Source organism: uncultured Thermosynechococcus sp., assembly GCF_937958135.1.
Lineage (GTDB): Bacteria > Cyanobacteriota > Cyanobacteriia > Thermosynechococcales > Thermosynechococcaceae > Thermosynechococcus.
Genome location: NZ_CALGOG010000020.1, coordinates 1 through 48,652 on the forward strand (window position 1 = coordinate 1; position 48,652 = coordinate 48,652).

The 48,652-nt window shown below is 54.1% G+C and carries 46 protein-coding genes, 2 rRNA genes and 1 pseudogene; 20 read left to right on the plus strand and 29 right to left on the minus strand.

The window, feature by feature from the left end; all coding sequences use genetic code 11:
* Window positions 1-2,284, plus strand: a 23S ribosomal RNA gene (locus Q0711_RS02830); the annotation flags it as partial.
* Window positions 2,285-2,409: 125 nt separating this feature from the next.
* Window positions 2,410-2,526 (plus strand): 5S ribosomal RNA (gene rrf / locus Q0711_RS02835).
* Between the two features lie 476 nt (window positions 2,527-3,002).
* On the opposite strand, the gene Q0711_RS02840 is transcribed toward rrf, so the two are convergent.
* The 14 genes and pseudogenes from Q0711_RS02840 to Q0711_RS02905 form a co-directional block, all read right to left on the minus strand.
* The gene (locus Q0711_RS02840) at window positions 3,003-4,136 is read right to left on the minus strand and encodes a cob(I)yrinic acid a,c-diamide adenosyltransferase (protein WP_298613810.1); all 1,134 of its coding nucleotides are present in this window, start codon (window positions 4,134-4,136) and stop codon (window positions 3,003-3,005) included.
* 34 nt (window positions 4,137-4,170) lie between these two features.
* Complete coding sequence (locus Q0711_RS02845) at window positions 4,171-4,344, minus strand: hypothetical protein (RefSeq protein ID WP_298613808.1); 174 nt, start codon at window positions 4,342-4,344, stop codon at window positions 4,171-4,173.
* Between the two features lie 18 nt (window positions 4,345-4,362).
* Window positions 4,363-5,085 (minus strand): Stp1/IreP family PP2C-type Ser/Thr phosphatase, encoded by a 723-nt coding sequence (locus Q0711_RS02850; RefSeq protein WP_298613806.1) that lies wholly within the window; start codon window positions 5,083-5,085, stop codon window positions 4,363-4,365.
* A 24-nt stretch (window positions 5,086-5,109) separates the two neighbouring features.
* Complete coding sequence (locus Q0711_RS02855) at window positions 5,110-6,819, minus strand: AarF/ABC1/UbiB kinase family protein (RefSeq protein ID WP_298613804.1); 1,710 nt, start codon at window positions 6,817-6,819, stop codon at window positions 5,110-5,112.
* 59 nt (window positions 6,820-6,878) lie between these two features.
* The gene (locus tag Q0711_RS02860) at window positions 6,879-8,105 is read right to left on the minus strand and encodes an MFS transporter (protein WP_298613802.1); all 1,227 of its coding nucleotides are present in this window, start codon (window positions 8,103-8,105) and stop codon (window positions 6,879-6,881) included.
* Window positions 8,106-8,336: 231 nt separating this feature from the next.
* Entirely contained in the window at window positions 8,337-8,642 is a 306-nt protein-coding gene (locus Q0711_RS02865; RefSeq protein WP_298617093.1) for a hypothetical protein, read from the minus strand.
* 403 nt (window positions 8,643-9,045) lie between these two features.
* Window positions 9,046-11,598: pseudogene (gene mutS / locus Q0711_RS02870) on the minus strand (DNA mismatch repair protein MutS); the annotation flags it as partial.
* A 168-nt stretch (window positions 11,599-11,766) separates the two neighbouring features.
* Entirely contained in the window at window positions 11,767-12,099 is a 333-nt protein-coding gene (locus tag Q0711_RS02875) for a hypothetical protein (protein ID WP_298613798.1), read from the minus strand.
* 136 nt (window positions 12,100-12,235) lie between these two features.
* Window positions 12,236-13,642, minus strand: coding sequence for a PP2C family protein-serine/threonine phosphatase (locus Q0711_RS02880; RefSeq protein WP_298617090.1), 1,407 nt, complete (start codon window positions 13,640-13,642; stop codon window positions 12,236-12,238).
* Between the two features lie 91 nt (window positions 13,643-13,733).
* Window positions 13,734-15,035, minus strand: a complete 1,302-nt coding sequence (locus Q0711_RS02885) for an MFS transporter (RefSeq protein ID WP_298613794.1) — start codon at window positions 15,033-15,035, stop codon at window positions 13,734-13,736.
* Entirely contained in the window at window positions 15,032-15,871 is an 840-nt protein-coding gene (gene recO, locus Q0711_RS02890) for a DNA repair protein RecO (protein WP_298613792.1), read from the minus strand. The genes Q0711_RS02885 and recO overlap by 4 nt, the downstream gene beginning before the upstream one ends.
* Before the next feature lie 64 nt (window positions 15,872-15,935).
* Window positions 15,936-16,256, minus strand: a complete 321-nt coding sequence (locus tag Q0711_RS02895; RefSeq protein ID WP_298613790.1) for a nucleotidyltransferase domain-containing protein — start codon at window positions 16,254-16,256, stop codon at window positions 15,936-15,938.
* Window positions 16,253-16,666 carry an HI0074 family nucleotidyltransferase substrate-binding subunit gene (locus tag Q0711_RS02900; RefSeq protein WP_298613788.1) on the minus strand — a complete coding sequence of 138 codons (414 nt, stop codon included), beginning with the start codon at window positions 16,664-16,666 and terminating at the stop codon, window positions 16,253-16,255. The genes Q0711_RS02895 and Q0711_RS02900 overlap by 4 nt, the downstream gene beginning before the upstream one ends.
* 25 nt (window positions 16,667-16,691) lie before the next feature.
* On the minus strand, window positions 16,692-18,218 hold the full coding sequence (locus Q0711_RS02905) for a UbiD family decarboxylase (protein ID WP_298613786.1): 1,527 nt from the start codon (window positions 18,216-18,218) through the stop codon (window positions 16,692-16,694).
* Window positions 18,219-18,282: 64 nt separating this feature from the next.
* Between Q0711_RS02905 and lpxA the strand changes: the two genes are divergently transcribed.
* The 3 genes from lpxA (at window position 18,283) to Q0711_RS02920 (ending at window position 21,002) form a co-directional block, all read left to right on the plus strand.
* Window positions 18,283-19,086: an acyl-ACP--UDP-N-acetylglucosamine O-acyltransferase gene (gene lpxA, locus Q0711_RS02910; protein WP_298613784.1), complete on the plus strand. Its 804-nt coding sequence runs from the start codon at window positions 18,283-18,285 to the stop codon at window positions 19,084-19,086.
* Between the two features lie 18 nt (window positions 19,087-19,104).
* Window positions 19,105-19,365: a hypothetical protein gene (locus Q0711_RS02915; protein WP_298613782.1), complete on the plus strand. Its 261-nt coding sequence runs from the start codon at window positions 19,105-19,107 to the stop codon at window positions 19,363-19,365.
* 227 nt (window positions 19,366-19,592) lie between these two features.
* Window positions 19,593-21,002, plus strand: coding sequence for a serine/threonine-protein kinase (locus Q0711_RS02920; protein WP_299041522.1), 1,410 nt, complete (start codon window positions 19,593-19,595; stop codon window positions 21,000-21,002).
* Between the two features lie 7 nt (window positions 21,003-21,009).
* On the opposite strand, the gene Q0711_RS02925 is transcribed toward Q0711_RS02920, so the two are convergent.
* Together Q0711_RS02925 and Q0711_RS02930 are read right to left on the minus strand one after the other, a co-directional pair.
* On the minus strand, window positions 21,010-21,702 hold the full coding sequence (locus tag Q0711_RS02925) for a DUF1995 family protein (RefSeq protein WP_298613778.1): 693 nt from the start codon (window positions 21,700-21,702) through the stop codon (window positions 21,010-21,012).
* A 5-nt stretch (window positions 21,703-21,707) separates the two neighbouring features.
* Complete coding sequence (locus tag Q0711_RS02930) at window positions 21,708-22,037, minus strand: Hpt domain-containing protein (protein WP_298613775.1); 330 nt, start codon at window positions 22,035-22,037, stop codon at window positions 21,708-21,710.
* A gap of 203 nt (window positions 22,038-22,240) precedes the next feature.
* Here Q0711_RS02930 and argC point away from each other — a divergent pair, with 203 nt between their 5' ends.
* Window positions 22,241-23,293, plus strand: a complete 1,053-nt coding sequence (gene argC, locus Q0711_RS02935) for an N-acetyl-gamma-glutamyl-phosphate reductase (protein ID WP_298613812.1) — start codon at window positions 22,241-22,243, stop codon at window positions 23,291-23,293.
* Window positions 23,294-23,296: 3 nt separating this feature from the next.
* Here the strand turns inward: argC and Q0711_RS02940 are convergent, their stop codons facing one another.
* The 3 genes from Q0711_RS02940 to hemH form a co-directional block, all read right to left on the minus strand.
* Entirely contained in the window at window positions 23,297-23,467 is a 171-nt protein-coding gene (locus tag Q0711_RS02940) for a hypothetical protein (protein WP_298613773.1), read from the minus strand.
* Complete coding sequence (locus Q0711_RS02945; protein WP_366519079.1) at window positions 23,467-23,748, minus strand: hypothetical protein; 282 nt, start codon at window positions 23,746-23,748, stop codon at window positions 23,467-23,469. Before Q0711_RS02945 ends, Q0711_RS02940 begins: the two co-directional genes overlap by 1 nt.
* Window positions 23,749-23,839: 91 nt before the next feature.
* Window positions 23,840-25,006, minus strand: a complete 1,167-nt coding sequence (gene hemH / locus Q0711_RS02950; protein ID WP_298613769.1) for a ferrochelatase — start codon at window positions 25,004-25,006, stop codon at window positions 23,840-23,842.
* 120 nt (window positions 25,007-25,126) lie between these two features.
* Here hemH and Q0711_RS02955 point away from each other — a divergent pair, with 120 nt between their 5' ends.
* The 3 genes from Q0711_RS02955 to Q0711_RS02965 all read left to right on the plus strand — a co-directional run bounded on the left by Q0711_RS02955 (window position 25,127) and on the right by Q0711_RS02965 (window position 27,266).
* Window positions 25,127-26,719, plus strand: coding sequence for an Hsp70 family protein (locus Q0711_RS02955; RefSeq protein ID WP_298613767.1), 1,593 nt, complete (start codon window positions 25,127-25,129; stop codon window positions 26,717-26,719).
* Window positions 26,720-26,734: 15 nt separating this feature from the next.
* On the plus strand, window positions 26,735-26,998 hold the full coding sequence (locus Q0711_RS02960; protein ID WP_298613765.1) for a DUF3146 family protein: 264 nt from the start codon (window positions 26,735-26,737) through the stop codon (window positions 26,996-26,998).
* Window positions 26,999-27,062: 64 nt separating this feature from the next.
* Window positions 27,063-27,266, plus strand: a complete 204-nt coding sequence (locus Q0711_RS02965) for a hypothetical protein (RefSeq protein WP_298613763.1) — start codon at window positions 27,063-27,065, stop codon at window positions 27,264-27,266.
* On the opposite strand, the gene Q0711_RS02970 is transcribed toward Q0711_RS02965, so the two are convergent.
* The 3 genes from Q0711_RS02970 to Q0711_RS02980 all read right to left on the minus strand — a co-directional run bounded on the left by Q0711_RS02970 (window position 27,244) and on the right by Q0711_RS02980 (window position 29,913).
* On the minus strand, window positions 27,244-28,392 hold the full coding sequence (locus Q0711_RS02970) for a tyrosine-type recombinase/integrase (RefSeq protein ID WP_298613761.1): 1,149 nt from the start codon (window positions 28,390-28,392) through the stop codon (window positions 27,244-27,246). The two genes, Q0711_RS02965 and Q0711_RS02970, sit on opposite strands and share 23 nt — an antisense overlap.
* Before the next feature lie 15 nt (window positions 28,393-28,407).
* Window positions 28,408-28,623, minus strand: coding sequence for a hypothetical protein (locus Q0711_RS02975; protein ID WP_298975758.1), 216 nt, complete (start codon window positions 28,621-28,623; stop codon window positions 28,408-28,410).
* 306 nt (window positions 28,624-28,929) lie between these two features.
* Window positions 28,930-29,913 carry a bestrophin family ion channel gene (locus Q0711_RS02980; protein ID WP_298613757.1) on the minus strand — a complete coding sequence of 328 codons (984 nt, stop codon included), beginning with the start codon at window positions 29,911-29,913 and terminating at the stop codon, window positions 28,930-28,932.
* Window positions 29,914-30,099: 186 nt separating this feature from the next.
* On the opposite strand from Q0711_RS02980, the gene Q0711_RS02985 reads away from it, so the two are divergent.
* A complete protein-coding gene (locus Q0711_RS02985; RefSeq protein WP_126987406.1) occupies window positions 30,100-30,309 on the plus strand; it encodes a chlorophyll a/b-binding protein in 210 nt (69 codons plus the stop codon).
* Window positions 30,310-30,583: 274 nt separating this feature from the next.
* On the opposite strand, the gene Q0711_RS02990 is transcribed toward Q0711_RS02985, so the two are convergent.
* From Q0711_RS02990 to galE, 3 genes are all read right to left on the minus strand, one after another.
* A complete protein-coding gene (locus tag Q0711_RS02990) occupies window positions 30,584-31,210 on the minus strand; it encodes a hypothetical protein (RefSeq protein ID WP_298616516.1) in 627 nt (208 codons plus the stop codon).
* Complete coding sequence (locus Q0711_RS02995; RefSeq protein WP_298616519.1) at window positions 31,179-31,502, minus strand: hypothetical protein; 324 nt, start codon at window positions 31,500-31,502, stop codon at window positions 31,179-31,181. Before Q0711_RS02995 ends, Q0711_RS02990 begins: the two co-directional genes overlap by 32 nt.
* A gap of 164 nt (window positions 31,503-31,666) precedes the next feature.
* Window positions 31,667-32,698, minus strand: coding sequence for a UDP-glucose 4-epimerase GalE (gene galE, locus Q0711_RS03000; protein WP_298616522.1), 1,032 nt, complete (start codon window positions 32,696-32,698; stop codon window positions 31,667-31,669).
* A gap of 54 nt (window positions 32,699-32,752) precedes the next feature.
* Here galE and prfC point away from each other — a divergent pair, with 54 nt between their 5' ends.
* Both prfC and recR read left to right on the plus strand, forming a co-directional pair.
* Complete coding sequence (gene prfC / locus Q0711_RS03005; protein ID WP_298616525.1) at window positions 32,753-34,378, plus strand: peptide chain release factor 3; 1,626 nt, start codon at window positions 32,753-32,755, stop codon at window positions 34,376-34,378.
* A gap of 7 nt (window positions 34,379-34,385) precedes the next feature.
* The gene (gene recR, locus Q0711_RS03010; protein ID WP_298616528.1) at window positions 34,386-34,994 is read left to right on the plus strand and encodes a recombination mediator RecR; all 609 of its coding nucleotides are present in this window, start codon (window positions 34,386-34,388) and stop codon (window positions 34,992-34,994) included.
* On the opposite strand, the gene Q0711_RS03015 is transcribed toward recR, so the two are convergent.
* Window positions 34,995-35,699 (minus strand): response regulator, encoded by a 705-nt coding sequence (locus Q0711_RS03015; protein WP_298616530.1) that lies wholly within the window; start codon window positions 35,697-35,699, stop codon window positions 34,995-34,997. It lies immediately after the preceding gene.
* A gap of 261 nt (window positions 35,700-35,960) precedes the next feature.
* Here Q0711_RS03015 and thrS point away from each other — a divergent pair, with 261 nt between their 5' ends.
* From thrS to Q0711_RS03030, 3 genes are all read left to right on the plus strand, one after another.
* A complete protein-coding gene (thrS, locus tag Q0711_RS03020; RefSeq protein ID WP_298616533.1) occupies window positions 35,961-37,778 on the plus strand; it encodes a threonine--tRNA ligase in 1,818 nt (605 codons plus the stop codon).
* Window positions 37,779-38,196: 418 nt separating this feature from the next.
* Window positions 38,197-38,703: a GNAT family N-acetyltransferase gene (locus Q0711_RS03025; RefSeq protein WP_225901709.1), complete on the plus strand. Its 507-nt coding sequence runs from the start codon at window positions 38,197-38,199 to the stop codon at window positions 38,701-38,703.
* Between the two features lie 42 nt (window positions 38,704-38,745).
* Window positions 38,746-39,024, plus strand: coding sequence for a DUF5340 domain-containing protein (locus Q0711_RS03030; protein ID WP_298616543.1), 279 nt, complete (start codon window positions 38,746-38,748; stop codon window positions 39,022-39,024).
* On the opposite strand, the gene menA is transcribed toward Q0711_RS03030, so the two are convergent.
* Both menA and Q0711_RS03040 read right to left on the minus strand, forming a co-directional pair.
* Window positions 39,012-39,908, minus strand: a complete 897-nt coding sequence (gene menA, locus Q0711_RS03035) for a 2-carboxy-1,4-naphthoquinone phytyltransferase (protein WP_298616538.1) — start codon at window positions 39,906-39,908, stop codon at window positions 39,012-39,014. The genes Q0711_RS03030 and menA overlap by 13 nt on opposite strands.
* A 46-nt stretch (window positions 39,909-39,954) precedes the next feature.
* Window positions 39,955-40,344 (minus strand): hypothetical protein, encoded by a 390-nt coding sequence (locus tag Q0711_RS03040; RefSeq protein WP_298617082.1) that lies wholly within the window; start codon window positions 40,342-40,344, stop codon window positions 39,955-39,957.
* A gap of 199 nt (window positions 40,345-40,543) precedes the next feature.
* On the opposite strand from Q0711_RS03040, the gene Q0711_RS03045 reads away from it, so the two are divergent.
* The 5 genes from Q0711_RS03045 to Q0711_RS03065 all read left to right on the plus strand — a co-directional run bounded on the left by Q0711_RS03045 (window position 40,544) and on the right by Q0711_RS03065 (window position 48,309).
* Window positions 40,544-41,569 (plus strand): hypothetical protein, encoded by a 1,026-nt coding sequence (locus tag Q0711_RS03045; RefSeq protein WP_298616038.1) that lies wholly within the window; start codon window positions 40,544-40,546, stop codon window positions 41,567-41,569.
* Between the two features lie 70 nt (window positions 41,570-41,639).
* Entirely contained in the window at window positions 41,640-43,787 is a 2,148-nt protein-coding gene (locus Q0711_RS03050; RefSeq protein WP_298616040.1) for a polyribonucleotide nucleotidyltransferase, read from the plus strand.
* Window positions 43,788-43,799: 12 nt separating this feature from the next.
* Window positions 43,800-45,983: a glycine--tRNA ligase subunit beta gene (gene glyS / locus Q0711_RS03055; protein WP_299041533.1), complete on the plus strand. Its 2,184-nt coding sequence runs from the start codon at window positions 43,800-43,802 to the stop codon at window positions 45,981-45,983.
* 144 nt (window positions 45,984-46,127) lie between these two features.
* Window positions 46,128-47,033 carry a hypothetical protein gene (locus Q0711_RS03060; RefSeq protein ID WP_298617115.1) on the plus strand — a complete coding sequence of 302 codons (906 nt, stop codon included), beginning with the start codon at window positions 46,128-46,130 and terminating at the stop codon, window positions 47,031-47,033.
* A 112-nt stretch (window positions 47,034-47,145) separates the two neighbouring features.
* Complete coding sequence (locus Q0711_RS03065) at window positions 47,146-48,309, plus strand: GuaB3 family IMP dehydrogenase-related protein (RefSeq protein WP_298616047.1); 1,164 nt, start codon at window positions 47,146-47,148, stop codon at window positions 48,307-48,309.
* Here Q0711_RS03065 and Q0711_RS03070 read toward each other — a convergent pair.
* The coding region (locus Q0711_RS03070) for a C40 family peptidase (protein ID WP_299041537.1) at window positions 48,306-48,652 on the minus strand (347 nt) is incomplete at its 5' end. The two genes, Q0711_RS03065 and Q0711_RS03070, sit on opposite strands and share 4 nt — an antisense overlap.

Sequence of the window (48,652 nt, forward strand, 5' to 3'; positions counted from 1 at the left end):
GTCCGCGGAGGGTTAGTCGGGACCTAAGGCGAGGTCGAAAGACGTAGTCGATGGACAACGGGTCAACATTCCCGTACCGATTTGGCGTTGTGCAGAGGGACGGAGAAGGCTAACGCAGCCGCATGATGGTTAGCGGTTCAAGCGTTCAAGGCGATGAGGGACGGCGAAAACGTCCTGAGCTAAGACGTGAGTACGAGGGGATACGTCCCCGAAGTGTGTGATGTCAAGCTTCCAAGAAAAGCTCTAACCACGTTAACGTCAAATTGCCCGTACCCGAAACCGACACAGGTGGGATGGTTGAGAATACTAAAGGGCGCGAGATAACTCTCTCTAAGGAACTCGGCAAAATGGCCCCGTAAGTTCGCGAGAAGGGGTGCCACCGAGAGGTGGTCGCAGTGAAGAGATCCAGGCGACTGTTTACCAAAAACACAGGTCTCCGCTAAGTCGCAAGACGATGTATGGGGGCTGACGCCTGCCCAGTGCCGGAAGGTTAAGGAAGTCGGTTAGCTTCGGCGAAGCTGGCGACCGAAGCCCCGGTGAACGGCGGCCGTAACTATAACGGTCCTAAGGTAGCGAAATTCCTTGTCGGGTAAGTTCCGACCCGCACGAAAGGCGTAACGATCTGGATGCTGTCTCGGAGAGAGGCTCGGCGAAATAGGATTGTCTGTGAAGATACGGACTACCTGCACCTGGACAGAAAGACCCTATGAAGCTTTACTGTAGCCTGGTATTGGGTTCGGGCTTTGCTTGCGCAGAATAGGTGGGAGACGTTGAAGCAGTCCTTGTGGGGATTGTGGAGTCAACGGTGAGATACCACTCTGGCAAGGCTAGAATTCTAACTGTTAGCCGTTATCCGGCAATGGAACAGTATCAGGTGGGCAGTTTGACTGGGGCGGTCGCCTCCTAAAAGGTAACGGAGGCGCGCAAAGGTTCCCTCCGGCTGGTTGGAAATCAGCTTAAGAGTGTAAAGGCATAAGGGAGCTTGACTGTGAGAGTGACAACTCGAGCAGGGTGGAAACACGGCCTTAGTGATCCGACGGCTATGAGTGGAAGTGCCGTCGCTCAACGGATAAAAGTTACTCTAGGGATAACAGGCTGATCTCCGCCAAGAGTTCACATCGACGCGGAGGTTTGGCACCTCGATGTCGGCTCATCGCAACCTGGGGCGGTAGTACGTCCCAAGGGTTGGGCTGTTCGCCCATTAAAGCGGTACGTGAGCTGGGTTCAGAACGTAAATCATTGCGTCACTTCACAGTAATGTGGAGCAGCAAACCGACTAAAATCGGTAGAATCTTAATCAGTGACCGAACGGCTGGTTAAGACAATACCGAGGGTAAGCAAGAGTCTCGTGACAGATGATTTGACGCTGAGTTACATTGCTGGTTTTTTAGATGGTGATGGGTGCATCAATTTGCAAATAGTGCGGCGTAAGGACTACATCCTTGGCTACCAAATCCGCGCCAGTATTACCTTCTTTCAGTCTTCTTCTCATCGTTCCTTCTTGGAGTGGTTGAAGTCCATTTTCCAAGTGGGGTTTGTGAGAGATCGAAAGGATGGCTTAAGTGAATATGCCATTGTTGATGCACCATCTGTCCTGAAAATATTGCTCGCTCTAAGCAGTTACCTTCGCCTAAAGAAACCACAATGTGACCTAGCTATCGCTGTGCTACAGGAGCTTGTTCAATCAAGGCGCTTGACGCCAGAACAGTTCCTGAAGCTTGCTCAGCAAGTGGATCGGTTCGGTGAACTGAATGCCTCTAAAAAGCGTTCTATTCGCTCTGAGCAAGTGGAACAGTTCTTGAGATCACGACAACTCTTGATCCCGTAGAGACTGAAGCCTAGGCTTGAGTTAGCCATCAAGCGTAAGCTGAGATGCTCTGAGGCTGTCAGAGACATCAAACGTCGGCTCCTGATTCGTTAACGGCGAGAGTCAGGATGAAGATATAGTCCATGCTCGTAGTGATACGAGAACAACATGCGTGAGACAGTTCGGTCCATATCCGGTGCAGGCGTAGGAGCATTGAGAGGAGTCCTCCCTAGTACGAGAGGACCGGGAGGAACGCACCTCTGGTGTACCTGTTATCGTGCCAACGGTAGACGCAGGGTAGCCATGTGCGGAGTGGATAACCGCTGAAAGCATCTAAGTGGGAAGCCCACCTCAAGATGAGTGCTCCCATGGCATAAGCCAGTAAGGTCACGGGTAGAACACCCGTCAATAGGCTCCCGATGGAAGTCCAGTAATGGATGAAGTCTAGGAGTACTAATAGACCGAGGGCTTGACCTCATCAATCAAAAGGTGTCTGAATAAATTTACGATCCTGACAATCGCTATTTAGTTAAAAGGTTATCTTTGCTGAACTTATCTAGCAATTTTTGAGTCTAGGTTCTTAACTTAAAATGAAGACTTTGCCTAGTGCCTATGGCGCGGCGGAACCACGCTGATCCATCCCGAACTCAGAGGTGAAACGTCGCAGCGGTGAAGATAGTGGGAGGGTAACCTCCTGCAAAAATAGCTCGGTGCTAGGCAAAATATTTAAGCTACCCCATCTAGAAGATCTAGGTGGGGTATTGATTTTTAAGAAATATCTAAGGGATGATTGCTTGTGGATAGACGAGTGCAGGACAGTCCTAAGCTGCTAACGGATTCGTGGGCGGGTAGGTACTCCCCTTGAACTTCAGTTGTTTGGCTCCAGTCGCGGTACATTTCGCCTAACTCTGACACGGGTATTGATTGAACTCCCTGCGGTGCATCGCTGGTCAAGGAGGCAGGGGGTACACGTATCGGCTATATCTATCTGAGTGAATTTACGGCCCATGCGGCGGATCAGTTGCGAGGGGTAATTCGTAAGCTAGAGGCAGAGATTGATACTGCCCGCAGGTGGTTGAATCAGGGGCTTATTGTTTGTAGGGTGGATCAGTGAATAAGCGGGAGCGAAGCAATCTGCAATCAGGAATGACCCTGAGTTTACGGCGGCGGAAGGACTGGCTGCTCACATTTGTTCCTAAAAGTCAACACCACGCTTCAGATCAACGCCCTTCTCGGCGTAGTGTTTGTGGCAGATCATTTCCGAGTGAACGCTAGCGAGTTCAAAGTAGGCAGGGGGATATTTACAGCGACCGGTAATAATGATTTCGGTGGTGCGAGGCTTGCGCAGAAGGGTTTGCACAATGGGTTCGACCGGCAAAAGCTCAAGGTCAACCGTGGGGTTGAGTTCATCGAGGATGATTGTTTTGTAAAGGCCAGAGGCAATGGCAGCACGGGCAATTTCCCAGCCGCGTTCGGCTTCGATGTAGTCAATTTCTTGCTGTTGACCGCGCCAGACAATGGCATCGCGGCCGCAGCGGTGGTGATCTACAAGATGGGGATAGCTTTCCTTGAGGGCGGCGATCGCGGCATCTTCGGTGTAGCCTTGCCCCCCCTTGAGCCACTGGAGAATCAGGACACGGTGGGATTCATCGCGACTGATCCCTTTGCCAATCGCCTGCAGGGCTTTACCCAGGGCACTGGTGGACTTGCCTTTGCCATCGCCTGTATAGATTTCAATTCCTTCAATACCCTGCTCTTGAGCCGTAGGATGCACAAGGGGACGCATTTCGGAGTGAAGGTCAGCAATTTGCAGGAGTTGGGCAGGGGCACCCCGACCAGTGGCAATAATTTCCAAGTGCTCAGGCTTGTGGCGGAGAGTGTTGACGACTTCCTCAACGGGCAGGAGGCCTAGATCTAAAACAGGGTTAAGTTCGTCCAAGACAATCACAGAATAGAGGCCGGAGGCGATCGCTCCTTTAGCAATATCCCAGCCCCGCTGTGCCTCTTGGCGATCGAACTTAGTAATCTGCTCGGCGGTAAAGTATTCGGCGCGGCCGGTGCGCACCTGATCAATTAAGTGGGGAAAACCCCGTTGCAGGGCTTCAATGGCGGCATCTTCGGCATAGGCACGGCCAGGTCCTTTGAGAAAGCGCAGTAGGAGTACCCGAGTTGGCCACGCAGAGGCAATGCCAAGGCCAATGGAGCGCAAAACGACCCCCAAAGCTGCTTGGGATTTCCCTTTACCAGCACCGTCATAGACGTGGAGTTGACCGCTCACCCGTCCGGGACGAATCTGGGCTGTTTGAATGCCAATACCTGCACGGGGCATAGGGGTGTGAATAAAAGAACCTAAAGGGATTGTATCAAGGGCTGGGTGGCATTTTGAGAACCACGGCTTCAACCGTTAAATCGGTGGTAGTGGTGGCCGTAATAGCCCAGCGCAGGGGCCGACCATGAGCTTGCAGGGCTTGTTCAACGGCCTCATGAAAAGGGAGGAAGAGGGGGGGTCGGGGTAGGGTAAGACGGATAAATTCCATTTGCATAGGCTTTATGGGTTAAACACCAATGACAACGACGGTGACATTGTCGCGGCCGCCGTGGGTTTTGGCCGCATTTACAAGGGCAGTCGCTGCTTTTTCGACATCGGGTTCGCTGAGGTAGATACTGATGACTTCGTCGGTGAGTTCTTCGGTCAAGCCATCGCTGCACAGAAGCAGGCGATCGCCCGGCTCTAGATCAATCGGTTGAATGTCAATTTGGGTGAGGTCTTCGCGGCCCAGGCACTGGGAGAGCACATGGCGCCAGGGATGTTGCCGTGCCTGCTCAAGGGTCAAGCTGCCTAACTGTACAGCTTGGGCAATCCAAGTGTGATCGTTGGTAATTTGCTGAAGTGCGTCTTTGCGCCAGCGGTAGATGCGCGAGTCCCCTACATGGGCACACCAAGCGCGATCGCCCTTTTCCTCAACCAGAACCACCACTGCTGTTGTCCCCATATCGGCACGGGCACTATTTTGACGTTGCTGCTCAACAATGGCCTGATTGGCTGCGAGAAAGGCTTGGCGGAGTAGGGTCTCAGGGTCATGCTGAAGGTCTTCGAGGTGGGTTTCTAGGAATGTCTGAATATGTTCGACTGCTAGACGACTGGCTTCCTCGCCGCCGGCGTGACCCCCCATACCATCGGCAACAATAAAAAAGCGGTGGTGCTTCTCGTCAATATAAAAAGCATCCTGATTGCTTTTGCGAATCAGACCGCAGTCAGTTAAGCCGGCAACCTTCATGACCCCCCTATTTTGGGCTGCTTGTTAAAACATTTTTTCATACTTGTCGAGTTTAAGCATTAGTCGCCAATAGAGGATCCCAAACCATGCCGCTAATACGGCTGCTACCCCTGCTAGAAGCAGATACTGGTTCACGAGTAAAATTGTCGCCACTAGGGAAAAACTGCCAATGAGCACCACATAATTTAGCCCTAAATTAATGTTACTCAGGCGCCGCAGCAGGCGATCGCTCTCGCTGGCGCGCACCCGCAAGCGCAGATCCCCATTCTCAAGTTTATCGAGAACCTCTTCAAGGCGACGGGGCAAGCCGATAGCACTGCTGCCCACTTGAGCTGCTTGACGACTCAGTTCAGAGAAAAGACTGCTATTACCGGGATCGGGGAAGTTTCCGTTAGTCATAAGTTCGGTCGCAAATGGTTGGGCAACTTGCATGAAGTTAAAGTCTTTGTCGAGTCCCTTGCCCACCCCCTCTAGGGTGGAAAATGCACGCATCACAAAGGTAAATGTCGCTGGAAATCGAAAGGGTTGATTATAGGCAATTTCGTAGAGATCATCGCTAATTTGAGCTACCGATTGGGTTTCAAAGGATTGGTTCATGAAATTGTCAAGCAGATACTGAATCGAGCGCCGCACCGGCCCCAGATCGCCTGTGGGCACCAATGCCCCTAGCTCTACAAGGCACTGCACCACCTGTTCAGCATCCCGCTGGGCAATACTGAAAAAAGTTTTCAGTAATTTATCGCGGGTCACAGGTTGAATGCGTCCCATCATGCCAAAGTCGTAGAAAATCAGTTGGCCACTGGGACTGACGGCAATGTTGCCCGGATGGGGGTCGGCGTGGAAGAAGCCGTCATTGAGCACTTGATAGAGGTAGGCTTTCGCCCCCAGTTCGGCAAGGCGTTTGCGGTCTAGGCCAGCCGCTTCGAGGGCTTCGTAGTGGCTGATTTTAATCCCGGGCAGGTACTCAAGGGTAAGCACACGCCGTGAGGTGTAACGCCAATAGACGCGGGGCACACAGGCCCACTCGCGATCGCGAAAGTTGCGGCGGAAGGTGTCGGCGTTACGTCCCTCATTGAGGTAGTCAATTTCTTCGTAAAGAATGCGGCAGCACTCGTCGTAAATGCCCATCCAGTCGCGGCCTTGACCCCATTTAGGATGGTTCTGGAAGTACTGCGTAATCCCCCTGAGAATGGCCAGATCAATATCAAACAACTGCCGCAGACCGGGGCGTTGGACTTTGACCACCACTTCTTCGCCGGAGAGGAGTTGCGCTTTGTGCACTTGGCCAAGACTGGCGGCAGCCATGGGGATGGGATCAAAGCTGCGAAAGAGTTCGGGGATATGGCGGCCAAAATCTTCGTAGATAATTTTTTCGACAAGCTCGTAACTAAAGGCAGGGACGCGGTCTTGGAGTTTGCTCAGTTCTTCGACGTATTCACTGGGAAAGAGATCGGCGCGGGTGGAAAACAGTTGTCCCAGTTTGATGAAGGTCGGTCCAAGATCAAGGAAGCTTTCGCGAATCCAAATGGCTTGGGCACGACGTCGCGCTGCACGTTTGGCCTCGGTCATGCCGCCCCAGTAACTCCAAGATTGGGTAAGGAGCCAGCGACCAAAAAGAAATCGCCAGACAAAAAACCAAATGTCAAAGAAGCGCCGCGTTTTGGAGTAGCGCTCGCGATTCCAGCGGTAGGATTTGCCGGTGGGGGTCAAACTGGCGGAAACTGGTGTGGACACGCGCTCTTCTGTAGTGAGTTATCTCAACAAATTGTAACGAATCCCCAAAGAATAATAGGCTACAGGGCGTAGCGATCGCGCCCCATGCCGAGGGCAAAGCGCAGGGAATCGGGCAGGCTCTTGCTACTGGCGGTTAAAAAGCACGTCAGCCCCAAGAGGCTAAAGACCGCTGCGACGCGAAAGATCAGCCGATAGCCCAAGGGTTCAACCAGCCCCCCCAGCAGTGGTCCTGCTAAGGCCATCCCCAGATCAAAGCCCCCTAAACTGAGGCTGAGAACTCGTCCTCGCTCATGGGTGGTGGAGCGATCGGCCATCAGAGCAGCGACCATAGGAATGAGGACACCGCCGGCAAGACCTTCGAGGATGGCAGCCCAGAGGACACCCACGGGAGTTTGGGCTTGGGCGAGGAGCACCATCGCCACCACGTAGCAGGCAAGACTGGCGGAGATAAAAATGCCCCGTCCCCAGCGATCGGAGGCAGAACCCGTCGCCACGCGACCGATAAAGCTGGCGATCGCCGCTACGGAGTAAAACAGCCCCGCCGAAATATCGAGCCGCTCGCTGGCAATAAACAGGGGAATAAAGGTGGCGATCGCCCCAAATGTCAACCCCACACTCAACATCACGAGGCTGGGAATGCGCAGCCGCTCTGAGAGTAAAAGCCGCCAAAAGAGGCGTTTCTCTGGGCGAGGCACCCCCAAGTCCTGAGGGATATTTACTGCCCGCACCCCTGCGGCAGCTATGAACCCAAGGGCGGCTAAGCTACTGGCAACAATGAAGACCCAACTGTGACTGTAGTTCATTTGCAGCCAACTGCCGAGACTGGGTCCGAGGGCAACGCCAATGGGATGCACAAGACTGGTGTAGCCGATGATTTCACCGCGATGTTGAAGGGGAGCAATGTCGGTAACCAGTGCCATATAGCCGGTGGTAAAGCCGGCAATGCTGACACCGTGGATAAGGCGCGCAAGAATCAGGAGGGGCAGGTTGTGGCTGAAGAGGTAGAAGAGAGGGGCGATCGCCGCCACAGCGAGGCCAATGAGCAGGGTAATTTTGCGTCCCTGGCGGTCGGCCAGTGGCCCTAGCCAAGAGCGGGAGCAAATGAGTCCAACGGCAAAGGCACCCATAACAAATCCCACCTGATGGGGCGTACCTCCTTGTTCAGCAATATAGAGGGGTAGGGTGGGCAGCAGGGCGGCAATGCTTGACCAAAACAGTAGGCCTGCCAGCACCAGTCTCAATAGCGTTTGCCGCACCGCTGGGGAGAGCTTCAACAGGACAACCACAACTGCCTCTTGTTAACAAAACGTTACATCTCTATCTATGATAACGGCTTGCGTTAGGTTAACCCTCGGCTGTGGGCAGATTGCAGCTAAGCTACTCTAGGAACACTCAACTTCTTCTCAAAAAAATAAGAGGAATAGAAGCCAGTTACAAAAAAAGTGGGGAATTTATCCCTAGGCTTGCCCTTTTTCGGGAAAGCTACTGAGGGGATACCCTCCGCTTTCTTGTCATTCTCACTCGCCGCTATAGCCACCGCCTAGGGTAGAACTCTCGTAATCCGACATGCCTGAGTTGTAATCGTGGAATGCGCCGCTATGGTCAATCCAGCCGGGGTTGCCCTCAGGATCGACGTGGCTTGGCTCAGGATAGTTGTCACCTAGGGCACGGCTCCACTCCTCTGCCCACCAAGAGTTCTCATTGCTGTGCTCACGAATTGATTCGGCTAGACCGTCGGTGTTGCCCAGACTGAAATCGCTGCTTGTGCTGCCTCCAAAATCATAATTCGGCATTGGGGCGTAGGTGTCACTTCCCATATCCATGCCGCTGTCAGCCGAAACATTTGGAGAATAGAAGGGAACCTCAGCATTAGGAGGAGCAGTTTGCCACTGGGTTACGTCTGCCGCTGGTTCCCCTGAAAGCCTGCCGAAGACAACTAGGGCAAGACCCCCGAGGACACATGTTCCTAAGATACCCCCTACTACTGCGATCCTGGGCCACCTTAGAATATGTTGCTTCTGAAATGGTGCTGAAGTTGCTGGGGGTGTTGCGGTGTTGAATTCCCATAGACGTTGATTTCTCATTGCCTCGCCAACCTCCTGTCTTAAGCCCCTGCTAGTGCTATTTTAGGGAGAATTTCATAGGATTTATGATGTCGAGGTATCCCTGAGGTAGCACATTAGGGACAACTTCAGGTAGAGCTTTGCCGACACTTGCCCCTGTGGCTCACTGGAGGGGGAGTTCTTGCTGGTCAGCTTCAGGCAAGGTTTGAGTGGCTGGGCTACTTTTTGGGCTGTTGCTTTGACTTTTACGTAGCCCCACGGCAATTTTACTGTGTTTTTCAATCTGGCGCATGACTTCTCGGGCGCGCTGAATGACCACGGGCGGAAGTCCCGCAAGGCGACCCGCTTCAATACCGTAGGAGCGATCGGCACCGCCGGGCTTGACTTGGTGTAGAAAAATAATCTCGTCGGGGAGTTCCTTAACAACTACTTGGTAGTTAGCCACATTGGGCAGGAGTGCTGCCAGTTGATTCAGCTCGTGGTAGTGGGTGGCAAAAATGGTGCGCGATTTCAAGACGGTGGCAAGATATTCTGCTACAGACCAAGCGATCGCCAGCCCGTCAAAGGTAGCCGTACCGCGGCCAATTTCATCGAGAAGCACAAGGGAGCGATCGCCCGCATGGTTAAGAATATTGGCCGTTTCATTCATTTCCACCATGAACGTGGATTGGCCGGTCGCTAGATCATCAACCGCACCCACGCGGGTAAAAATGCGATCGCAGATTCCCAATGTGGCACTTGTAGCGGGCACATAACTGCCCATTTGCGCCAGCAGTTGGATCAGACCCACCTGCCGCAGATAGCAACTTTTGCCACTGGCATTGGGGCCTGTCAGCACCACTAGATCGGCACTCGTACCGAGTTCGGTGTCATTGGGAACAAAAAATCCCGCCGGCAACATCTGCTCCACCACGGGATGGCGACCCCCACGAATTTGAAGCTGGCGATCGCGAGTCATTTGCGGTCGGCAATAGCCCTGATACAGCGCCACCTCTGCTAACCCCAAAAGCACATCTACCGCTGCCACCGCCGCCGCAATCTCACGAATCGTGGAGGCCTGAGCGGCCACCTGCTCCCGCAACTGAACAAAATACTGGTACTCCAGCTCAAAAAGATGGCTTTGGGCAGTCAGCAATCGCGCTTCCCGTTCCTTGAGTTCAGCCGTGATAAAGCGTTCCTCATTCGTGAGGGTTTGCTTGCGGATATAGTCAGCGGGAACTTGGTTCAGTTTGGCGCGGGAGACACTGAGGTAGTAGCCAAAAGCTTTGTTATAGCCCACCTTGAGGGTGGTAATGCCTGTGCGCTCCCGTTCTTGGGCTTCTAAGTTAAGAATCCACTGTTGATCTTGCTCAATTTGCCGGCGTTGCTGATCCAGTTCCGGATAGGCTCCCGGTCGCAGGAGACCCCCTTCGGTGAGGCTAATGGGGGGCTGATCCACAAGGGTCGCGCTGAGGGTATCTGCTAACTGCTCAATTGCCGGTGGCAGGTGGGCAAGGGCTTGGAAATAAGGAGATTGGGTTGCTGTCACAACCGCAGCCAGGGAAACTAACGTGCGGAACGAGTCCCGCAGCGCTGCTAAATCGCGGGCATTGGCCGTCCCGGAGGCAGCTCGCCCTGCTAGGCGTTCAAGGTCATAAATTTCCTGCAGGTGGCGGTGGAGATTTTGACGCAGGTTACTATTGGCCATCAATTCGGCAATGGCCTCTTGGCGCGCCGTAATCTCCTCAAGGTCAAGGAGGGGTTGCAGGAGCCAGCGGCGCAATAGGCGCCCCCCCATGGCCGTCGTGGTGCGGTCAATGGCCCACAGGAGCGAGCCTTGGAAACTGCCATCGCGGACAGTTTGCGTCAATTCCAGATTGCGGCGGGTTTGCGGGTCAAGAAAGAGGTACTGAGTCAGGAAATAGGTGCTGAGGTTTTGCAGGGGCACCGGTTTTTGGCGATGGGTTTCATCCAAATAGGCCAAGAGGCCACCGGCCGCCCGCATGGCAAGGGGCAGATGTTCACAGCCAAAGCCCTCAAGGGATTTCACCTGAAAGCGCTGACACAGGCGCTGGCGCGCTTCCGCTGCCTGAAAATCTTGGGGCGATCGCAGGGTGTAGCACCATTGGGGCGGCAATTCTGCAGGTAACTGATCCTTGGCTTCGCCGGGGCGCAGAATACGGTTAATGTCCGGCGCTTCACTGGGCAGGAGGATTTCTGCGGGCTGTAAGCGGTTGAGTTCCGCCACTAAATCGGCGCGATCGCTCCCTTGGGTGGCACAGAACTCTCCCGTGGAGACATCGGCATAGGCCAGCCCCCAATGGCTCCCAGAAAGCAGAACGGCAGCTAAAAAATTATTGCGCCGCGGTTGAAGTAGCTCGGTATCCAAGACCGTTCCCGGTGTAAAGACTTGGGTTACCTCCCGCTTCACCAATCCCTGGGCCTGGGCGGGGTCTTCCACTTGGTCACAGATGGCAATGGCATAGCCCTTTTCAATGAGGGTGCGGCAGTAACGTTCAAGGGCGTGGTGCGGAATGCCGGCCATGGCCACTCGTCCCACTTCTTTGCCTCCCTCTTTGCCGGTGAGCACCAGTTCCAGTTCGCGGGCAACGATACAGGCATCCTGAAAAAAGGTTTCGTAGAAATCCCCCACCCGATAGAGGAGGAGGGCTTGGGGATAGGCATCTTTAATTTCAGCATAGTGCTGAAGCATCGGCGTCAAGAGCGATCGCTCCACTTCATCGTGGCGCACCTGGAGACCGGGGTTGCGTCCTAACCGTAGGGCAGGGGAGTCAGTCTCAGAATGGGGCAGCGGGCGATCGTCGGACATGGCAACGTCACAACTTCCTATCGTGTGCTCCAAGGGACTCTATATTATAGTTTTCTCTATTGTGAGTTAGAGTACTCAATACTCATCCCCCGTGGTCTCCATAAAGAGCCACTCTGCGAGTCCCGGACTATTTTCCCCCAGAATGGAAACTGCCTCTTGAAAGCGGCTACGTTGAACATTGGCCTTGCTGATGCGCTCTGCATAGGTTGTCATCAGGAGGTAGGGCTGGCTTTCACTCGATTGCACAAAGGTTTCCACACCAGAGACAAGGGGATGGATTTCAAAGAAATGGTGCAGGGTCATTGCTTGATCAAGGGTCTCAGCTTCTACAAAACCTAAATGGCGAGTCAGTGTATCCCAAATAGCATCATCATCGCAGCAGAAGCTGACTTCGACGAAGTAGCGCATCCCCACCTCACATGCCGCTGTGGCTATCCTAGCTGCTTCTGTTGCTATCATTACCATGATCTATGGGATTACTTTTAGAGGGGATGCTACACCTGGGGGTCAAAAGGGTAACCAACTCGTAACCCTGGCCAATTGCTCAAGTTTCGTCAAGAACGCGCAGAATCACCAATGTCATATCGTCGCTCCGCCGGCCATTGGCAGCGGTAAAGGCCTCAACGGCATCAAAGATGTAATCCAAGAGTGCTTGTGCCCCTAAACCTTTAGCACAGCCCTCCTTGACCACTGCTGCTAAGCCTTCTTCCTCAAAGCGTTTACCCTTGGGATTATCCGCTTCTGTAATGCCATCGGTGTAGTAGATCACGGTGTCGCCCGGTTGAAGGCGTACTTCCGCCTCTTGATATTGGCTGCGGGCATCCAGACCAATGAGCATGCCATAGGTATCCAAGCGATGGACAATCCCCGTTTCAGCGCGCCACAGCAGGGGGGGCAGGTGAGCTGCATTACTGTAGGCTAGGAGCCGCGTTTGCGGATTGTACTCAGAGTAGAAGAGGGTCACAAAGCGGTGGGAGCTTTCTAAATCCGGCTGCATTGCCCGGTTGAGATGCTGCAAGATGCGGCTAGGACGGTGACCATTGAGAGCTTCCGCCCGCAGCATCCCCCGCGTCATTGTCATGATTAAGCCGGCGGGAACCCCTTTACCCATGACATCCCCAATGGCAATGCCCCAGCGGCCTTTTTCAAGGTCTTGTTGATCGCTGAGGCCATAGGTAATGGGAATAAAGTCATAGTAGTCCCCTCCAACCCAGCTGGCGGTGCGACACTCGGCGGCTAGCTCTAGCCCATGGATTTTGGGACAGCGGTGGGGTAGAAGTCGCCGTTGAATTTCAGCACCAATTTCCAGTTCTCGGTCTAACCGTTGGCGATCGCGCAGTTTCAAGGCCAGCTCATCATTGGCAATGGCCACTGCCGTTTGATCGGCGATGACCTGCAGGAGTTGCTGCCGCGTTTCATTCCACTCGTACTCCGGTTGCTGGCTAAAAACGTATAACCGTCCCCGCTCTGTGAGTCCTGAATCCTTGACAAGAATAGCAGTGCCGTAGAATTGAATGTCTTGGGGGAGGCGTTCTCGCAGTTGCTGATCCAACAGTTGCTCAAGCCGAGGACGGCTAAGCTCGCGATCGCGCTGCGCATCAATTGCCGCCATACCGACGCTATTGGCAAGGGTGCGAGTGGCCGTCTCTAGGGCAGCCCGAATATTCGGGCACTGATCGCTGGCGTGACAATGGAGTTGTTCTAGGCGGGCTTGACCATCTGCCCGAAATAGGACTAAAGCAGCTGCTTCCGCCTCTGTGACCCGACAGGTAATGAGCGGGATCAGTTCAAAAAATTGATTGAGATTGTTGAAACTCCGCAGCGCAAAGCTGAGGGAGGCCAATAGCTCCTGAATTTTACTGTTTTCCCGCTGTAACCGCGACACCATTTCCTTGAGAGCGATCACAGGGCCACAGGAAGTCATAGAGGAGGAGGGGAAAGGGGGTGACATGGTAGGCTACGCCAGCAAAAGCGTTAGTTGACTCTACAGCGTAGCGCAAAAAACGTCAAGATGAAAGGATTTAAGATTTTTTATGGAACTTTTAGAAAATGCTCCCCGTCCCTGTGCTGTTGCGATGGCTGAGGGTAATCAGTGTCCCACCGAGGGCGATCGCCCCGCCCAAGCCGATGAGTACCGGTGGCAGCCCCCACCACGTCTCCGCTAAGCCGGCAACTGCCAAGGGCACACTGAGGGCAATATTCACGAGGTTATTTTGCAGCCCAAAAACTGTCCCCCGCTGTTCGGCGGGTGTCATGAGCTGGATTAAGGTTTGCATTGGAATTGCCACAAAGGCCGCAAAGAAGCCCAAACCAACGATATAACCCATGCTCCAAGCCAAAGAATCTAGACTCAGGGAGAGACCAAGGAACATGCCCCCCATGCCCCAACACCCAACTAAACCCGACCAGCCATAGGGAAAGCGTTTGCCCAGGGTATTCAACACCAGTGCCCCTAGACCTAGTCCACCGGCGGCGGCTGCCAAAAGAAACCCAAATTGATCCGTATCGAGGGTGGGTAAGACCTCTGCCAGGCGCACCACCAACACCGACATGGCAGCCACAATGGCAAAGAGCAAAATCAGTTGCAACAGAGCAAAACGCAAGGCTGTATATTCCTGTAAAAGGCGCAGTCCTTGGCGCAGTTCTTGCCCTAGAGGGCGATCGCCCTGGGGCAGCAGAGGGCACCGATCGGGCGGCTGCAACAGCAGGAGCAGGAGCGCCGCTCCGCCATAGCAGACACTCAAAAACGTAGCCCCACCCCACTGAGAATGCCAATGACTTGCCAGATGCAGCAGGGGTTCACCCGCCGCAAAACCCACCACCAGAGCGGCCATCATCGTCAGGGTATAGAGGGAGTTCGCCGACATTAAATGGGACTTATCCACCAATAGCGGAATCGCCGCCTGCTCGGCAGGGGCAAAAAACTGGGTTAAACAGGAAATCGCAAATGTAATCAGCAACAGAGCAACAAACCCAAACCACCGCCCAGCGCCAAGGAGAATTGCAATGGGAAGGCACAGGACCAGCAGGGCACGATAGAGATTGGTAACAATGAGCACCTGTTTTTTTGACCAGCGATCCACCAGCACCCCCGCCACCGATCCGAGGAGAATGGCCGGAATCGTAAAGGCGACCATGATTGCTGACACCCAACCACTAATGCTCTGGTTTGCCCCTTGGAAAAACTCGGTGGTGAGGGCAATGACAAACACAAGGTAAATTTTGTCAGCCAACTGCGAGCAGATCTGCGCCAACCAAAGAACAACAAAATTGCGGTTTTGCCAAAGGGGGGGCACAGGGGGAAGGGGCAAATTCAAGCGAAGGTCTTGGTGCTCAATGGTCATAGCTGCGACACTGCCACAGGTGAAAAACAACTATCAAGAAGGGGGGGCACCCGCAACGTCTGCTCCAGATGAAATTGCAGGTATTGGCGCAACACCCGCTCAAGGGAGAGCCAAACACTGAGGGGATAGGCCTCCGCTTGGGTAAGGAATTCATCCCGTGGTAAAGATTGAGTGGTGGGCATTGCCAACCATTGCCCCAGACGGACTTCACCGGCTGTCAGTTGGCGATCGCCCCCAATACCCGAAAGAGAATCGTGCGGCACTGCGTGCTCTGCCTTGAGGGTAAAAACGCCACCGCTGGCAAAACTGAAGCCCAATCGCCAGTCGGTATCCGCCGCAGGGACGGCAATTTCGCAGCCACTTTCATGGCACCGGTACCACTCCGGGGCAATACCCCCCAATCGCAGAATCCCACAGAGGCCGCGCACCAAGAGTGCTAGAGCTGCCCGCCGAGAGACTCCCTGAAGCTGGTCTAAGGTAGCACAAAGCCAATCAAAGAGATCCGGCTGAGGCTGCTGCGGATGGACTTGGTAGAGCACCACTTCACCGAGATATTGGGCAGCAGTCAGGGTGGTGAGATGGCTATTCAGGCCCTGGTATGTGGCTACTGTCTCTGCTTGGAGAATGCGATCTAGATTGCGCCCCGGACTAATAAAGAGGTCATTGACGACAAACAAGTCCACTCGCCCGCCTAGTTTCGAGCGGGAGCCACGGCTATGGGGTGCCACTAACTTCAATAGCCCGCGATCGCGACTAAAGACACTGAGCAGGCGATCGCTTTCCCCTAGGGGCATTGTCTTGAGGTTAATGCCAATGGTGCGGTAGGTGCGACCCATCCCAAGTATCCAGACAACAGTGGCAAATTGCTAGCCTATCTTTTAGCCTATCGCGGTCAGTCCCCTAAACACTGATCAACTTGTCGCGGGCAAACCATTCCACTCCATGCTGGTTGATTTGCTCCCGCAGGGCTGCATTCTCAATCCTGTGATAAACGAGGAGATCCACCCGTTGGGCAATGGGCAGTTCGGCAAGCGCCTCGGCAAGGGCAGCTTGATCACTAAGGGTGAGGTTCTCGCCAAAGAGGGCAATATCAATATCTGACGTTGTTCTGAAGGTACCGATCGCCCGTGAGCCAAAGAGGACGATTCGTTCTACCCTGGGATTGGCCGTTAGCGTGTCAATGATGGCTTTGCGTTTTTCTGGCGTGAGTCCGTCCGTCATTGCTGATATTTTTCCTGCAAGCAGTTGTACAGTTTCCGAAAAACAGGAGTAAAACTGTGTTTGATCAGTCGTTCCGCCTCTTTTGCCGTTTGCTCTTCGTAGGTATGACTCAATAGATTTTGCTTTGCCAAAGCATCTAGCAGTGTCTCCGTGTCTTCCTCTGTGAGACAGCCCGTCTCAAAGGCCTTGCGAATAGCTTCTCTGGGAGTTTTCACATCCAGCCCTTCGTAGAAAAGAAGGTCTTTCAATGTTTTCCACGCTAGTTCAAGGGTGAACTCAAACATTTGTGCCAAACCGGCTCGCTCTAGTTCAGAATACTCCTGCTGAGCACAGGCGGTTTCTAGGCGGATGAGGGCGCGACCAAAGTTCTGCAACCGCTGTTGCCAGCGCATCGCATCTCTATTTGTCATGTTTTATGAACCGTTGTTTCTTCGATTATTGCCAACGAAAGGCTGGGTCTAGTTCATAGCCAAACCGCGTCGCATCTACGGTGGTTAAGTCAATATCACCTAGGCCATATTCCCGCCAGCGCTCTGTGACTTGCCGTGCCACCTCAGGATCCGAGGTGAGGGGATCGCCCCAAGGATGGTCTGTTTCTGGCGGAATTTTTGTGGTGGCATCAATGCCCATGCGTCCCCCAAGGCCAATTTTTCGGCTGGCAAAGTCAAGGGAGTCAAAGGGAGTCTCCGCCAAAATAAAGACATCGCGGCTGGGATCCACCTTGGAGCTAATCGCCCACACCACCTGACGCGGATCACGGATATTGATCTCTTTGTCCACGACAATTACAAACTTGGTGTAAGTAAATTGGGGTAGGGCGCTCCAAAAGGCGAGGGCAGCGCGGCGGGCTTGACCCGGATAGGCTTTGTCAATGGAAATAATCGCCGCCTTATAACTCAGGGCTTCCATGGGCAAGAAGAAGTCCACAATCTCTGGAACCTGCTGCCGCAAAATCGGGGTGTAGATGCGGTTGAGGGCGAGGGCAATCATTGCCTCTTCCTTGGGCGGGCGACCACTAAAGGTGGTGAGGTAGATGGGATTGCGGCGATGGGTAAGGCAGTGGAAATGAATCACTGGCGAATCTTCCACGCCACCGTAGTAGCCCATGTGATCCCCGCAGGGGCCATCGGGCAAGACTTCACCGGGGGTAATCGTGCCTTCTAGGACAAATTCCGACTGGGCGGGCACTTCGAGATCAACGGTTTTGCACTTCGCCAAGTGGATACCGCCCCCCCCATAAAGCCCGGCAAAGAGCCATTCGGATAAATCCACGGGAATTGGCGTTGCCGCTGCTAGGATGATCAGGGGATGCACGCCGATGGCCACCGCCACTTCTAACTTTTTGCCATGGGCAGCAGCTTTACGCAGATGGCGTGCCCCGCCCCGCACTGAGAGCCAGTGCACAGTCATGGTGGTTGGGGATTGCAGTTGCAAGCGGTAAACCCCCACATTGGGAATGCCGGTCTCACAGTCTTTGGTAATGACAAGACCAAGGGTAATAATTTTGCCCGCATCCTTGGGATAGGGGCGAATCAGGGGCAGTTGCCGCAAATCTAAATCAGGAGCCTTGATCACCACCTGCTGACAGGGGGGGAAGAGATCGCGGCTTGGCTTGGCGCGAACTACCTCAAAGAGAAGTTTGCCGAAATCAAGGGCTTGACCCAGGGTTTTGGGGGGCTTGGGTTGCTGCAGCTTGGCCAGTTTTTCACCGAGGGTCTCCAGCTCTGAGGGATGCTCCATTTTCATTGCCCAGCACACCCGCTCCACAGTTCCCAAAAGATTAATGGCTAGGGGGTAAGGGGAACCAAGCACATTTTCAAAGAGTAGAGCAGGTCCCCCAGCGGTCAGCAGACGGTTACAGATTTCCGCTATCTCCAAATCGGGATTAACCGGTACCGTAATGCGTCGCAGTTGTTGCCGCTGTTCTAAAAGCTGGAGATATTGCCGCAAATCCTCAGTCATGGGGAATCAAAATCACGTAATCTCTTTTATGTTAAGAAGGTTCAGCCCAACATGCAGGACGTTCATGGCGATTCATCCCACGGCAGTCATTGAAGCGGGTGCCCAGATTGGAGAAGAGGTGGAGATTGGCCCTTTTTGCTATGTGGCGGCCACGGTAGAGATTGGACGCGGTACACGCTTAGCTTCCCATGTCACTCTGCTGGGATATACCCGCCTTGGCGAAGACTGCAAAGTTCACAGTGGGGCAGTGATTGGCGATCTGCCGCAGGATGTGGCCTATCAAGGGGGCATTAGCTATGTCCACATTGGCGATCGCTGTACGTTGCGCGAGGGAGTGACGATTCATCGGGGCACCCAACCGCAGACGGTAACCCATGTGGGGCATGACTGTCTGCTAATGGCTCACAGTCATTTAGGCCATAATGCTTATGTGGGAAACCATGTGACGATCGCCAATAATGCCCTGATTGCCGGGTATGCCCAAGTGGGCGATCGCGCCTTTATCAGTGGCAACTGTCTTGTGCATCAATTTACCCGCATTGGGCGTTTGGCCATGCTCTCTGGAGGCACAGCCATTCAAAAAGACGTGCCTCCCTTTTGTATGACCCGTAGCCTCAGCACTAACACGATCATGGGCTTAAATGTGGTGGGCTTGCGGCGAGCGGGCTTTTCAGCCGAAGAGCGACAGCTCCTCAAAAAGGCTCTAGATATTCTCTATCGCTCTCAATTCACCACTTCCCAAGCCGTTCAGTACCTGCGGGAACAGTTTGCGCATCCCCTCATTCAAGAGTTCTGCGATTTTATCAGTGCCTCCAAGCGGGGCATCTGTCACTTTGTCCGCCGGCGTCAAGAGGAGGAGCTGTCCTGAGGAGGGTCAACTTGTTGAGTGCGATCGCCCAACGGCTCCTTGCCCCTGTTCGCCATGGCTGAAGTGCTGTTATTACCCCTCATGAGTGGCAGTCTCGGTGTGGTTGCCCTGCTTTACTACCAGTGGTGGCGCTGGCAGCAGCAGCTTGCTCAACAGTGCAATGACGACGTATCCCGCCAAATCAGACCAGTCTCCCAAAAGTTGACGGGATGGGAATTCAAAATCCTGCGATCGCGCCGCAACCAATTTCATGATCCTGGATCGCCCTCTGCGCATTAAGCGAGCCATGGCTCTGCGGGAAAAAATTAAGCCCACTCCTAGGGATGATTGCTACCGCAGCTACTCTGGTTCTCGGCTTGAATGGGAATCTTTGTTGTCTGTGATACTCTTGATGATGATGGCAACCTTGCCTGCATATCTAGGCTATTGCTTGGTTATTCATAGTCAGCGATCAGCGCCGCTACCAACCACTGCTCCCTCTGCTCCATTGCGTCCCTCAGGTGCCTATGTCCTCCCTCGGTTTGCTTAGTGTGGGCACAACCCTCCAAGGGGGTAAATACCGCCTCGATGCCCTTTTGAGTCAGGGGGGCTTCGGTGTCACCTATCGGGCAACCCACACCCTGCTCCATCAGCCGGTGGTGCTCAAAACATTGAACCTACAGCAGGAACCCCCGAAGCGTATCCATGATCTGGGGGAGCGGTTTCTCCAAGAAGCTCAACGTCTTGCCCAGTTCAATCATCCCCACATTGTCCGCGTTAGTGATTGCTTTATTGAGGGGGGTCGCCCTTTCATTGTTATGGACTATATCCCCGGCCGAACATTGGCGCAGGTGATTCAGGAGGAAGGTCCGCTACCGGAAAAAACGGCTCTCCACTATATCCGCCAAGTGGCCAGTGCCCTTGAATTAGTCCATGAGCACGGATTGCTGCACCGCGATGTCAAGCCCGATAACATCATGCTGCGGGATGGCACAGACCAAGTGGTACTGATTGACTTTGGTATTGCCCGTGAATACACCATAGGTGTCACAGAGACGAATACCGGCCTCCTCTCGGCGGGCTATGCACCGGTTGAGCAGTATCTGCCCCGCCATCAATGGACACCGGCAACGGATGTCTATGCCCTTGCGGCAACGCTTTATGCCCTCTTAGCGGGACGGCCCCCCGTGGCCTCGATTTTGCGCGATCGCGTACCTCTTGAGGACTTACGACAGTTTCAGCCCCATCTTAGTCAGCGCACCATTGATGCCATTGAAGCGGGAATGGCTTTGGATGTCCGCGAACGTCCCCAAACGGTGCGAGCTTGGCTGCAACTGCTCATGGGGCACTCCGTGGCGCGTCAAACCGCAGCCACCGTAGCAGTAATGCCGCAGCACCGCTCCACCCTCTTGGCAAATACCCAAGCGGAGGGAACAGCCGTCGTCGCTCCCCCCAAGCAACGCAATTTTTTGCCGTGGCTATGGCTTCTGGGCACAGCCATCTTTGGCAGCTTGGCGGGCATTGGTTTGGGGCTATTTCTACGCAATCAACCCGTGGACACAGTGACCCCTCCTCCCCTGCGTCCTCAGGAGCAGGAATTTCCACCGACGCTGCCAACTGTCGTGCCACCCGTGGAGATGACGCCCACCCCCACACCGACCCCAGAGCCAGAACCAACCCCTACAGAACCACCGCCCACCCCAGAGCCGACAGAAACTCCCACCCCTAGCCCGAGTCCTGAGGAAGCATCCCCAGAGCCAACACCGACTCCTCCGCCATCTCTATCTCCAAAACCCCCAAAGTCCCCAAGGAGCGCAGAGCCTCCCGTCGCCCCCCCCACCACCGTTGAACCCTCGCCACCGCCACCGACAGACGCAATGCCTGAGGTGTCACCCCCGCCAGTCAGTAACAGTCACACTGAACCGAGCACCCCCTAGGGATGGGCTAATTCTGAAGTGCTCGCAAGAAGGCACCTAAGCGACTAAACACTCCCTGCCCGCGGGGTTTGCCTTGGGGCACCAGGGCACGCTCAATGTCTTCACGACTGGGGCGTTGCTCAAATTCTGCAAGACAGGTGGGGGCTGTTTCACCGTATTGCCAAATTTGCCACGGTTGCGGATAACAACGCCAGAGAATGATGGTTTCTGCCAGAGGACGCAGGTAATAGCAGGGTTCGAGGGTGTTCAAGAAACGCTCCCGCAATCGCCGACCGGCGTAGCCAATGCCAACGACCGCCACATCCTGAAGCCTTGGGTTCAAAAGGATAAAGGGGCGATCGCCAGCAGTTTCACACATCTGCTCAATGGCGTTGACTTCTACAGGGGTGGGGGCGACGATGACAATGGCGCGATCGCTGGGTTGAATAGGCGTCAGTAATTCATTCACCCCCCGCACACTATAGGCAGTTTCACCCCATTCTCGACGGGCCAGGGCAGCGGATCCGGCATCGGCAAAAAAGACCTTGAGATCAGAACCGAATTCTGTAAAGAGGGAAAGATAGTTAGCGGCAAAAGCCATGGTGTTGAGTTCCGGCAACAGGATCTCGATTTGCAGGCGGTTTTTACCCTTTTGGAGCGCCGCCTGGGTGGCCTGTTGCGCTTGGCTGAAGGCAGTCTCCAGACTATCGGGGGGCAACATAGGGGCTAAGCGGAGACCTCACTAGCCACGGTGGCAAACAGGTGTTGTAGCTCTTCCACCAGCATTTTTGCTTGGGAAAGCGTTTCCGGGGTTGTGGATTGTTCCAGTTGGGCAGCGATGGTTTGCATGGCAGTAATGCCAACATTGCCACTGGCTCCCTTGAGATGGTGGGCATCCCGCTTAATTTGCTCAATGTTGCCTTGATTGACGGCGTTAGCCAAGGTCTGGAGGCGTTGCTGGGCATCCTCGACAAAGGTTTGCAGCAATTCCAATTCAAACTCGCGATCGCCCCCCGAAAGGGTCGCGAGATAATCCCAGTCAATCGGCGATGTCATCAATTCATTGTCCCCGACAGATTCTTCGTCGTTATTGTAGCCTGTACAAGCTAGGGCTGTTCAAGGACGAGGAGAGGAAACCCAAGGCCAAATTTGTAACAATTCTTAACTTCATCACCGTGGCTTGCCCCCTTGGCGAAATAAGGAATTGAATGGCACTATCGCAGTGGTTGAGCCAACAGCAGCGACAATATCGAGGAACTATGGGCGATCGCGTGACGGTGGGGATTGTGGGAGCCTCTGGGTATGGGGGCGTCCAACTGGTGCGTTTACTCCTTGACCATCCCCAAGTGGAGATTACCTACCTTGGCGGCGAGGGCAGTGCCGGTCGCCCCTACACAGAGCTATATCCCCATTTGCAGGGTCGGGTGAATCTCACGGTGGAACCCGTCTCCGTGGAGGTGATTCGCGATCGCGCCCAAGTGGTGTTTCTCTCTTTGCCCAATGGCCTTGCCTGCAAACTTGCCCCGCAACTTCTTGAGCAGGGTTGCAAAGTACTGGATTTATCGGCGGACTATCGCTTTCAGGACTTGAAAACCTACACCCGGTGGTACGGGGAACCCCGCGAAGATGGCGCCACGGCTCAAAAAGCAGTGTATGGTTTGCCAGAACTCTATCGCGATCGCATCCGCCAAAGTTCCCTCATTGGTTGTCCGGGGTGTTATCCCACCGCTAGTTTGCTGGCACTCGCTCCCTTGATGAAGCAGGGTTTGATTGAACCAAATACGGCGATTATTGATGCCAAGTCCGGTACCTCCGGTGGCGGGCGTCAGGGCAAAATCAATCTCCTCCTCGCAGAGGCTGATAACTCCCTTGCCGCCTACAGTGTTGCCCGCCATCGCCATACCCCAGAAATTGAGGCTATCTGTAGCGAGCTAGCCGGTCAAAGTGTGCTTGTCCAGTTTACGCCCCACCTTGTGCCCATGCCGCGGGGAATTTTGGCCACCGTCTATGCCACGCTGCGAGATCCGGGTTTAGTGCGCGAGGATTTAATCACGATTTATCAAGCCTTTTATCGCCATTCCCCTTGGGTGAATATCCTGCCTCCTGGCCTCTATCCGCAGACTAAATGGGCATGGGGCACCAATGCCTGTTTTATTGGCATCGAGGTAGATGAGCGCACCGGACGCATTATTGTCATGTCTGCCATTGATAACCTGATGAAAGGGCAGGCCTCCCAAGCCGTGCAGTGCTTAAATTTAATGATGGATTGGCCAGAGACCATGGGTCTGCCACAGGTGGCCTTTTATCCCTAGACCTCAAGTTTCATCCCGTTCAACTAAGGGCAGGCGATCGCGCCGTAACAGCTCCGTACTCCTTGCACTCAAGGACAGTCCCATCCGCCATAGTCCCTGCCCTAGGCACAAAGCTGCCAGAAAGGGAGCAGTACTCAGGCTTAACAGTAGCGTTGTCGGCGTCAAGCGAGCCATTAGAACTCATCACTATCTGAACTCTCCGTGTCCTCCTCAGGAGGAACATTGGCAAAGAGTAAGTCTCGCGATTTCTTCAGTTGCTTCCAAAGCGCCTTAATTTGATGGTAGGCTTCCTCAGGGCTAATCTTACCGCCGGTTTCCAGACCGCAAATATAGCTTACCCGTTGAGCAAATTCTTGCAAATTGGCATTAAAGGCCAAGTTTTGCGGTGTAAAGGCACCGTGGTAGCGACTGGTGGGGAAGAGGAATTTTTCTTTGTCAAATTTCGGTTTGGGCAATTCAGACACAAGGGTAGGCCTTTGCCGGTGAGGTTACTCTCTATTTTATCGAAAACCTTAAGATTCTTATCGCCATAGAGCAGCAACTTTTTCAAAGTAGCCCCAGCATGTGCAATGGCCCTTGGCCACTAATCAACTCAATGATCAGGGCTAAAAAGCCCAGCATGGCCAAGCGACCGTTCCAGCGTTCGGCAGCAGAGGTCATGCCCCATTCCCAGCGCTCTTGAGGATAGAGTTTCACCCGCTTACGCGACTTGTTCACCTCAGCAAAGGTACGGGGTGGCGCCGCCAGGGCCTCCTTCACCAGTTGGGCAAGGGCACCAATAAAGCCGCTGTGATCGTTGAGGGCAGGCACTCGCCGAAAGACTTCAATCCCCGCTTCTTCAGCAATCTTGCGGTACTCAATGTCAATTTCTTGGAGGGTTTCAATATGCTCTGAAATGAAGCTAATGGGCACCACAACAAGGGTTTTCACCCCTTGGGCGGCCAATTTGGGAATGACATCTTCGGTGTAGGGTTGCAACCACTCCACCGGCCCCACCCGACTTTGGTAGGCCAATACATAGGAGTTAGGGCGATTTAGGGCGGCCATAATCAGCTTTACGCAGGCTTCGATTTCCTCTTGGTAGGGGTCGCCGGCTTCAGTGACGTAGCTTTTGGGCACGCCGTGGGCACTAAAGAAGATCACTGCTTCCTCGGGGTTGGGGCACTGATCTAATTCTTGGCGAATTAAATCTGCCATGGCGGCCACATAGCCGGGGTGATTGTACCAAGAGGGAATTAGCGTGTAGCGAATTTTTTGCAATTCCGGGTCCTGTTGCCAAAGACTCTCCAGCAGGCGAAAACTGGAGCCACTGGTGCTAATGGAAAACTGAGGGTAAAGGGGCAAAATCACCAGATCGCGAATGTGATCTGCTTTGATTTGGGCGATCGCCTCCTCCGTAAAGGGGTGCCAGTAGCGCATACCGATGTACAAGTTCGCCTCAATGCCAATGCGTGCTAGGGCCTCTTTCAGGGCACGGGCTTGCTGTTCGGTAATCCGCCTCAGGGGAGAGCCGCCCCCAATTTGGGCATAGTTGGCCTGAGAGCGACGCGCACGGCTTGTGGAGATAAACCAAGCAAGGGGCTTTTGCAGCCAACGGAAGGGTAGGCGAATAATTTCCGGATCGGAAAACAGGTTGTACAAAAAGGGGCGCACATCCTCGAGGCGATCAGGCCCCCCTAAGTTGAGAAGTAGTACACCTGTTTGGCTCGCCATTCCCAAAATCACCTAAATCTTTTCGCGATCGCTTTCTTATTGTGACATACTCTCAGGGTCTCAGGGGGTAGAAATATCGGTAAGGTAAGGATTAGACAAGACTGTTCGTGTGGTTAAACGGTGACCTACGCAATTGATTTCGGAACCAGCAATACGTTAATTGCACGGTGGAATGAGGCCACCCAAACTGCGGAAGCGGTAGCCCTTTCGGGTCTGTCGGTGGGGTTTGGCGAAGTGCCTGCCCTCATTCCCAGCTTGGTCTATGTGGCGGATGCCGGTGTTCCGCTGGTGGTGGTGGGGCAGCAGGTGCGCGATCGCGGGCTGGATGTGGTGAGCGATCGCCGCTTTTTCTCGCGCTTTAAGCGGGGCATTGGCACCACGGTACAGGGCTATTTGCCGGCGTTGGAGGGCCGTTCTTTGAGCTTTGAAACCATTGGCACTTGGTTTTTGCAGGCGCTGTTGAAAGACCTCCAACACACTGGGGGCGGCGATCTCGAACAGGGACTGATCTTTACAGTGCCGGTGGATAGCTTTGAGACCTATCGCCGTTGGCTCTTGCAGGTGTGTGAGGGCTTGGCCATTGAGCAAATTCGCCTCCTAGATGAACCCACGGCTGCAGCTTTGGGGTATGGGGTGGCCGATCGCCCGCTAATCCTGGTCATTGACTTTGGTGGCGGCACCCTCGATCTCTCCCTTGTGGAACTCAAGACTGATCAACGCCAGAGCCGTCCCTTGGGATTTATTCTCAAGTGGGGCGATCGCCGGTGGGTCTCAAGCGACAACCAACGTCCCCGCACAGCGCGGGTGATTGCCAAGGCAGGCTTGAGTTTAGGGGGCACAGACATTGACCACTGGATTGTGGATGAGTGGGTGAAGCGGGGCATGACCGCCAATAGCCTGCTCCTGCGCCTTGCCGAACGCTTAAAAATTCAACTGTCGCAGCAGCTCTACGCCCAAGAGGTGTACTTTGACAGCGAAACATTCACCACCCTTGAACTGCGGCTGGAGCGAGCTGAACTGGAGGAGATTCTCCACCGGCGGCAGTTTTTCCAACGCCTCGATGAGGCTCTTGGCCAAGTGCTACAACAGGCCCGCCGCCAAGGGATCACCCCTGACACGATTGATGCGGTGCTGTTGGTGGGGGGAACCACGCAAATTCCCGCGGTGCAAAAATGGGTGGCGGAGTATTTTGACGCCCCAAAGATCAACGCCCAACAGCCCTTTACAGCGGTGGCCATGGGTGCCCTAGCAGTGACCCAAGGACTGGAGCTTAAGGATTTTCTCTACCACAGCTACGGCATTCGCTTTTGGGATGCAAAGCTTAATCGTCATGGCTGGCAGCCGATTATCCACCGCGGTCAACCCTACCCCATGAGCGAACCCGTGGAGTTGATTTTAGGAGCCTCCACAGAGGGGCAGCCCAGTATTGAACTGGTGATTGGGGAATTGGGAGATGAGCAAGGGGGCGTGGAAATCTTTTTTGATGGCGATCGCCTGATTACCCGCAGCGCCGGTGAACGCACGGTGCAGCCCCTGAATGACACCCCCCAGGGCAAAACCCTCGCCAAACTGGATCCCCCTGGCTATCCGGGGAGCGATCGCCTTCGTGTTCTCTTTCAAGTGGATGGCGATCGCCAACTGCGGGTCACCGTTGACGACTTACTGACCCAAGAGCGTCTCATTAACTATCAAATCGTGACCCAATTGCGCTAACCAATTCCCTGAGTTGTGGCCAGTCATCCCCTGCCCCAAACCACCGCCTATGTCCGCATCATTGCCCAAAGTTGGCAAGAGGGTCACATTCGTGGCTACGTCTGCGCCGGCGAGTACCAGTGGGAATTTTGCTGGCAATTTAAGGCGAAAAAACTTCTGGTTTCCCCTACTTTAGGGCGTGCCCTCATCAAAGAACCCTTGGGGCGGTTTCTGGAGGCGCAGGACTACCAACTAGAGCCGGGAGGCAATTATGAATTTGTGGTTCGTGCTAAATTTTAGGCTGTTTCCTTGTGCCTAAGCTACAATCAGGGAAGAAACCTGTGCTGATATTGCCGGATAGCCTATGTTCTTGAGCGAATTAGCGCCCCTTCTCAAGGAGTTGAGTCAAAAACCCGTTGCCTTTATGGGGGGCTTTGTCTCTGGATTGTTGGGGTTAAGCCTTGATCAAAAGCCGGTGAGCGATTGGATTAAACAGTACGGCGACTATCAGCCCCCCAGCCCGCCACCGTCGCCCCCTAGTGATTTTAAGAGCATTCAAATTGAGTAAGTACCCGCGCCACGGCCTGCCGCTGATCTCGCAGGGTAAGCCAGCGGTGGTAAGTTTGGGTGTGAACGGCTACGCTGTGTCCCATCATCCGCGCGGCAACGGTATCAGGTAAGCCGTAGTGAATGGTGCGCACCGCCCACGCATGGCGCAAATCATAGGGACGAAAGGGCAAGCCATAGCGACGAAACTGTTGATTAACCCGTTGGCCAATACGTTGCAGAGTCGTTTTCGTCAAATCAGTATTGATCTTCGGTAACTGGGGCGATCGCAACTCAAACACCTCGACCCACTGGGGAGGAAAAGGCCATACCTGATGGCAACCAGTTTTTGTGGTTTCCTGCACCTCAATCATCCCTTGGGGGTCTCCTGTCACGAGGCCACTCAGGTCGCAGAAAAAGACCTCGTGATTGCGCAGGCCATAGGTGGCCATTAAGCCATAGACATACCGCCAACGGGGGTTGGGAATTTGATGAGAGGCGGCCAAAATCTCCTCATCACTGGGTAAGTCCCGTGGCTGGAGCGATCGCCGCGAATAGGTGCCCCAAAACTGAGCAAGGGGAATTGGTAACTCTACCCCCAGAAACCGACAAAATCCTTGAAAGGCGGTACAGGCCACCTGCCGTTGTCGCTTATCGGCGGGGATTTGCTGCAACAGACCATAGATCAGTTCTGCTAAGGAATGGCCCGGATGGGCAGCAGCAGCCCTAAGCAACTGTCGCAAGTAGGGGGCATAGGCCGTTTCCCACGTGGTGCGGCTGAGATTCCCCTGGGCCAACCCTGCCGTTCTAAAGGCGGCAATTTGCTCCTCCAAGGATAATTCCCCAAGACGACCGAGTCCCTTGACCCGTTCATAATCCTGCCAGCGAAAGGTGTTTTCGAGTAGTTTGGCAGCAATAATTTTCGCTTCGCGCTCCGCAGCTTTAAGACCGCTGGGGGTGGCAGGCAACCCTAGACTTAAACGTTGTTGGTGGGGGCGCAACCGATGGCTGCCGGGACGCGGCGGCAGGGTGCCCCGCAGGCTGAGACGTTGGCCGCGTTGTTCAATTTGCAGACCCAACTGAGCCAGTTTTAGGCGTTGATTGACCTGTTGAAGTTGGTGATCAAGGTTCTGAAAGGATGTGGCCATGGCTAACCGGGGTACCTAAATCCCCAAAACTGCGACAAGGATGTTTTTTCCACGGAATATCGCGACCCCCGCTGGGGAGCGGCTATGACCGGGCCTGTGCTCAATCCCGCGTTCAGCGGCATACTCAAGAATGGCGAGGGCAAAGGGGTGATTGATTGACTGTTCCACGGTTGCCAGCCAATACAGCAGCGCTTGCTCGCTTGGGTCGGGCTTGAGGAGATTGACTCCCACAATGGCTCCCTTTACCTCCTTGACATCCTCCCCGGCCTGCTGGCTTGCGCCCGCGTAGCGGTAAGCCGGAGATTCCTACGGCGCTCAAGTCGAGCTTAAGTCGCTTTGGTGGGTTCCTGGGCCGAGGGCGTATCCGCTGCTCGTATCTCCACAGGTGTTACTTGCGGCATGCCCTGCCATAGGTGGGCGTAGTTGTAGCCGCCGGCAAAATTATAGAACGGCTCCGCCGTTGGCGCTATCCTTCCCTGCCTTGAACCGCGGGGTTTGCCGCGCACCGGGTCAGGGTTAACAACCCGTGGGAAGTGGCTAGGAAAAGGGCTGGACGGGGCGCGGCCGATGGATAGGCGCACTAATCAGATCATTGATATTCTGCTGCATCGTTAGGCAAATTGCATCCAAGGGCAGATCATTGAGATCACGGCCAAAGGGATTTTCAATTTCAATGCCAATTTCTTCAACCCCAAAGAGAGTAAAGGCAATGACTCCCACCATTGGGCCTGTCCACCACCCAAGGTTATCCACCAATTGAAACGGCAGCAGTAAACAATAAAGGAATAGTAACTGCTTGAGATGAATGGCATAGGCAAGGGGCATCGGTGTTTTCAGAATGCGCTCACAGCCACCCATAGCATCCACTAGTTGCACCAGCAGTTCATCCATGTAGGTGAGTTGATAGAGGGACAGGTGCCCTCGGCGGTGTTGTTGATGCAGATAGTCCTCAATCCAAAGCGCAATACGCAAGGGGACATTTTGTACAGTTTGCAGTTCTTTGTATTGGTGGGGTTTCAGCAGCGGTTCCAGTTCGGCAAAGGACTCGCCCCGCAGGTGTTGCTTGGTAGCGATCGCAAAGGCGCCCACCAAATGAACAGCGTCAATTTTGCCTTGACGATCCTCCAGACTATTTTCATCAATGGCAGTCCACATCAACCGCGTTAAACTACGGGAATTGTTAATAATGTTGCCCCACTGGCGGCGGCCTTCCCAAAAACGTTCATAGGCCGTATTAGTCCGAAAGACTAAGAGCAAGCCCAGCACAATCGAAGGGATAAGGCTGCCGAGCACCGGCCAGTGAACATTGACGAGGTATAGATCGACGACGGTGACAAGGAAACCAAACCCCCCACAAAAAAGCACTTCTGGGAGAATGGCTGGAATCACGGAGCCACGCAGGCGCAAAGCAAGGGATAACCAGCGTGGGGGGTGCAGCAGAAATTTGGCAACGCCAGAGCGATGCTCTCTTACCTGACGTTTAGGAGCTTGAGAAAAACGGAGAAAAGAGAAACGACTCATGACATCGGTGGGTGATTCTCACCCTCATCTTTAGCACACTGCTGTCCTAAAACATGCCTGCGCCTAGGGAGAGTGGCTGAAGCAGTCGCAAATCTTAAAAAAATCCGTTAGCCCTTGCCATTCCGCGGTAGAAGTGTTAACTTATATTAAGAACGTGAAACAGTTTGTAATAAACGGAGTACCAGTATGAAAGGCGGTAGCATCATTGACGATCAAGGCAAAATGAATAACTTTGCCATCGAACCTAAAATGTACGTGATGAGTGAGCCGCAAGCTGGGTTTACCCCCTATGCGGAACTTTTCAATGGTCGCTTGGCGATGATTGGGTTTATCTCCCTGTTGGCCTTGGAAGTAATCACCGGCCACGGTCTGATTGGTTTTTTGAATAGCCTCTAGGTCTTTCCTGCGCTCTTAGGCATATCAGTTTCTCAGCAGTCCTTGCACCGTTAGAGAAAACAAAAATTCATGGGATGGATTAGCCTGCCTTTCAAGGTGGGCTTTTCTCTTGGAGGTTCAGTAATGCTTGGCTCTCCATTCGCCAGAATCAGAAAGTTCTCGGGAGTCAACAGCCTAGAGTTAGAGGATCCACGCCACTTTCAAGATCACCAGAGTGGCGATCGCGGGGGATTTGGGGTAATAACGATCGTGGCACAAAAACCTTGCCGCCTTGTCAATTCAAGTGCTTCAGCGCCTTCTCTAACTCACGATCAATCAAGTGGTTCAGATGCTTGAAGGGATTGCATTCTAGTCTCTCTTGAGGCAATCCTTGGCTCAATACCTTTTCCAGAGCATCCAGCACCTGTTCCTGTAAATTCTCAATATTGGCGAGTCCAGCAAGTTGATGTAAAACATCATTCCGTTGTTGATGGTAAGCTTCGATTTGCTCAAAATACCCAGCAAGAGCTGACGTTTGGAGGGCATACTGCAAAGCTGCCAGCAGTACATTCCGCGTCACGGTATCAAGAAACAGGCGATCGCCATTTTTGCGCTGGTAGTTCTCGAGGTATTGCCAAAGCCGACCCCGATCGTGGTTTTGCAGCAAGTTCGAGCTGCGTTCTCGCGCCGCTCCATCCATCGTAATGTCAAGACCCACCTTTTCTTGAACAAAGTATTGCAATAGATTTTCGTACAAGCTCATGGCCAAGATCAGGGCTTCTGCGTAGCGCCCCACCCCAAATAGGCCAACGACTTGAAAGTAAATGTCCCGAAAGAGGGCAGAGCGATTATTCTGCCGCAGTTGGGCAATTTCCTGAAACCACTGCTTATCAATTGTCGGTGCGGTAGGAGTTAATGGCATTAAAGGCTTGATCGTAGTTATGGGCAAGACGATAGTTGCCGTAGCGGATCAGTGCCAATGCCAATGGCGCCTCAATGGAGCTATTCTTGAGAGAGATTTCAGCCCCTTGGTAGTTGTAGCTTTTTAATTGCTGTTGAATGACTTGACGGTCTAGCTCTTGGCGAAAGATATTCAAATCGACAGCAAACACTCGCTCTTGGCCGGGACGAATTTCCTGAGGATTGCGTACTTGCCATAAGCGAAGTCGGGGTCGCGTCTCAATGGCCTGGAGAATGCCCCAAGCTGCTTTCATGACTGGGGTGCCAGAAGAACCATTTAGGTCTAGCCAGTCTGTGCTGTCTTGCTGATACTTGGCGAGTTCTAAGGCGCGCTTTGCTTCTTGAACGGCAAAGGCAGGATTAATGGGGTTTAAGGAGAATGCTACAGCCCATGGTGGCTTTCCCAGAAGATTTTTGCCTATACTACCGCAGCCGTTCCCGATCCGTGGCGGTATTGGTGCCACTGCCAAGCGTGCTGAATGATCTGCTCAATATCGGGATACCGGGGCTTCCAGCCTAGGATAGCGCGGGCGCGATCGCTATTGGCAATGAGAATTGCGGGGTCTCCTGCTCGGCGATCGCCCTCAACGACTGGAATGGGGCAACCTGTTACTCTCTGAGCCGTTTCAATAATTTGCCGCACGGAAAAGCCTTGGCCATTCCCCAAGTTAAAAATTGCTGAGTTGCCACCACCCAAGAGGTACTTTAATCCCAGCACATGGGCTTGGGCTAAGTCCACCACATGGATATAGTCGCGAATGCACGTGCCGTCGGGGGTGGGGTAGTCTGTGCCATAGATAACAATGTGGGGGCGTCGTCCCATAGCTGCCTGTAACACTAGGGGAATCAGGTGAGTTTCAGGGTGGTGATCTTCTCCCAAACGAGAGTAGGGATCGGCACCGGCGGCATTGAAATAGCGAAAAATCACTGACTTGAGGCCATAGGCCCTGCCGAGGTCGCCAACGATTTGTTCCACCATCCACTTGGAGCAACCGTAGGGGTTGATGGGGGCACAGGGACAGGTTTCCTGAATTGGTACCTCTGGGGGTAAGCCATAGACCGCAGCAGTGGAGGAAAAAACAAAATAGGGTATTCCTGCGGCTACCATGGCTTGGAGGAGCGTCAGGGCACCACAGACATTATTCTGATAAAAGCGATCGGGAGAGCGGACGGATTCGCCCGCTTCAATGTAGGCGGCAAAGTGCATCACTGCCTTAACGGGATAAGTTTGAAAAATTCGATCCAAAAGGGGGCGATCGCCCGTATTGCCAACAATAAGTTCTGTTTTTAGGACGGTATCCACCAAGTCCCGATGCCCGCGCTCAAGGGTATCTAAAATCAGGACTTGAAAGCCGGCTTGCTGTAGTGCCAGAACAGTATGGCTGCCGATGTAGCCTGCTCCCCCTGTAACCAAAATTAGAGGTAAGCTATTATCACTATTACTTGTCATCGAGTCTTATCGAGTCTTATCTATTACACTAGGAAAATCGCTAGAAATTCTGCCATGACCAGTGACTTGCACCATGAAATCACCCAAGAGGTGAAACGCCGTCGTAATTTTGCCATTATCTCCCACCCGGATGCCGGGAAAACGACGCTCACAGAAAAGTTGCTGCTCTACGGTGGTGCCATTCACGAAGCAGGCGCCGTCAAAGCCCGGCGGGCACAGCGGCAAGCTACCTCCGACTGGATGGCAATGGAACAACAGCGCGGGATTTCAATTACCTCGACCGTATTGCAGTTTGAGTACCAAGGCTATCAGATTAACCTCTTGGATACCCCCGGCCACCAGGACTTTAGTGAAGATACCTACCGCACCTTGGCAGCGGCTGACAATGCAGTCATGCTGGTGGATGCAGCAAAAGGGCTAGAACCGCAAACCCGCAAGCTCTTTGAAGTTTGCCAACTGCGGGGACTGCCAATTTTTACCTTCATCAACAAGCTGGACCGCCCAGGGCGTGAACCCCTTGAACTCATTGATGAAATTGAGCAGGAACTGGGACTGATTCCCTACCCAGTAAACTGGCCTTTGGGAATGGGCGATCGCTTTTGCGGTGTATATGATCGCCTGCGGCGCAACTTTCACTTTTTTGAGCGCACGACCCACGGCAGCCGTGCGGCGGCGGAAACCGTCATTGCCCTTGGGGATCCCGCTCTGGATTCCTATATTGAGCCGTATCGCTTGGAATACCATCAACTTAAGGATGAACTGGAACTGCTCGATGGGGTGGGTGCCGAGCTAGACCTTGACCTCGTGCATCGGGGGAAAATGACCCCGGTGTTCTTTGGCAGTGCCATGACCAACTTTGGCGTGCGCCTGTTTCTGGAGCACTTCCTAACCTATGCCCTGCCGCCTGTGGCCTACAAGAGCGATCGCGGACCAATTGATCCCACCCAAGAGCATTTCACGGGCTTTGTGTTTAAGCTTCAGGCCAATATGGATCCCAAGCATCGCGATCGCGTGGCCTTTGTCCGCGTCTGTAGCGGCAAATTTGAAAAAGACATGACTGTCAACCATGCCCGCACGGGCAAAACAATCCGCCTTTCCCGCCCCCAAAAACTCTTTGCCCAGGGGCGCGAATCCCTTGACGTTGCCTATGCCGGGGATGTCATTGGGCTGAATAATCCGGGGATGTTTGCCATTGGCGACACCCTCTATGTCGGTCCCAAATTGGAGTATGAGGGCATTCCCTGCTTCTCGCCGGAACTTTTTGCCTATCTGCGCAACCCCAACCCCTCCAAGTTCAAATCCTTCCAAAAGGGGGTGAATGAGCTGCGCGAAGAGGGTGCCGTGCAAATTATGTACTCCACCGATGAATCTAAACGGGAACCCATCCTAGCCGCGGTCGGCCAATTGCAATTTGAAGTGGTACAGTTTCGCCTCTTGCATGAGTACGGCGTAGAAACTCGTTTGGATCCCCTTCCCTACACGGTGGCGCGCTGGGTACTCGATGGCTGGGAAGCCCTGGCAGCCATTGGTCGCATCTTTAATGCGGTAACTGTTAAAGACAGTTGGGGACGGCCTGTGCTGCTCTTTAAGAACGAGTGGAATCTGCAACAGGCGATGGCAGATCATCCTAAACTGCGCCTGAGCGCGATCGCCCCCCCTGCCGCCGCTGTCCCTGCCTAATGGTTCTATGAGTGGTGTCTATACCCGTCCTTTGGCTCGCCTTATTGAGCAGTTGCAACGACTGCCGGGCATTGGTCCTAAAACGGCTCAGCGTCTTGCCCTCCACCTGATCAAACGCCCTGAAGCGGATATTCAGGCCCTAGCGCAAGCCCTGCTGGAGGCAAAACAGCAGGTGGGACTTTGCTCGATTTGCTTCCACCTCTCTGCAGAACCGGTGTGTGAGATCTGTGCTTCACCGCAGCGAGACAATCACACCCTCTGCGTGGTCGCCGATTCCCGTGACGTCATTGCCATTGAAAAAACCCGTGAGTACCACGGTAAGTACCATGTCCTCGGAGGATTGATTTCTCCCCTTGAGGGCATTACGCCGGAACATCTGCACATCCAGCCCCTAATTCAACGCGCTAGTCAATCCCACGTCCAAGAAGTGATTCTTGCCATTCCTCCCAGTATTGAAGGGGAAACCACCACCCTCTATGTTGGCCAGCTTTTACGCCCCTTTGTCAAAGTGACCCGCATTGCTTTTGGCCTACCGGTGGGCGGCGACCTCGACTACGCCGATGAAATGACGCTGGCCCGTGCCCTGGCCGGTCGGCGCGAAATCGAGTGGCAGTAGTTAGTGCCCCCCCTGGAGGCGTCGCAATGCTGCCACAACTTGGTGGATGGCTCGCTTGAGTTGCTCGACCTCGCGGTGTAGCCGTTGGTTTTCGGCTTCCAAAGCAGCAAGGCGATTTTCCTCCACACTATTGCTTATTGCCGCAGGTGGCTGTTGCAGTTGAGCAACCGTTGCTTGCAGTTGGGCAAAGGCAGTGGCATCCACCGCTTGGGTTTGCAACGTTTGGATTGCCTGTTCGAGGGCGGCCAGTTTGTCATAGATGGGGGTGAGATCTGGGGTGAGCGAGGCAGCCACTTCCGCCGGTGCTGCCGCTTTGACGGGTCTGGGCTTACGGGCTTTGCGAAAAGCCTCTTGAATTGCTGCTTCCAGTTGTTCCTTTTCAAAGGGTTTCTCAATAAACTCGAACCACTCAAAGGGTTCTTGGAGCTTCTCGGTGACCTCTTCCTTGCGCCCGGACATAATCACAAGGGGAATGGCTCCGAGAAGATTATTTTTCTCTAACTCTTGATAGACTTCCCAGCCGCTGACCTTTGGCAGCAAAAAATCCAGCATGATCAGCGTTGGTTCAGACTCCTTGATCAGTTGCAAGCCCTCGCGCCCATCCTTGGCCTCCAGAATTTCATAGTCGCCCTCTGGCAACATGTCGCGCACGCGCATGCGGATTACTTTACTGTCATCAATGACAACGACTTTACGGCTAGTCACGGAAACACTCCATTTTTACCTATACAAGGTTCTTATAGGAAAGAATTGTGAATCGAGGACGGAGGGGGATTGCGATGACCACCATGTGATTTCAACCTTAGCATAGCCGTGTCTTTTCAAATTGACCACTGGCGATCGCCCCTCGCCCTTCGACAAAGCAACCCCTAAAAAATTAGCTTCAAAGCCTCACCCTTAAAGGTTGCAGAATGTCACAATAGAACTCTAACCCTCATTAAAGAGTTGTGAGATAGATCACCCCCTATGCCGGAATCTGCTGCTGCCCCTATCCACCTCCCGAAAACCAGTGAGTCGGAGCGGCTCAAGCGCATTCGCCATACCACCTCCCATGTCTTGGCAATGGCGGTTCAAAAGCTTTTTCCCAAGGCACAGGTGACAATTGGCCCTTGGATTGAAAACGGGTTTTATTACGACTTTGACCATCCCGAACCTTTTACCGAAAAAGACCTTAAGCTGATTGAGAAGGAGATGGTTAAGATTATTAAGCGCAAGCTGCCGGTGATTCGTGAGGAAGTCAGCCGCGCAGAGGCGGAGCGGCGCATCCGCGAGCTGGGAGAACCCTATAAGCTGGAAATTCTCCAAGACCTCGAAGAGCCAATCACGATTTATCACCTTGGGGATGAATGGTGGGATCTCTGTGCAGGGCCTCACGTTGAAAACACCGCCGAGATTAACCCTCAGGCGATCGCCCTTGAAAGTGTTGCCGGTGCTTACTGGCGTGGCGATGAAACCAAACCCCAACTCCAGCGTATTTACGGCACCGCCTGGGAAACACCAGAGCAATTGGCAGAATATCGGCGGCGCAAAGAAGAGGCGCTCCGCCGCGACCACCGCAAACTAGGCAAGCAACTGGGACTGTTTCTTTTTTCCGACTGCGTAGGGCCTGGCCTGCCCCTCTGGACGCCAAAGGGCGCTATCTTGCGCTTTACCCTAGAGGAGTTTCTGCGCAAGGAGCAACTGAAGCGAGGGTATTTGCCGGTGGTCACTCCCCACATTGCCCGCGTTGATCTGTTCAAAACATCGGGGCACTGGCAAAAGTACAAAGAAGATATGTTTCCCCTGATGGCCGAAGATGCCGAGGCGGCAGACCACGAGCAAGGATTTGTCCTCAAACCCATGAACTGCCCCTTCCACATTCAAATCTATAAAAGCGAATTGCGCTCCTACCGCGACTTACCCCTGCGATTGGCGGAGTTTGGGACAGTGTATCGCTATGAGCAGTCGGGAGAATTGGGGGGCTTAACGCGGGTACGCGGCTTTACAGTGGATGACTCCCATCTTTTTGTGGCGCCAGAGCAACTGGAGGCGGAGTTCTTAAATGTTGTCGATCTTATTCTCTCTGTCTTTCGCTGTCTTCGTTTGAATAAATTTAAGGCACGGCTAAGCTTCCGCGATCCCAAGTCTGACAAGTACATTGGCTCTGATGAGGCATGGTCAAAGGCAGAATCCGCCATTCAGCGCGCTGCAGAACAGCTGGGAATGAAGTACTTTATCGGCATTGGGGAAGCGGCGTTCTATGGCCCGAAGTTGGACTTTATCTTTGAGGATGCCCTGGGCCGCGAGTGGCAGTTGGGCACAGTTCAGGTGGACTACAATTTGCCTGAGCGCTTTGACTTGGAGTACGTTGCCGAAGATAACAGCCGCCGCCGTCCGGTGATGATCCACCGTGCTCCCTTTGGGTCGCTGGAGCGGCTCATTGGCATCCTCATTGAGGAGTATGCAGGAGATTTTCCCTTTTGGCTGGCGCCAGAGCAGGTGCGTCTGTTGCCGGTGGGGGAGGAGCAACGTCCCTACGCTCAAAAAGTGGCCGCTGCACTGCAAGCCCATGGTGTACGGGTCACTGTGGATGGCAGTGGCGATCGCCTTGGCAAACAGATTCGCAACGCCGAAACTCAAAAAATTCCCGTAATGGGCATTATTGGTGCCAAGGAAGTCGAAAGCGAAACGGTGAGTATCCGCACCCGTGCAGGGGGAGATGTGGGCGCATTCCCCCTCAAGGAACTGATTGAAAAACTCGCCGCAGCTATGAATGCAATGGATACGGATATCCAGTGGCAATAGTTCATCCCTGATCTACAACTGCAAAGCGGAAGGGAGGTTGACCCCGCCCTTATCCTATCGAGGGCTTTTTGCAGCCCCCCTACCCCTATGGAGGGTTTCTTGCCCCAAGAATACTCTTCTCAATCTACCCGCTCAGGGTTATCATGCAGTTGGGCTGTGTGCAGCGGGCTATCGTGCAGCTGAGGATACCTATGCCACCTTACCCAAGGTGCGCTATCCCCTAGAGGTAATTGTGGAAGTGCGCTAAAGTTCCCCCATTGACCCTGTTAGACATAGGCTAAGCTAGAAATAGCTCGGTACAAACGCTTGTATGTCCTTGCCCACCGATGATTCCCTCGATCACAATCTCGCCAATTTAGAAATTGCTCCCGCCGAAGAAGAAGATCGCAGTGAACCCCTCAACATCATTATTCGCGAGATGGGCATTGACGACATTGCCCCCGTGTTTCACCTCGGCGAGGAACTTTTCACGAGTGATCTGTATCCCTCCCTCTATCGCATCTGGGATGAATGGGAGGTCATTGGTTTCTACAATACCGATCCGGAATACTGTCTTGTGGCCGAAGCCGACTCGCAGGTGGCAGGGTTTATCTTGGGCACAATTATTAGCAAAGCCCCTTGGGTCTATGGCTATATTAACTGGCTGGGGGTACATCCGCAGTATCAACGGCGGGGTATTGCCGACAAGCTCGTGGATAAGCTCATCGAACGCATGATTGAAGAGGGGGCAAGGTTTATGCTGGTGGACACCGACCCTGCCAATACCCCGGCAGTGAAGTTTTTTACCCGTAAGGGTTTTGGGAATCCCCGGCGGCATGTCTTTTTTTCGTTAAACTTAACCAAGCACGAAATCTATGGCCGGTTGATTGCCTACGAGCGCGATCGCTCCGAGCGATTGACCTATCGGCGTCCCCGCCGTCGTTAGAAAACTCGGATAGTTGTAGTTAGTTGTAGTTGTTCCTTGGAGGTGTCTGCCGCGGTGACTCTCTCCCCTGCCCCCTCAGGTGAGGTTCCCCTTCCTGCCCACATTCATTACGAGCTAGTGCTGCAAATTTTGGAACAGGCCTCCTTACCCGCTCTGCCCGCCAGCTCCAGTGCCTATCAGCAGCTCCATAGTGCTGTGATCCATCTGCGCAAAGCCCTGCGATTGCAAAAGCAGTTTGAGGAGGAATGGCAATTGAGGGGCGGCAGTGTGGAGTACCAGTGGTCGCTGAATCGCGATCGCCCCCCATCTCAAACCAAATAGCCCAGTCCCAAGAGCAGGCTACTCCAAAAATGCAGTTGCACAGCAATAAATTTCGAGTTCTTGATCTGCTCAGGTACGTCATGAAATTGCGCCATCCGCCGGCACAGATAAATCGCCCAAGGCAGCGAACTGAAAGCCAGCACTGTTGGCCACGGCAGGATTCCCCATGTAATACTGGCTAGCAACACACCATAAAAAAGACCACAGGCTCCATAGACCAGTTGGGCACTGCGAGCCGTCCCTAGGCGCACAACCGGGGAATATTTGCCGGCGGCTAGATCATCGGCTACTTGGTGAAAGTGGGAGCAAAAAAGAATTAGCGTTGTGGTAAGACCATTGAGGATAGCCACCGGCCAGATACTTGGGCTAAAGGTTTGCACTTGGCTATAGTAGGCAGCAGCGATCGCCAAAGGGCCAAAGCAGAGAAAACAAATCGGCTCCCCCAAGCCTAAATAGCCCAAGCGAAAGGGCGGGCCTTGGTAGCTATAGCCTAGGACACAGCAGAGCAATACCAACCCTAAAACCGTTGCATCCTGTTGCAGCCAACTAATGGCCACAATCCCCAAAAGCCCCAAAAGTAAACAGAGATTGCTCAGCCAAAAGATGAGTTGTTTTTTGCCCGTGAGATTGACCACAGAATGGTACTTGTGGCGATCAATGCCCGTCTCGGCATCAAACACATCATTACTCAAATTCAACCAGGCCAAAATCAACACGGCCGCGGTAAGAAACAGACTAAAAGGCCACCAGTGCACCCTTCCCGTCTCGGCGATCGCCACCGCCGTGCCCAGCCAAATGGGCATGACGGCCACGCTGTACATAGGAAGCTTAATTGCCGCCCACCACAAACGGGAGCGATCCATAGATTCTGACGGACGAACCATCCCCTTAACTGCGAATCACTTTGTTTGAGTTACCTTCGTCAGCATATCATTGCCGCTCCTGCCCAGAGATCGCTTGTTTTGCTGCCCAAATGGCTTGCCGCAATGCTGGATTATTTAGCTTATAGCTATAAACACCTAAGTCCCGCGCCAAGGCCACCAATTGTGGGCGAGTCAGCCGCTCCAGCTCCGCGATCGTCAGTGTTTCAATAGTGGGTTGAGGTGGGCACAGTTGGCGTTCAAGAGCCGCCACTTGCTGTTCTAGGGCACGCAGTCGCTGCAAAACCGTGGGACAGGCAATCTCCATCGGCTGAAGAGATTGTTGCAAAATTTTACGAATTGCCTCACTGAGGGAATCACATCCCTGCTGCACTTGCCAGCGTTGCAGTTGGTGATAGAGTTCAGCATCTAAGCGCAGTGTGATCTTTTTGTGGCGCATGCTTGAAATTCTAAAAAAAACCGACAAACTTACCACAGTCTGTCGGCTCGTTGTGTGTTCCCTGTTGATGACTCGGATAGTACTGAGTCACTACCTAGTATTACCTATCCCCCGCTAGAATGACTGTGACGATGATCACAACTCAGCCGCCTTTTGTTCCGTTTTGCCGCAGTCTCTCATTAGAATTCCTAAATTCCCCATGACTTCTATCCTAGACGGTACGATTCTTTTGCCGCAGAAATCCCTCAGTGCTCCTCTGCGACGGCGTTTACTCCATGTGAATGGGATAGGGAGCGATGCTGCCAAGCAACTGCGGGATTTGAACTGCCTTGCTGAGCTTACAGCGACGCACCCTTTAGAAATTCGGGGTATTCACAATCAGACCCACGGCTTCCAAGCGGATCTCTTGGAAAGTTTCCTCGGCAAGGCGGAACTTTACCGTTTTTGGCCGCAGACGCCAGCCCCAGACCCCAGCAAAGATCGCCGCTATGAATATGCCAAACTCCTCGGCCAACTGGTGAGCAAAGATCTTGCCGATAATGCGGATATTCTGGCGATCGCGCAGCCCGGCCAACTGCAACAGCGTCCCCTTGATATCAACAGTGCCGCTGACTTAACCCAACTCCTTGACCTATCGTTCCTCCAAAAACTGGGCTGGGGAGATTTTGCCCAGTATCTCTACGGTGCCTTTCCGGCCGGCGCGCCGCGCCCGACCCTGCGGTTAGCCTATGAAATTGTCAAGGGGTTACAAGCGGGGGCTGAATTGTATCTTGTTGCCCATAGCCAAGGGTTAATTATCACGGCCCTTGCCTGTCACATTGTCCGCCAACTGCTGCTGCCGCAAACGAAATGGATGGAGACCGTTCATCTTATTGGCTACGGACCGGCCATTTTCTTTGCCGATTTACCGCCAGAGCTACAGCCGCGAACCGTCTTAATTCAACACCGTCAAGACGTGGTGGCCGAAACCCTGAGCAATCTCCGCAATGTGGATCTGTGGACGAACTTACAAACCCAGATGGAAAAAGCCCTTCATTACGCCGATGATCTGCTGAAAGTTCTGGGTCAAGATAGCCACCACTCTGCCAGTTTCTATTTGGGGTTACAAAACAACCCCGGCAGCCGGCGATCGGCAGAATTGATCCAGATTTTACTAACCCAAAGCTGGACCGCTACTCCTAGCCTTGGCGTCCTTGGCGGCACGCGGCTGATCCTTGAACTTTAGCGGATGAGTGGCAGAAGCAGCTATCCTAGTAGAGAGAAAGGAATACGAAGAAGGACGAAATAGAACGCAAATGAAGGGTCTAGAAAAAATTATCCCCCTGGATGGACGGGATATTAAGGTAGTATTGCAAAAATTTGCCCCCCAAGCCGCCGGTTCCATTCTCATTGGTTCGGGGGAAACGGCTGTACTGGTGACAGCGAATCGTGCCGCCCCGCGCGAAGGCATTGATTTTTTACCCCTTGTGGTGGATTACGAAGAACGTCTCTATGCTGCTGGGCGGATTCCAGGAGGGTTTTTGCGGCGTGAGGGTCGCCCTCCAGAAAAAGCCATTCTCATTGGTCGCCTCATTGATCGACCGCTGCGCCCCCTTTTTCCCCAATGGCTGCGGGATGATCTGCAAGTGGTGGCTACGACGGTTTCCTTGGATGAAAATGTTCCCCCCGATGTGTTGGCGGTAACAGGAGCCTCGATCGCCGTTCTCTTGGCCCAAATTCCCTTTAATGGGCCGATGGCGGCGGTGCGGGTTGGACTGGTGGGGGACGAGTTTGTCATCAACCCGACGTACAAAGAAATTGAAAGTGGTGGCTTAGATCTCGTTGTGGCCGGATCTCCCGATGGCGTAGTGATGGTGGAGGCGGGCGCTAATGAACTGCCGGAAGCCGACATGATTGAAGCCATTGACTTTGCCTATGAGGTGATCCAAGACCTGATTCAAGCGCAACGGGATCTCTTGAAGGAATTGGGCATTGACATTGTCAAAGCCGAGCCACCCGCGATCGACCCCACGTTGGAAAACTTCATCTACGATCGCGCTGCTGAACCCGTCAAAGCTATTCTCAAACGCTTTGAAAAGGACAAAAATGTTCGCGATGCCGCCCTTGAGGAGGTGCAAGGGGCGATCGCCCAAGAAATTGCTGCTCTCCCAGAGGATCACCCGGTGGCGGTGGCTGCCACTGCAAATCCAAAAGCCCTGCCCACCCTCTTTAAGGCCGTCACCAAAAAACTCATGCGGCAGCAGATTATTGAAGAAGGGGTGCGAGTGGATGGCCGCCGTCTCGATGAAGTCCGCCCGATTTGGTGTGAGGTGGGGGTTCTGCCAGAGCGGGTTCACGGCAGTGCCCTCTTTAATCGCGGCTTGACGCAGGTGATGTCCGTTACCACCCTCGGTTCTCCTGCCGATGCTCAAGCTCTGGATGATCTGCATCCTGAGGACAGCAAGCGGTATCTGCACCACTACAACTTTCCCCCCTACTCTGTGGGCGAAGTCCGCCCCTTGCGATCCCCCGGACGGCGTGAGATTGGCCATGGTGCTCTGGCGGAGCGCGCCCTTGAACCCGTCCTTCCCCCCAAAGAGGAATTTCCCTACGTGATCCGGGTGGTGTCGGAGGTGCTCTCTTCCGATGGCTCTACCTCCATGGGATCCGTCTGTGGTTCCACCCTCTCTTTGATGGATGCAGGGGTACCGATCCGCAAACCCGTCAGTGGTGCGGCCATGGGACTGATCAAGGAAGGCAATGAGGTGCGCATCCTCACCGATATTCAGGGAATTGAAGACTTCCTTGGGGATATGGACTTCAAGGTGGCCGGCACCGAGAGCGGCATCACCGCCCTACAAATGGATATGAAAATCACCGGCTTGCCCGTTGCGGTGATCAAGCAAGCAATCGAGCAGGCGCGTCCGGCCCGGCTCCATATCCTTGAGAAAATGTTGGCGGTGCTTGACAAACCGCGCCCACAACTGCCACCGAGTGCGCCACGGCTGCTGACACTGCAAATTTCTCCCGATATGATCGGCCTTGTGATTGGGCCGGGGGGGAAAACTGTGCGGGGTATCTGTGAGCAATACAATGTCAAGGTGGATATCAGCGAAGAGGGTCTGGTCACCATTACTGCCCCCAATGAAACCAACGCCAAGCAAGCCCGCGCCGCCATTGAGGGTTTAACACGAAAGCTCAACGCTGGTGATGTCTATCTAGGCAGGGTGACGCGGATTATTCCCATTGGTGCTTTTGTCGAGTTTCTGCCCGGCAAAGAAGGGATGATCCACATTTCCCAGTTGGCGGAGTATCGCGTTGGCAAAGTCGAGGATGAAGTGAAAATTGGCGATGAAATTGTCGTCAAAATTCGTGAGGTGGACAGCAAAGGCCGCATTAACCTCACCCGTCTTGGGATTCATCCCGACGAAGCCGAAGCCGCCCGCAGTAGCTCCATGATCTAGCCCATTGTCACCATGCCCAAGTCATCACCGCATACGTTCCTCTTGGAGGTGGGCACGGAGGATCTCCCCGCCCGCTTTGTCAGTAGCGCCCTGCGCCAGTGGCACACCTTGATCCCGCAAACCCTGAAGGAACGGGGACTCACAGGAACCCTCAACGTCTGGGCAACACCGCGCCGCTTGGCGGTGCTGATTGAGGGGTTGCCGCCGCAGCAGCCGGATCAAGCCATTGAAGTTAAGGGGCCCGCAGCCACTGTGGCCTTTCGCGAGGGGGAACCGACTCCTGCTTTACTGGGTTTCCTGCGATCGCGCCAAGGCCGCCTTGAGGATATCGAAATCCGCTCCACCGAAAAGGGGGAGGTGGTCTATCTCAAGCAGGTTCGCCCCGGTCAACCTACCCCCCAACTCTTGACTGAGTTAGCGCAGCAGTGGATTGCTGCCCTTGAGGGCACTCGCTTCATGCGCTGGGGGGATGGGGATTTGCGCTTTTCCCGTCCCATTCGTTGGCTGGTGCTACTGTGGGATGAGCAAGTGTTGCCCTTGGTTTTGGAGAGCCATTCTGTGCGCATTGCCAGCGATCGCACCACCTATGGCCATCGCGTACTTTCCCAAGGTGCCATTGCCCTCAACCTTGCCCAAGACTATGAATCTACCCTGAAAACGGTGGGGGTCTTGGTAAATCCAGAAGTCCGCCGGCAACGGATTCGCGAGCAAATTGCCGCCCTTGCCCAGGAGGCGGGGGGATGGGTGGATTTGGAGGTGCCCCTTTTGGAGGAAGTGACCCACCTAGTGGAATGGCCGACGGCTGTCCTAGGAAGTTTTGAATCGCGGTTTCTGGCTCTGCCCCTTGAGGTCATTACCACCGTCTTGGTCTCCCATCAGCGGTATTTTCCCGTGTACACCGATGCGACGCGCCAAGCTCTGCTGCCACTTTTCATCACGATTAGTAACGGCGACCCGGCGGCAACTCCTTTGATTCGTGCCGGCAATGAACGGGTAATTCGCGCCCGCCTAGCGGATGCGGCGTTCTTCTACAGGGCGGATACGGCACAGCCCCTAGAGCACTATCGGGCAAAACTGGCCACTGTGACGTTCCAAGATGAACTGGGTTCTATGGCGGACAAGGTGGAGCGGATAACCGCCCTGGCAAGGCAAATTGCCACGGCATTAAATTGCCCTGCCGAAGAAGTTGCACTGATTGAGCGCACGGCTTCTCTGTGCAAGGCTGACCTTGTGACCCAAATGGTGGGGGAATTTCCTGAGCTGCAGGGCTACATGGGGCAAGTCTATGCCACCGTTGCCGGCGAAGCCCCAGCAGTGGCCATGGGAATTTTTGAACATTATCTGCCTCGTTTTGCCGGCGATCGCCCCCCTCAAACTCTTACGGGTCAGGTGGTGGGGTTAGCCGATCGCCTGGATACCTTGGTCTGCCTCTTTGGCCTTGGCCTGTGTCCCACGGGCTCGTCAGATCCCTTTGCTCTACGGCGGGCCGCTAATGCGGTGATCACGATCCTCTGGCAGGGGGAACATCACCTGAATCTTTTGGCTGTCCTCGAGGAGCAGGCCCAAGCCTTTTGTCGCCAGTTTACCGCCAAGCTCAGTGTCAGGGATTTAGAGCAGCAACTGCGGCAGTTTTTTAGTCAACGGCTGCGAACCTTGCTCCAAGAAGATCTTGGCATTGAGTATGACCTAGTGAATGCCGTCATTCCGGAGGATCAGCCGGGGTTGCAGACTCGTGCCCTCGCCGATGTGGTTGATGCCCGCGATCGCGCCCAATTTCTGCAAAAGCTGCGTCAGTCCGGTGAACTCATGGCCATTTACCCCACCGTGAACCGGGCGGCTCGCTTAGCCCGCCAAGGTAGTCTAGAAGCAGACTGCCTAAATATCCGTGCAGTCAAGGCCAAGCACCTCGAAGCCCCAATTGAAAAGGAATTCTATGCCGCCCTCAAGGGGATCTTGCCAAGGGTGCAGCAAGCCCAAGCTCAGCGTGCCTATGGGGAAATTGTAGAGGCTTTAGCCTCCCTTGCCCCCATCGTCAGTCGCTTCTTTGATGGGGAAGAAAGTGTGCTCGTGATGGCAGAGGATGCAACCCTGCGTGCCAATCGCCTGGCGCTCCTTGGTCTATTGCGCAACTGCGCAGCAATTATTGGCGATTTTGGGGCGATCGTGCAAACAGAAAGCGTGGCATCAAGCCCATAGCTCTCACCACCTTGGCAACGTGTAAAAGTCTTGCTTAGCTCACAGCAGCAACGCATAATTGAGAGTACCCCAATTGAGAATTGCCGTGGCCTGTTCATCTGAGCAGTCACTCAATTGGCATTTAGACTGTTTGCGAGAATTGTCATGACTGCTGACCCCCCAGCCAAGCGCTCCCGCCCCAAGAAGCCCCCAGCGACTCCGCCAAAGCCTTCCTCTGAATTAGCAACGCCCCCCAAGCCTCGTCCGGAAATTCTCGGTGTGGCCGCAGCGGCTAGCTCAGCCCCAAAACCCAGCGTTGTCTCTGAAGAATCTGTTCCTCGGCAGGCAGAAGTCCTATCCCGTCCCCAACCGATCCCACCCCCCAGTGAACGATTGCAATATCGGGCAATCGGGGTTGTGCGGGGTCGCTATGTGCCCACTTCAGAGGAGGAGTTTAACCGAGGGGTCATGATTGCCGAGGATGGGGTGGAAATTGAAACCGTCCTCTTGGGGCAGGTGATGAACCTGATTAAAAAATATCTCGACCTGAATGAACCCCATCTCTGGGTGGTTTATCCCCGCACGCGGGGCGTTGAGAAAGAAGAGGTGAAACTCCACCTACAAATTGTTGGCGTATGGGAACCGCAGCGTCTGCAACAGGCCAATGCCACAGCAGTCGATCCGGGCGTTAATGACGGTTACTTTTCCATACGGGGAGAAGTGATCTTCAACTCCCAGGAGAAAAACTTTGTGGTCGTTAAAATTCAACAGTTGCCGCGGCGGCGGGGTGAAAAACCGAAAGCATTCAAACTCAAACTGGTCGGAACCGTCCCGATGAAGTCGCCGGGGTACTTTTGGGATTTTCAGGTGCAGCGACAGGGGACAAGTTTAGTCGTCCAAGAGGCAACTAGAGTCGGTATTCTGCCACCCCGTAAGCTCAAAAAGTCTAAGAAAGCCAAGGCACGGCCAGCCCCTCCCCACCGCCCGCAGCGGGCCGGTTCATCGTCAACATCGCCGCGTTCGGCCTCCGTTCGCCCTGTACGGCGATCGCCCAACCCACCCTTGAACTAGCACCAAGGCATGACTTGTCGAGGTGTTGTAAATTTTTATAAATTTGTTCCACTGCCAACAACAACTTAGACACCCTACTTGATTGTTTAGCCCACCTACTGCGAGGAACACCATGACCATTCAACTGGGGGGACATCGCACCGCCCGTCGCGCCTACGGTATTGATGAAATTGCCCTTGTCCCCGGCAACCGTACCCTAGATCCCCAACTGGCGGATACCCGCTGGCGCATTGCCCATATTGAACGGGAAATTCCAATTATTGCCAGTGCGATGGATGGGGTTGTGGATGTAACAATGGCGGTCAAGCTCAGCCAACTGGGAGCCCTAGGCGTCCTCAACTTGGAGGGACTCCAAACCCGCTATGAAGACCCAGACCCCATTCTGGAGCGTATTGCCAGTGTCAGTGGGGATGAATTTGTACCCCTGATGCAGCAGTTGTATGCCCAGCCAATTCAGCCCCACCTCATTGAGAAACGCATTCAAGAAATCAAATCCCAAGGGGGAATTGCCGCCGTCAGTCTAACGCCAGCAGGCGCGAGTCGGTTTGGGGATGTAGTGGCAGCAGCGGGGGCAGATTTGCTCTTTGTGCAGGCCACCGTGGTCTCACCGGCTCACATTGCTCCAGAAGGTACAGAACCCCTTGACCTTGCGGCTTTTTGTGAACGGATGCCGATGCCTGTGGTTTTAGGCAACTGCGTCACCTATGAGGTAGCCCTCAGTCTGATGCACTGCGGAGCGGCAGCAATTCTTGTGGGGATTGGGCCAGGAGCCGCTTGTACTTCCCGCGGCGTGCTGGGGGTGGGGGTGCCGCAAGTGACAGCGATCGCCGACTGTGCTGCGGCACGGGATGCCTACTTTGAAGAAACACAGCGCTATGTGCCTGTAATTGCCGATGGCGGCCTCGTCACCGGCGGTGATCTCTGCAAATGTATTGCCTGTGGCGCCGATGCGGTGATGATGGGGTCTCCCTTTGCCCGCGCCAAAGAAGCCCCCGGCCGCGGCTACCACTGGGGCATGGCTACGCCTAGTCCGGTGCTGCCTCGCGGAACGCGCATCTATGTGGGCACCACCGGTACCCTTGAGCAGATTCTGCGCGGACCGGCTCAGTTGGACGATGGCACCCACAACTTCTTGGGCGCATTGCAAACCAGCATGGGCACACTTGGCGCCAAGGATCTGCGGGAAATGCAGCAGGTGGAGATTGTCATTGCCCCCTCCCTCCTCACAGAAGGTAAGGTCTATCAAAAAGCACAAAAACTGGGAATGGGGCGCTAGCCCAAGGGAATGTAGCTATACTCAATGCGACCCCCGCCGCGAAACTGCCGCTGATAGGCAATACTCACAAGATCCTCGCTGGGGTAGAGGGTATCAATGCCAATGCCATTGCGGCCATCTTCTTTGCCAGAGCTGTGGATGTATTGCCCTTCCCCCAGATAGAGACCTACGTGGGTTGCCCTGTCACGCGTGCCAAAAAAGACCAAATCCCCCCGCCGGAGCTGGGGTAGGGTTTCCTCAATAGAAGGACTCCCCACAGGGGTGGTAAAGGCCTCCTGCTGATAGGCATCGCGGGGTAGCCAAATGCCCTGACTGGCAAAACTGGCCTGCATCAAGCCCGAGC

Excerpts from the sequence above, each read along its gene's own strand:
- Q0711_RS03050 (WP_298616040.1), top strand. The coding sequence starts at position 41,640 with ATGAAGGGTCTAGAAAAAATTATCCCCCTGGATGGACGGGATATTAAG.
- Q0711_RS03045 (WP_298616038.1), top strand. The coding sequence starts at position 40,544 with ATGACTTCTATCCTAGACGGTACGATTCTTTTGCCGCAGAAATCCCTC.
- Q0711_RS03025 (WP_225901709.1), top strand. The coding sequence starts at position 38,197 with ATGGGCATTGACGACATTGCCCCCGTGTTTCACCTCGGCGAGGAACTT.
- Q0711_RS02995 (WP_298616519.1), bottom strand. The coding sequence starts at position 31,502 with ATGAAAGCAGCTTGGGGCATTCTCCAGGCCATTGAGACGCGACCCCGA.
- Q0711_RS02880 (WP_298617090.1), bottom strand. The coding sequence starts at position 13,642 with ATGTCACCCCCTTTCCCCTCCTCCTCTATGACTTCCTGTGGCCCTGTG.
- thrS (WP_298616533.1), top strand. The coding sequence starts at position 35,961 with ATGCCGGAATCTGCTGCTGCCCCTATCCACCTCCCGAAAACCAGTGAG.
- Q0711_RS02895 (WP_298613790.1), bottom strand. The coding sequence starts at position 16,256 with ATGACGGACGGACTCACGCCAGAAAAACGCAAAGCCATCATTGACACG.
- Q0711_RS03065 (WP_298616047.1), top strand. The coding sequence starts at position 47,146 with ATGACCATTCAACTGGGGGGACATCGCACCGCCCGTCGCGCCTACGGT.
- Q0711_RS02885 (WP_298613794.1), bottom strand. The coding sequence starts at position 15,035 with ATGACCATTGAGCACCAAGACCTTCGCTTGAATTTGCCCCTTCCCCCT.
- Q0711_RS02990 (WP_298616516.1), bottom strand. The coding sequence starts at position 31,210 with ATGCCATTAACTCCTACCGCACCGACAATTGATAAGCAGTGGTTTCAG.
- Q0711_RS02840 (WP_298613810.1), bottom strand. The coding sequence starts at position 4,136 with ATGCCCCGTGCAGGTATTGGCATTCAAACAGCCCAGATTCGTCCCGGA.
- menA (WP_298616538.1), bottom strand. The coding sequence starts at position 39,908 with ATGGTTCGTCCGTCAGAATCTATGGATCGCTCCCGTTTGTGGTGGGCG.
- glyS (WP_299041533.1), top strand. The coding sequence starts at position 43,800 with ATGCCCAAGTCATCACCGCATACGTTCCTCTTGGAGGTGGGCACGGAG.
- hemH (WP_298613769.1), bottom strand. The coding sequence starts at position 25,006 with ATGGCGAGCCAAACAGGTGTACTACTTCTCAACTTAGGGGGGCCTGAT.
- lpxA (WP_298613784.1), top strand. The coding sequence starts at position 18,283 with ATGGCGATTCATCCCACGGCAGTCATTGAAGCGGGTGCCCAGATTGGA.
- Q0711_RS02925 (WP_298613778.1), bottom strand. The coding sequence starts at position 21,702 with ATGTTGCCCCCCGATAGTCTGGAGACTGCCTTCAGCCAAGCGCAACAG.
- recO (WP_298613792.1), bottom strand. The coding sequence starts at position 15,871 with ATGGGTCGCACCTACCGCACCATTGGCATTAACCTCAAGACAATGCCC.
- Q0711_RS03040 (WP_298617082.1), bottom strand. The coding sequence starts at position 40,344 with ATGCGCCACAAAAAGATCACACTGCGCTTAGATGCTGAACTCTATCAC.
- Q0711_RS02985 (WP_126987406.1), top strand. The coding sequence starts at position 30,100 with ATGAAAGGCGGTAGCATCATTGACGATCAAGGCAAAATGAATAACTTT.
- galE (WP_298616522.1), bottom strand. The coding sequence starts at position 32,698 with ATGACAAGTAATAGTGATAATAGCTTACCTCTAATTTTGGTTACAGGG.
- Q0711_RS02965 (WP_298613763.1), top strand. The coding sequence starts at position 27,063 with ATGTTCTTGAGCGAATTAGCGCCCCTTCTCAAGGAGTTGAGTCAAAAA.
- Q0711_RS02920 (WP_299041522.1), top strand. The coding sequence starts at position 19,593 with ATGTCCTCCCTCGGTTTGCTTAGTGTGGGCACAACCCTCCAAGGGGGT.
- Q0711_RS03060 (WP_298617115.1), top strand. The coding sequence starts at position 46,128 with ATGACTGCTGACCCCCCAGCCAAGCGCTCCCGCCCCAAGAAGCCCCCA.
- Q0711_RS02970 (WP_298613761.1), bottom strand. The coding sequence starts at position 28,392 with ATGGCCACATCCTTTCAGAACCTTGATCACCAACTTCAACAGGTCAAT.
- Q0711_RS02845 (WP_298613808.1), bottom strand. The coding sequence starts at position 4,344 with ATGGAATTTATCCGTCTTACCCTACCCCGACCCCCCCTCTTCCTCCCT.
- Q0711_RS02850 (WP_298613806.1), bottom strand. The coding sequence starts at position 5,085 with ATGAAGGTTGCCGGCTTAACTGACTGCGGTCTGATTCGCAAAAGCAAT.
- Q0711_RS02865 (WP_298617093.1), bottom strand. The coding sequence starts at position 8,642 with ATGGATATGGGAAGTGACACCTACGCCCCAATGCCGAATTATGATTTT.
- Q0711_RS02900 (WP_298613788.1), bottom strand. The coding sequence starts at position 16,666 with ATGACAAATAGAGATGCGATGCGCTGGCAACAGCGGTTGCAGAACTTT.
- Q0711_RS02940 (WP_298613773.1), bottom strand. The coding sequence starts at position 23,467 with ATGGCTCGCTTGACGCCGACAACGCTACTGTTAAGCCTGAGTACTGCT.
- Q0711_RS02905 (WP_298613786.1), bottom strand. The coding sequence starts at position 18,218 with ATGACTGAGGATTTGCGGCAATATCTCCAGCTTTTAGAACAGCGGCAA.
- Q0711_RS02980 (WP_298613757.1), bottom strand. The coding sequence starts at position 29,913 with ATGAGTCGTTTCTCTTTTCTCCGTTTTTCTCAAGCTCCTAAACGTCAG.
- argC (WP_298613812.1), top strand. The coding sequence starts at position 22,241 with ATGGGCGATCGCGTGACGGTGGGGATTGTGGGAGCCTCTGGGTATGGG.
- Q0711_RS02930 (WP_298613775.1), bottom strand. The coding sequence starts at position 22,037 with ATGACATCGCCGATTGACTGGGATTATCTCGCGACCCTTTCGGGGGGC.
- Q0711_RS02875 (WP_298613798.1), bottom strand. The coding sequence starts at position 12,099 with ATGCGCTACTTCGTCGAAGTCAGCTTCTGCTGCGATGATGATGCTATT.
- recR (WP_298616528.1), top strand. The coding sequence starts at position 34,386 with ATGAGTGGTGTCTATACCCGTCCTTTGGCTCGCCTTATTGAGCAGTTG.
- prfC (WP_298616525.1), top strand. The coding sequence starts at position 32,753 with ATGACCAGTGACTTGCACCATGAAATCACCCAAGAGGTGAAACGCCGT.